The sequence below is a fragment of the Pseudomonas sp. NPDC089741 genome, from assembly GCF_044748825.1.
Lineage (GTDB): Bacteria > Pseudomonadota > Gammaproteobacteria > Pseudomonadales > Pseudomonadaceae > Aquipseudomonas > Aquipseudomonas helmanticensis.
This window is the reverse complement of the sequence record NZ_JBIVGT010000005.1, coordinates 56050-113720: the sequence shown is the minus strand read 5'-3', so window position 1 is coordinate 113720 and position 57671 is coordinate 56050. Positions and strand designations below refer to the sequence as shown.

47 protein-coding genes, 2 pseudogenes and 1 riboswitch (2 of these 50 only partly in view) are annotated in these 57671 nt (G+C 59.7%); of the genes and pseudogenes, 16 read left to right on the top strand and 33 right to left on the bottom strand.

Annotated features, from left to right (window positions below; translation table 11 throughout):
- From ACIPZE_RS07575 to ACIPZE_RS07555, 5 genes are all read left to right on the top strand, one after another.
- On the top strand, nucleotides 1-1343 hold the 3' portion of the coding sequence (locus ACIPZE_RS07575; protein ID WP_400772214.1) for a ShlB/FhaC/HecB family hemolysin secretion/activation protein. 364 nt of this gene lie to the left of the window's left edge; 1343 of the gene's 1707 nt are visible here — the last part of the coding sequence; its start codon lies beyond the left edge, outside the window; it ends in the stop codon at nucleotides 1341-1343.
- A 25-nt stretch (nucleotides 1344-1368) separates the two neighbouring features.
- Nucleotides 1369-9843, top strand: coding sequence for a DUF637 domain-containing protein (locus ACIPZE_RS07570; protein WP_400772212.1), 8475 nt, complete (start codon nucleotides 1369-1371; stop codon nucleotides 9841-9843).
- On the top strand, nucleotides 9840-10385 hold the full coding sequence (locus ACIPZE_RS07565) for a hypothetical protein (protein WP_400772210.1): 546 nt from the start codon (nucleotides 9840-9842) through the stop codon (nucleotides 10383-10385). Before ACIPZE_RS07570 ends, ACIPZE_RS07565 begins: the two co-directional genes overlap by 4 nt.
- 287 nt (nucleotides 10386-10672) lie before the next feature.
- Complete coding sequence (locus ACIPZE_RS07560) at nucleotides 10673-10975, top strand: hypothetical protein (RefSeq protein WP_400772209.1); 303 nt, start codon at nucleotides 10673-10675, stop codon at nucleotides 10973-10975.
- Nucleotides 10972-11400: a hypothetical protein gene (locus tag ACIPZE_RS07555; RefSeq protein WP_400772207.1), complete on the top strand. Its 429-nt coding sequence runs from the start codon at nucleotides 10972-10974 to the stop codon at nucleotides 11398-11400. The genes ACIPZE_RS07560 and ACIPZE_RS07555 overlap by 4 nt, the downstream gene beginning before the upstream one ends.
- Nucleotides 11401-11481: 81 nt before the next feature.
- Here the strand turns inward: ACIPZE_RS07555 and ACIPZE_RS07550 are convergent.
- Nucleotides 11482-11736: pseudogene (locus ACIPZE_RS07550) on the bottom strand (RNA 2'-phosphotransferase); the annotation flags it as partial.
- 403 nt (nucleotides 11737-12139) lie between these two features.
- Entirely contained in the window at nucleotides 12140-13183 is a 1044-nt protein-coding gene (locus ACIPZE_RS07545) for an LLM class flavin-dependent oxidoreductase (protein WP_400772206.1), read from the bottom strand.
- A gap of 202 nt (nucleotides 13184-13385) precedes the next feature.
- Between ACIPZE_RS07545 and ACIPZE_RS07540 the strand changes: the two are divergent.
- Both ACIPZE_RS07540 and ACIPZE_RS07535 read left to right on the top strand, forming a co-directional pair.
- Nucleotides 13386-14474: pseudogene (locus tag ACIPZE_RS07540) on the top strand (cache domain-containing protein); the annotation flags it as partial.
- Between the two features lie 90 nt (nucleotides 14475-14564).
- Nucleotides 14565-15332, top strand: a complete 768-nt coding sequence (locus ACIPZE_RS07535; protein ID WP_400772405.1) for a methyl-accepting chemotaxis protein — start codon at nucleotides 14565-14567, stop codon at nucleotides 15330-15332.
- Nucleotides 15333-15471: 139 nt separating this feature from the next.
- Here ACIPZE_RS07535 and ACIPZE_RS07530 read toward each other — a convergent pair whose 3' ends face one another.
- A complete protein-coding gene (locus ACIPZE_RS07530; RefSeq protein ID WP_122594237.1) occupies nucleotides 15472-15957 on the bottom strand; it encodes a flavin reductase family protein in 486 nt (161 codons plus the stop codon).
- A gap of 324 nt (nucleotides 15958-16281) precedes the next feature.
- On the opposite strand from ACIPZE_RS07530, the gene ACIPZE_RS07525 reads away from it, so the two are divergent.
- Complete coding sequence (locus tag ACIPZE_RS07525; RefSeq protein WP_400772203.1) at nucleotides 16282-17688, top strand: purine-cytosine permease family protein; 1407 nt, start codon at nucleotides 16282-16284, stop codon at nucleotides 17686-17688.
- Between the two features lie 359 nt (nucleotides 17689-18047).
- Complete coding sequence (locus ACIPZE_RS07520) at nucleotides 18048-19148, top strand: polyamine ABC transporter substrate-binding protein (protein WP_129392836.1); 1101 nt, start codon at nucleotides 18048-18050, stop codon at nucleotides 19146-19148.
- Nucleotides 19149-19251: 103 nt separating this feature from the next.
- Here the strand turns inward: ACIPZE_RS07520 and ACIPZE_RS07515 are convergent, their stop codons facing one another.
- Nucleotides 19252-20229 (bottom strand): TerC family protein, encoded by a 978-nt coding sequence (locus tag ACIPZE_RS07515; RefSeq protein ID WP_283436783.1) that lies wholly within the window; start codon nucleotides 20227-20229, stop codon nucleotides 19252-19254.
- Between the two features lie 175 nt (nucleotides 20230-20404).
- Between ACIPZE_RS07515 and ACIPZE_RS07510 the strand changes: the two genes are divergently transcribed.
- The gene (locus tag ACIPZE_RS07510) at nucleotides 20405-21349 is read left to right on the top strand and encodes a Dyp-type peroxidase (protein WP_400772201.1); all 945 of its coding nucleotides are present in this window, start codon (nucleotides 20405-20407) and stop codon (nucleotides 21347-21349) included.
- A gap of 44 nt (nucleotides 21350-21393) precedes the next feature.
- Here ACIPZE_RS07510 and ACIPZE_RS07505 read toward each other — a convergent pair whose 3' ends face one another.
- Complete coding sequence (locus ACIPZE_RS07505; protein WP_283436781.1) at nucleotides 21394-23097, bottom strand: amidase; 1704 nt, start codon at nucleotides 23095-23097, stop codon at nucleotides 21394-21396.
- A 137-nt stretch (nucleotides 23098-23234) separates the two neighbouring features.
- On the bottom strand, nucleotides 23235-24023 hold the full coding sequence (locus ACIPZE_RS07500) for a helix-turn-helix domain-containing protein (protein ID WP_283436780.1): 789 nt from the start codon (nucleotides 24021-24023) through the stop codon (nucleotides 23235-23237).
- A gap of 84 nt (nucleotides 24024-24107) precedes the next feature.
- On the opposite strand from ACIPZE_RS07500, the gene ACIPZE_RS07495 reads away from it, so the two are divergent.
- Nucleotides 24108-25106, top strand: coding sequence for a bile acid:sodium symporter family protein (locus ACIPZE_RS07495; protein WP_283436779.1), 999 nt, complete (start codon nucleotides 24108-24110; stop codon nucleotides 25104-25106).
- A gap of 130 nt (nucleotides 25107-25236) precedes the next feature.
- Here ACIPZE_RS07495 and ACIPZE_RS07490 read toward each other — a convergent pair whose 3' ends face one another.
- The 3 genes from ACIPZE_RS07490 to ACIPZE_RS07480 form a co-directional block, all read right to left on the bottom strand.
- Nucleotides 25237-25884: a phage infection protein gene (locus tag ACIPZE_RS07490; protein ID WP_400772200.1), complete on the bottom strand. Its 648-nt coding sequence runs from the start codon at nucleotides 25882-25884 to the stop codon at nucleotides 25237-25239.
- A gap of 553 nt (nucleotides 25885-26437) precedes the next feature.
- Nucleotides 26438-27610 carry a cystathionine gamma-synthase gene (locus ACIPZE_RS07485; protein ID WP_283436777.1) on the bottom strand — a complete coding sequence of 391 codons (1173 nt, stop codon included), beginning with the start codon at nucleotides 27608-27610 and terminating at the stop codon, nucleotides 26438-26440.
- A complete protein-coding gene (locus ACIPZE_RS07480; protein ID WP_129392857.1) occupies nucleotides 27607-28983 on the bottom strand; it encodes a pyridoxal-phosphate dependent enzyme in 1377 nt (458 codons plus the stop codon). Before ACIPZE_RS07480 ends, ACIPZE_RS07485 begins: the two co-directional genes overlap by 4 nt.
- Before the next feature lie 414 nt (nucleotides 28984-29397).
- Between ACIPZE_RS07480 and metE the strand changes: the two genes are divergently transcribed.
- Nucleotides 29398-31686: a 5-methyltetrahydropteroyltriglutamate--homocysteine S-methyltransferase gene (gene metE, locus ACIPZE_RS07475; RefSeq protein WP_400772198.1), complete on the top strand. Its 2289-nt coding sequence runs from the start codon at nucleotides 29398-29400 to the stop codon at nucleotides 31684-31686.
- A 230-nt stretch (nucleotides 31687-31916) separates the two neighbouring features.
- Here metE and ACIPZE_RS07470 read toward each other — a convergent pair whose 3' ends face one another.
- From ACIPZE_RS07470 to phnD, 11 genes are all read right to left on the bottom strand, one after another.
- On the bottom strand, nucleotides 31917-32681 hold the full coding sequence (locus tag ACIPZE_RS07470; protein WP_283436775.1) for an ABC transporter ATP-binding protein: 765 nt from the start codon (nucleotides 32679-32681) through the stop codon (nucleotides 31917-31919).
- A complete protein-coding gene (locus tag ACIPZE_RS07465) occupies nucleotides 32678-33682 on the bottom strand; it encodes an iron ABC transporter permease (RefSeq protein WP_283438638.1) in 1005 nt (334 codons plus the stop codon). The genes ACIPZE_RS07470 and ACIPZE_RS07465 overlap by 4 nt, the downstream gene beginning before the upstream one ends.
- Before the next feature lie 8 nt (nucleotides 33683-33690).
- A complete protein-coding gene (locus ACIPZE_RS07460) occupies nucleotides 33691-34704 on the bottom strand; it encodes an ABC transporter substrate-binding protein (protein ID WP_400772197.1) in 1014 nt (337 codons plus the stop codon).
- Between the two features lie 143 nt (nucleotides 34705-34847).
- Nucleotides 34848-35043: riboswitch (cobalamin riboswitch) on the bottom strand.
- Between the two features lie 41 nt (nucleotides 35044-35084).
- Nucleotides 35085-36020 (bottom strand): Ppx/GppA family phosphatase, encoded by a 936-nt coding sequence (locus ACIPZE_RS07455; protein ID WP_283436773.1) that lies wholly within the window; start codon nucleotides 36018-36020, stop codon nucleotides 35085-35087.
- Nucleotides 36021-36390: 370 nt separating this feature from the next.
- Complete coding sequence (phnX, locus tag ACIPZE_RS07450; RefSeq protein ID WP_400772195.1) at nucleotides 36391-37218, bottom strand: phosphonoacetaldehyde hydrolase; 828 nt, start codon at nucleotides 37216-37218, stop codon at nucleotides 36391-36393.
- Nucleotides 37219-37291: 73 nt separating this feature from the next.
- Nucleotides 37292-38161, bottom strand: coding sequence for a LysR substrate-binding domain-containing protein (locus ACIPZE_RS07445; protein WP_283436771.1), 870 nt, complete (start codon nucleotides 38159-38161; stop codon nucleotides 37292-37294).
- Nucleotides 38162-38171: 10 nt separating this feature from the next.
- Complete coding sequence (locus ACIPZE_RS07440; protein ID WP_400772193.1) at nucleotides 38172-39467, bottom strand: MFS transporter; 1296 nt, start codon at nucleotides 39465-39467, stop codon at nucleotides 38172-38174.
- A gap of 131 nt (nucleotides 39468-39598) precedes the next feature.
- The gene (gene psrA, locus ACIPZE_RS07435; protein WP_129392883.1) at nucleotides 39599-40690 is read right to left on the bottom strand and encodes an iron-containing alcohol dehydrogenase PsrA; all 1092 of its coding nucleotides are present in this window, start codon (nucleotides 40688-40690) and stop codon (nucleotides 39599-39601) included.
- A 109-nt stretch (nucleotides 40691-40799) separates the two neighbouring features.
- Nucleotides 40800-41618, bottom strand: coding sequence for a phosphonate ABC transporter, permease protein PhnE (phnE, locus tag ACIPZE_RS07430; RefSeq protein WP_400772191.1), 819 nt, complete (start codon nucleotides 41616-41618; stop codon nucleotides 40800-40802).
- Between the two features lie 2 nt (nucleotides 41619-41620).
- The gene (gene phnC / locus ACIPZE_RS07425) at nucleotides 41621-42412 is read right to left on the bottom strand and encodes a phosphonate ABC transporter ATP-binding protein (RefSeq protein ID WP_283436768.1); all 792 of its coding nucleotides are present in this window, start codon (nucleotides 42410-42412) and stop codon (nucleotides 41621-41623) included.
- The gene (gene phnD / locus ACIPZE_RS07420) at nucleotides 42409-43275 is read right to left on the bottom strand and encodes a phosphonate ABC transporter substrate-binding protein (protein ID WP_283436767.1); all 867 of its coding nucleotides are present in this window, start codon (nucleotides 43273-43275) and stop codon (nucleotides 42409-42411) included. The genes phnC and phnD overlap by 4 nt, the downstream gene beginning before the upstream one ends.
- A gap of 109 nt (nucleotides 43276-43384) precedes the next feature.
- Between phnD and ACIPZE_RS07415 the strand changes: the two genes are divergently transcribed.
- The 3 genes from ACIPZE_RS07415 (at nucleotide 43385) to map (ending at nucleotide 45325) form a co-directional block, all read left to right on the top strand.
- Entirely contained in the window at nucleotides 43385-44242 is an 858-nt protein-coding gene (locus ACIPZE_RS07415) for a LysR substrate-binding domain-containing protein (RefSeq protein ID WP_283436766.1), read from the top strand.
- 67 nt (nucleotides 44243-44309) lie between these two features.
- Nucleotides 44310-44537: a ParD-like family protein gene (locus tag ACIPZE_RS07410; RefSeq protein WP_007918027.1), complete on the top strand. Its 228-nt coding sequence runs from the start codon at nucleotides 44310-44312 to the stop codon at nucleotides 44535-44537.
- Complete coding sequence (gene map, locus ACIPZE_RS07405) at nucleotides 44534-45325, top strand: type I methionyl aminopeptidase (protein WP_400772188.1); 792 nt, start codon at nucleotides 44534-44536, stop codon at nucleotides 45323-45325. Before ACIPZE_RS07410 ends, map begins: the two co-directional genes overlap by 4 nt.
- 214 nt (nucleotides 45326-45539) lie before the next feature.
- On the opposite strand, the gene ACIPZE_RS07400 is transcribed toward map, so the two are convergent.
- The 6 genes from ACIPZE_RS07400 to ribBA all read right to left on the bottom strand — a co-directional run bounded on the left by ACIPZE_RS07400 (nucleotide 45540) and on the right by ribBA (nucleotide 52143).
- Nucleotides 45540-46424, bottom strand: a complete 885-nt coding sequence (locus ACIPZE_RS07400; protein WP_400772187.1) for an alpha/beta fold hydrolase — start codon at nucleotides 46422-46424, stop codon at nucleotides 45540-45542.
- Nucleotides 46425-46695: 271 nt separating this feature from the next.
- Entirely contained in the window at nucleotides 46696-47850 is a 1155-nt protein-coding gene (locus ACIPZE_RS07395) for an ABC transporter ATP-binding protein (protein ID WP_316918149.1), read from the bottom strand.
- Nucleotides 47851-47867: 17 nt separating this feature from the next.
- Nucleotides 47868-48677, bottom strand: a complete 810-nt coding sequence (locus ACIPZE_RS07390; protein ID WP_122594265.1) for an ABC transporter permease — start codon at nucleotides 48675-48677, stop codon at nucleotides 47868-47870.
- 6 nt (nucleotides 48678-48683) lie between these two features.
- Nucleotides 48684-49631, bottom strand: a complete 948-nt coding sequence (locus tag ACIPZE_RS07385; protein WP_400772402.1) for an ABC transporter permease — start codon at nucleotides 49629-49631, stop codon at nucleotides 48684-48686.
- Nucleotides 49628-50653 carry an ABC transporter substrate-binding protein gene (locus tag ACIPZE_RS07380; RefSeq protein WP_129392910.1) on the bottom strand — a complete coding sequence of 342 codons (1026 nt, stop codon included), beginning with the start codon at nucleotides 50651-50653 and terminating at the stop codon, nucleotides 49628-49630. Before ACIPZE_RS07380 ends, ACIPZE_RS07385 begins: the two co-directional genes overlap by 4 nt.
- A 380-nt stretch (nucleotides 50654-51033) precedes the next feature.
- Nucleotides 51034-52143, bottom strand: a complete 1110-nt coding sequence (ribBA, locus tag ACIPZE_RS07375; protein ID WP_400772185.1) for a bifunctional 3,4-dihydroxy-2-butanone-4-phosphate synthase/GTP cyclohydrolase II — start codon at nucleotides 52141-52143, stop codon at nucleotides 51034-51036.
- A 68-nt stretch (nucleotides 52144-52211) separates the two neighbouring features.
- On the opposite strand from ribBA, the gene ACIPZE_RS07370 reads away from it, so the two are divergent.
- Nucleotides 52212-52508 (top strand): DUF1330 domain-containing protein, encoded by a 297-nt coding sequence (locus tag ACIPZE_RS07370; protein ID WP_400772183.1) that lies wholly within the window; start codon nucleotides 52212-52214, stop codon nucleotides 52506-52508.
- Between the two features lie 146 nt (nucleotides 52509-52654).
- On the opposite strand, the gene ACIPZE_RS07365 is transcribed toward ACIPZE_RS07370, so the two are convergent.
- The 7 genes from ACIPZE_RS07365 to ACIPZE_RS07335 all read right to left on the bottom strand — a co-directional run.
- Nucleotides 52655-53218 carry an NUDIX hydrolase gene (locus ACIPZE_RS07365; protein ID WP_008088079.1) on the bottom strand — a complete coding sequence of 188 codons (564 nt, stop codon included), beginning with the start codon at nucleotides 53216-53218 and terminating at the stop codon, nucleotides 52655-52657.
- A gap of 1 nt (nucleotide 53219) precedes the next feature.
- Nucleotides 53220-53984, bottom strand: a complete 765-nt coding sequence (locus ACIPZE_RS07360) for a GntR family transcriptional regulator (protein WP_283436760.1) — start codon at nucleotides 53982-53984, stop codon at nucleotides 53220-53222.
- Between the two features lie 42 nt (nucleotides 53985-54026).
- Complete coding sequence (locus ACIPZE_RS07355) at nucleotides 54027-54431, bottom strand: carboxymuconolactone decarboxylase family protein (RefSeq protein WP_053121180.1); 405 nt, start codon at nucleotides 54429-54431, stop codon at nucleotides 54027-54029.
- Nucleotides 54432-54560: 129 nt separating this feature from the next.
- The gene (locus tag ACIPZE_RS07350) at nucleotides 54561-55046 is read right to left on the bottom strand and encodes a flavin reductase family protein (protein ID WP_400772181.1); all 486 of its coding nucleotides are present in this window, start codon (nucleotides 55044-55046) and stop codon (nucleotides 54561-54563) included.
- 12 nt (nucleotides 55047-55058) lie between these two features.
- A complete protein-coding gene (locus ACIPZE_RS07345; protein ID WP_400772179.1) occupies nucleotides 55059-56540 on the bottom strand; it encodes an aldehyde dehydrogenase in 1482 nt (493 codons plus the stop codon).
- Nucleotides 56537-57370 carry an alpha/beta fold hydrolase gene (locus ACIPZE_RS07340; protein ID WP_400772178.1) on the bottom strand — a complete coding sequence of 278 codons (834 nt, stop codon included), beginning with the start codon at nucleotides 57368-57370 and terminating at the stop codon, nucleotides 56537-56539. The genes ACIPZE_RS07345 and ACIPZE_RS07340 overlap by 4 nt, the downstream gene beginning before the upstream one ends.
- Nucleotides 57371-57401: 31 nt before the next feature.
- Nucleotides 57402-57671, bottom strand: partial view of an amino acid synthesis family protein gene (locus ACIPZE_RS07335; protein WP_122594276.1) — the end only. 321 nt of this gene lie beyond the right edge of the window; the window shows 270 of its 591 coding nt (coding positions 322-591); the start codon falls outside the window, past its right edge — the gene reads right to left on this strand; it ends in the stop codon at nucleotides 57402-57404.

The following is a 57671-nucleotide window of genomic DNA, read 5'->3' as shown; positions in this document are numbered from 1 at the left end:
TCGAAAAAGGCCTGGTCACCAGTCGCGCGTATCTGCCGCAACAGGATCTGTCCGCCGGGCACCTGAAAGTGCTGGTGGTCGAAGGCAAACTCGAAGGCATAAAGGGCGCCGACAACAGCAAGCTTTCCGATCGCGAATTGGCCATGGCTTTCCCCGGCAAGGCAGGTGACCTGATCAACCTGCGCGAGATCGAGCAGATGGTCGATCAGCTCAATCGACTGCCGTCGAATCAGACCAAGATGGAATTGTCGCCCGGCAAAAACGTTGGCGGCAGCGAGGTGCTGGTCACCAACACGCCGGAAAAACCCTGGCGTGCTGGTTTGTCGCGCAACAACGACGGCCAGCGCAGCACCGGTGAGCAGCAGTGGGGCACCTCGTTCGATTGGGACAGCCCGCTCGGCCTCGCCGATCAGTTGAATCTGCGTGGCGGTCACGATGCGATGACTGATCATCAGCACACCTCCAACAACGCCATGCTCAATTACAGTCTGCCGTGGGGCTGGTGGAACTTCAGCTACACCTACAGCCAGAGCGAATACCGCTCGCTGATTGCCGCCAACGGCTTCAATTTCAAGCAGACCGGCGACAGCGAAAACCATCAGTTGCGTGCCGAGCGGGTGATCCACCGCGACGCCGTCAGCAAGACCTCGCTCAGTACCGGTCTGTCGTACCTGCGCACCAACAACTTCATTGAAGACAGCAAGCTGAAACTGAGCAGCAACCGCATCAGCGAAGCGCAGTTTGGTCTCAACCATGGCCGTCGAATCGGCAGTGCTTTCGTCAACGTTGATCTCGGCATGCAGCAAGGTATCGGCGCGTTCGACGCGCAGGGCAGTCACGATCCGGGCCCAGGCGAACCGGACGCGCGCTACCGCAAATACACCGCAACCCTGAGCTACTTGCAACCGTTCAAGGTATGGGGCGAGTCCTTCAGCTTCAGCAGCCTGATGACCGGTCAGCGCAGTGAAGACGTGCTGTTCAGCCCGCAGCGCAGCAGCCTCGGTGGTTCTTCGTCGATTCGGGGCTACAAGGATCAGTCGTTGTCCGGTGACAGCGGTGGTTACTGGCGCAACGATTTGCGCTGGAGCCGCCCGGTCACAGCGCAGTGGCTGCGCCCGGTATTCGCGGAGTACGGCACCAGCCTCGGCTACGACCAGGGCGTGATTCGCGGTGATCGCTACAACGGTGACCAGCATGGGCGCATGTCGAGTAATTCCGTGGAGTTGTTCGCCCGGGGTCAGCACGTCGCCGCCAGCGTGACGTTTGCCCATTCGCTGGAACGACCGGACGCGCTCACCGAGCGCGAAGCGCCGATCTATTTCCGCCTGGATTTCTTCATTTAATTTTTGCCTGCCCCGAGATTCTGATATGGACATTCGCCACCTGACCTTCCTGGCCGGCCAACCTTCTGCGGCCGTAAAACCGCGCGAACAATTTTGGGGCATGCCGAAACGCGGCCTCGCGTTCCTGCTGGCCAACGTCATGTTCTGGCAACCGATGTGGGCGCAGGCCGATGGCATCGTGGTCAATGCACCGGGCACCGGTCTGGATCGCGCGGGCAATGGCGTGCCGATCGTCAACATCGCCGCGCCCAATGGCAGCGGGCTGTCGCATAACCAGTTTCACGATTACAACGTCGACGCGCAGGGCGTCATCCTCAATAACGCCACCGCACGCACGCAGCTGACGCAGCTGGGCGGGATCATCCTCGGCAACCAGAATCTGCGTGGTGCAGCGGCGCAAACCATCCTCAATGAAGTCAACGGCGGCAGCCCAAGTCAGTTGCGCGGTTACACCGAAGTCGCGGGGCAGTCGGCGCGTGTCATCGTCGCCAACCCTTACGGCATCAGTTGCAACGGCTGCGGTTTCATCAACACGCCGCGCGTCACGCTGACCACCGGTAAACCGGTGCTCGACAATGGTCGTCTGGATCACTTTCAGGTCGATCAGGGCAGCATCTCCATCGACGGCGTCGGCCTCGATGCGAGCAGCGTCGACAGCTTTGAAATCATCACCCGCAGTGCGCAGATCAACGCGCAGATCCACGCCAAGAACCTCAACATCACCACCGGTCGCAACGACGTCAACGCCGACACGCTCAACGCCACCGCGCGTGCCGATGATGGCAGCGCCAAACCGCAACTGGCCATCGACTCCTCGGCGCTGGGCGGCATGTATGCCGGCGCGATCAAACTGGTGGGCACGGAGCAGGGCGTCGGTGTGAAGCTGGCGGGCGACCTGGCGGCCAGCGCTGGCGATATCCAGATCGACGTCAACGGTCAGTTGCGCATGGCCAAAGCCACCGCCAGCAATGCCGTCACCGTCAAAGCGCAAAGTCTCGATGCCCAAGGGCCGGTGTACGCCGGCACGCAACTGGCCGTGCAGACCGCCGAAGAGCTGATCAACCGCCAGAGCCTGGCCGCCCGTGACAGCGTCAGCCTGAGCAGCGCTGGCAAGCTGACCAACAACGGCGTGATCGAGGCCGGGGTAAACGCTGACAACAGTCGCAATGCCAGCGGTGATTTGGCCATCAACAGTGCTGCGGTGAGCAACACTGGCAGCATTTTAGCCAGCCGTACGCTGAGCGCGGCGGTGGTCGCCGGGTTCGATAACCAGAACGGCATCGTTCAAGCACAAAACCTTAATCTGAGCGCGGCTCGCCTGGTCAACCAGGGGCTCAACGCCCGCATTTATGGTGAAACGCGCCTGGCAATCAGCGCTCCGGCCATAGTCAATCTCAACGGGCTGATCCGCTTTGCCGATGGTCAGGCTGCGACACTTTCGGTCGACAACCTGGACAACCGTCAAGGCCGGATCGAAATCGCTGGCGGCAGCCTCCAGCTCAGCGCACGTGAGCTGCAAAACGCCGACGGCAAAATCATTGCCGGACGACTCGACATCGACGCCCGGCAACTCAATAACAGTGGCGGCCTGATCGGTGCCAGCCAGAGTGATGCCAAGGTCGTTGCCCGTGAACGTCTGGACAATGGCAAAGGCAAGATCCAGGCGAAAACCACGCTGGCAGTGTCTGGTGGAGAGTTACTCAATCAGGGCGGCACGCTGGCCGCGGACAAAATCAAGGTCACGGCGACGCGCCTCGATAACAGCGGCAAAGGTGTTGTCAGTGCTGAAAACGGCACTGCCGAACTGACGCTTACCCAGGATCTGGATAACCACGACGGCAAAGTGCAGGCCACGGATCGCCTGACGGTGGCGGCGCAAGGCATCAATAACCGAAACGCCAACCTGATCGGCAAAACCCTTGAAGTCAGCAGCCGCGACACACTCGACAACACGCAAGGCACGATTTCGTCCGATGACAGCGCGGTCACCAGCGCAGACCTCGACAACAGCCAAGGCCTGATTCAAGGCAATGATCGTCTGAACCTGACCGCGCGCGATGTCCAAAACACTGGCGGCAAACTGCTCGGCGGCGTGGTCGATGCCAACCTGCGCAATCTCTCGGGCAACAACGACGGCACCGTCAGCGCCGCAACCGGCAAGCTCACGCTGGTGGTTGAGCAGCATCTGAACAACGCTTTGGGTCGCCTGCAATCCAGTCAGGCTGACGTCGACATTCAGGCCGGATCGCTCGACAACCGTGGCGGTGTCGTTGCCGCAAAACAATTGTTGATGGTGGCTAAGGACGGCCACATCGACAACCGTGGCGGGCGCATGATCGCCGACGGTCTGGACCTGCACGCCGCGAGCCTCGATAACACTGATAGCGGCTTGTTGGCGGCGGGTGCCGATGGTGCGCGATTGATCCTCAAGCAAACCGCGCCGGGGCAATCGCAACTGCTTAACCACAAGGGCCGGATTCAGAGCGAAGGGCAGTTGCAGATCGACAGCGATGCGGTCGATAACAGCGCCGGTGTCCTGCTCGGCAAAACCATCGACATCAACGCTACGCAACTGAGCAACAACGACAAGGGCGGTATCGTCGGCAACGGTGGTGATGTTGTCCTCAACATTGCCGGAGTCTTCAGCAACGTGACCGGTGTGGTCGATGCCGCCGATCAGCGTCTGCTGCTCAATCAGCTCACTTCGCTGGACAACCGTGGCGGCACCCTGCGCGGCAAGCGTCTGGACATCACCAGCGCCGCGATCAACAACAACGATGCCGGGCAGATTGTCGCTGGCAGCGACGGCCTTAAAATCACCGGTAAAACCCTGCTCAATCAGCAAGGCGTGATTCTCGCCAACGGCAGTCATGCCGAACTGGCCCTCGGTACTGGCAGCCTGCAAAACCAAGGGGGAACGCTGCAAGCCGACTCGCTGGAGATCACCAGCGCCGACCTCGATAACAGTGCAGTCAACGGTAAGGCCGGTTTGATCTCCAGTCTGATCGATGACCTGACACTGACCGTGACGCGCCTGACCAACCGCGCCGGCAAACTGTTCGGCAAGGATCAGCTGATCTTCACCGGTACCCGCCTGGACAACACCGGCGGCGAGATCAGTGGCAATCAACTGGGCCTCGAAGCGGTCGGGCAGATTCTCAATCAGGGCGGCCTGATCGAATCGGCCACCAGCCTCAAGCTGGTTGCCAGCGGCCTGGATAACAGCGCTGGCGGCCAAGTCCGCGCACTGGGGGGCGCCTCCAGTCAAATCAAACTGACCGGCAACCTCAACAACCAAAGCGGTGCAATCGAAATCGGCAGCCAGGATTTGGTGCTGTCCGGCGCGCAACTGAATAACCTCAGCGGCAACGTGCGCCATGCGGCGCAGGGCGTGTTCGATCTGGACCTGACTAATCTGACCGGCACGCAAGGCAGCCTCACGGGTCTGGGCAAAGGCGTGTGGGATGTCGGCTCGGTCAACGGCGTCGGCACCTGGCAACTCAACGGCGGCCTGACCTACACCAGCGCGCAGGATCTGAGCCTCAACGCCGGCGACCGCATCGCCAGTGCTTCGACGCTGAACCTCAATGTCGCCAACCTGAACAACGCCGGGCAATTGGCGAGCGACGGTGACCTGACCCTGAACCTTGGCGGCAATCTGCTCAACAGCGGCAAAGTTTCGGCGCAGCAGAAACTCACGATCAACGCCAACGACGTGATTCAGCAGGACGGTCGACTGGTCAGCGGCGGCGATACCGTCATGACCCTGCGCGGCACACTGGACAACCTCGGCCGTCTGATCGCCAACCAGAACCTCACGGTGACGGCGGCGCGGATCAACAATAACGGCACCCTCGGTGCCCAAGGCAACCTCGAATTCACCGCCGCCAATGGCATCTACAACGACGCCGATACGCTGCTGTTCAGCGGCGGCACGATGAAGCTGCACGGCAACAGCCTGAACAACTTCTATGGCGACATCTACAGTCGCGGCAACCTGAGCTTCGACGCCGTCGGTGGTGGTCGCGCTGCGGTGTTCAGTAACCTGTCGGGCACCGTTGAAGGCGAGGGCGACATCGACATCAATGCGGTCTCGGTGGAAAACGCCAAGGCCGAATTCGAGCTGACCTCGGGGCAGTCGTCCGGGAGCCTCAGCTGGGTGTGCGCTCAGCATTGCGGGGGCGGCGATGGTTGGAAACGCGGCTACATCACCATCATTACCGACTTCAACGATCAGGTTCTCAAGGATTCGCGGGCGGCACGCTTCGTTGCCGGGAAGAACCTCAATATCCACGCCAATCGGGTGGAAAACCGCTACAGCCTGCTGGCCGCCAACGGTGATCTGACAGTCACTGCCGACAGCCTGTTGAACCAGGGCGCCGCTTCGCGCTCGGGCCAACGTGTGCTGAAAATCGGTACACCGGAGCACATCGCCAACAGCCTGTGGGATCAGATGGAATTCATCGATATCCCGGCGTTCAACGCGGCGACGGCGGCGGGTAATTTCGATCAGGCGCGGTTCGACGAACTGGCCAGTCGCTCCAGCGACTCCCGATTCTTGCCGACCAGCGATGTCACTACCTGGAATGAAAACGGCAACACCGTCTACTCGGCCGTGATGCAGGCCGGCGGCAAGGTCAAACTCGACGTCGCCAACAGCATCCAGAACGGCACGCTGTACGACAACACCCATGGTCAACTGACCGGCGCCTTGTCCAGTGACCAGACCGATGCGGTCGGTGGCATCAACATCAACCTCGGTAAGCACAGCACCGACGCCAGCGCGCAGGCGCCGAAATCCGTTACCCGTATCGAACACATCGATGCCGATGGCGTGAAGCAGATCAGCTTCGTACCCGTGGACTTCAAAGGCGTGCCGTTTGCGGCGGTCGATCCAACGGCGTCCTCGACGTTCCGTCTGCCGAAAGGCCCGTACGGCATGTTCGTGCAGAGCAGCAACCCGCAGAGCCGCTACCTGATCGAGACCAACCCGGAGCTGACTCAGACCGCGCCGTTCATGAGTTCCGACTACCTGCTCGGCAAACTCAATTTCAGCGCCGATGAAACCGCGCGCCGCCTCGGTGATGGCCGCTATGAATCGCGCCTGATCAGCGACGCCGTCATGGCCCAGACCGGTCAGCGTTTCCTTGCCGGCGGCCTGGAGAATGACTACGAGCAATTCCGTTATCTGATGGATAACGCGCTCGCCAGCAAAAACGAACTGAACCTGTCGGTCGGCGTCAGCCTGACCTCGGAACAGGTCGCCGCACTGACCCACGACATCGTGTGGATGGAAGAACGCATCGTCGACGGCCAGAAAGTGCTGGTGCCGGTGCTGTATCTGGCCCAGGCCGAATCGCGCAACGTGCGCGGCGGCAGCCTGATTCAGGGCCGCGACCTGGAGCTGATCGCCGGTAATGACCTGGTCAACGTCGGCACTCTGAGTGCGAGCAAAGACGTCTCTGTCGATGTGAAGGGCAGCCTCTATCAGGGCGGCCTGGTCGAAGCCAATGAGCGCATCAAACTCATGGCTACCGACAGCATTCGCAACGCACTGGCCGGCGAAATTCGTGGCAACCAAGTCGAACTGACCAGCCTCAAAGGCGACATCGTCAACGATCGCACCGCCATCGCCGTGCGCGACGGCAACGGCATGCGCACCCTCGTCGATGACGGCGGCAACATCAGCGCGCGTGACAGCCTGACCATCAAATCGGGCAACGATCTGGTCAACGCGTCATCCATCAGCAGCGGCGGCGACGCCAGCCTGAGCGCGGCCCGCGACATCAACCTGTTGGCGACGCGCGAAGAAAACGAACTGCACGAATCGTTCGATGGCGGCCATCGCTCAACCATTACCACCACCGTGGACAATCTGTCCTCGACAGTGAAAACCGGTGGCAACCTGAAGCTTGATGCCGGTCGCGACATCAACGTCGTCGCCAGCACCGCCGAAGCCAAAGGCAACCTCACCGCCGACGCCAAGCGCGACATCTTCATGTCCTCGGCCGGCGACGAAAACAACGTCGAAACCCACAGCAAGGACGGCAAGAAACGCGTCCACGAAGAAGATAACCACACCGTCCAGAAGGCCGCTGAATTCATCGCCGGCGGCGACGTAAAAACCAACTCCGGCCGCGACACCACGCTGGTCGCGAGCAAGATCAGTGCGGGCAACGAAGCTTACGTCTACGCGGGCAACGACCTGAACCTGCTGGCCGCGCAGAACAAGGATTACACCCTTTATGACATGAAGGAGAAGGGTGGTTTCGGCAACCTGAAACTGCAACGCGACGAAGTCACCGACACCACCTACGTCGGCAGCGAAATCAAGACCGGCGGCAACCTCTCACTGGTCAGCAAGGGCGACCAGCGCTACCAGGTGGCCAAGCTCGACAGCGGCAAAGACATCGTCCTCGACAGCGGTGGTTCCATCACCTTCGAAGGGGTGAAGGATCTGCATGATGAGAGCCATACCAAAACCAACAACAACGCCGCGTGGGTCTCGGCGAAAGGTCGCGGCAACACCGACGAAACCCTGCGCCAGACGCAGATGATTGCCAAGGGCAACATCATCATCAAAGCGGTCGATGGGCTGAAGATCGATATCAAGGATGTCAATCAGGAGTCCGTGAGCCAGACAATCGACACGATGGTCAAGGCCGATCCGCAACTGGCGTGGTTGAAGGACGCCGAGGCGCGGGGGGATGTGGATTGGCGGCGCGTGAAGGAGATTCACGAGTCGTTCAAGTATGAGAATTCGGGGCTGGGTCCGGCTTCGCAGATAGTCATCGCGATTGTCATGGCGGCGTTTGTCGGGCCGGCAGCATTGAGTGCCCTGAGCGCGAGCATGAGCACCGTTTGGGCCGCAGGTCTCGCTGCGGTAGCGACGGGCGCAGCGACGAATGCCGCCACCAGCTTTATCAATAACGGTGGAAACCTTGGGGCTGTGTTCGAGGATGTAACTTCCTCGGATGCACTGGCCAGCTATGTGATTTCCGGAGTGACCGCTGGCCTTACTGCGGGCTACTTCGACAGCATTCTCAAGACCACCACGAACCCGATAACCGGCAAGGTCATGACCGACCTCAGCAGTCTAGAAGGTGTTGGCCGTTTCGCCGGTAACCAGCTGTTGCAGAACACCACGTCGACTGTTTTGGGCGGAGCTCTAGGTCAGCACGCGGATTTCGGTAACGCATTGACAGGTGCGCTGTTGAGCACCCTGAATGCGGCGGCATTCAACGCTGTAGGCGATTTTGCTGCTAGTCAGGGTTGGAAGGACGGCAGTTTCGAAAAAATCGCCTTGCACGCAGTTGTTGGCGGGTTGCTGAACGAAGCTGCGGGTGGTGATTTCAAAACGGGCGCGTTGGCCGCTGGCGCTAATGAAGCCTTGGTTACCCAGTTGGCCACGTTGGTGAAGAACGACAGCAACCTGTTGTCGATGTCTTCTCAGTTGGTGGGTGTAGCCGCGGCTGCTGTGAGCAACGGCAACCTTCAAGAGGGCGCCACGATTGCAAAAGACGCCACCAACTACAACTACCTGATGCACCACGAAATCGTGGAAATGCTCGATGAGCAGGCAAAGTGCGCATCCGAAGCCTGCAAGACAGAAGTACGGGAACGCTACGCCGATCTCGATGAGCAAAGAAATGCAGAGCTTGGCAACCTCTGCCAGACAAATATAACGGCCTGCAATCAGCTCTCGGCACAACTGCAAGCCGATGCGCCGAAAATCCGGGAACTGGCAGAGCAACTCCGCCTCAACGGAGATATAGGTGCGGCCGCAACTGTGGGCTGGGTCATCACCGAGAATAACCAGGCTGCACAAAATACGATCACGAGAGAGGTTGTCGTTCAGCGTGATGGTGAGGCGGGCGCGTTTTGGGGGGACGCTGCAGAAGTACTGGCAAATGTCGGGGGCGCTGGTAAGCCGGGCAGTAGTAAAGGTACGACTAAGACCGGCATTGCTGATAGCAGTGAAGCTTCCGCCCCGAATTCCTCTTCAACAAGAGGGCCTAGCGCGGAAGATATTCCTCCTGCTACGTCTGCCATTTCTCGCGTAGGTCTGAGAGAAGATCTCGCAGGACAGGCGGGCATTCCACGGGATATGATTGGTAATCCGTCAAGTGTGTGGGGGCGGTCGATCGATGATCTGAAACAGTCACTCACAATGGATGGTGCAACTGCAACTCTCTCGACAAAGAGCAAAACATCAGGTAATGCGCAAGTGTATGAAATTACCGGCAGTGCAACTGGTATTAAGGAAATCCAATACAGTCCATCTACAGTTGATAGTGCTAAGAAATCAACGCATGTAGGTGAGTATTACAGAATCACGTATGGCGATAATACTTCGGTCAAGGTGGTTGATCCCGATACATATCGACCCCAGTTTAAAGGGCCGAATGAGCCAATTTACGACAAAGATACGCTTTTCATGAATCCGCAGGGGCAGGAAGTTTTATTCAATCCCGCTACCAATAAATGGGTGCCTAAATGAACAGTTTTTTCATATCTTGGGTTGCGACTATTTTTCCGGGAGTATCTCTTGCAGGAATACCCTTGGGGCTGACTGAGGCCGAGCTTGAATCGGGATTGGCAACGTATACCGTTGACGACAATAAAACTCTGTATCGATTTGAGGAAGGGCCTGTTCTTAAATTGACAAAGTATGCCGGTGGAGCAGGTGAAAGCGGTTATGTATTCGATTTGTATGAGGATAGTGTTATCAACTTGAATAAGGTTGGGGTTCCTGCATTAAGCATACAGATAGAGTGCGACAAGGTTTGTGCAATTAAGGTTTATGATTTTAGCTTTCCAGGTGAGGCTGCTAGTGCTTTTGTTTATAAGGGGGAGCTCAGCTCAAATATAGGCTTGGGAAGCATTCTTGCAGGGTTAACACCCTTTACGTCGTTGGAGTTTGATAGAGCTGAGGCGTGGTTTGTAACTGATGAGCACTTCGGTTTTATAGAGATTTCAGGATGGGGAGTACCGCTGGAGGAAGAACCTCGACAACTCATCACTGCCATTTGTGTGATTTGATTAAAGTTATATAAACCATTCAACAGGTTTTTTGCAGCGAACATATAGTGTCGAGTGATACGAAATGGCCTTGGAAATCTACGAATTAATTTCAGGGTCATGCCGATTACGCTGTCGAGGCGCGTAATCCTGACCAGAAGACATTTCGCAAGAAAGAATGCGAGCAGTGAAGGATTTCTTTAATAAGTCCTTCCCCTTCTGCCTCGATTTAGAGCCGGTATTGTAGTGGTCAACTAATCCCGGACACGACGTTAAGTTTTTCTTCGGCGCAACGGATTTACTCTTCCATGGCCGGTGCGCCGATCAAGACAGTTGAAGATCTTGTCGGCGCATTGAAGAGCGGGGTGATCAAACCCAGCCAGTTACCGCTGGATTACGTGGATATAAATGGAAGCCGGCTTATTCTGAATACTCGATCATCGACGTCTCTTGAACAGGCAGGGATTCCAAGAAACGAATGGGTAGGTCGAAATCAGACAGGGGTCGAGGCGTATCCCCGTAAAACCTTCAACGATCTTGCGAATGATCAACTTAAAAATAATGGTCTTCCACCTACTGGTGCGAATGGATTGAAGTCGGTGAGAAAATGAAGATTGGTGATCCGAAACAATTGCTTAATCCTTACGACTGGCTACCCGGTTATGGTGAATCAAAAGTAAATTTCTACTCCGATGGATTAGATGTAATTGTAGATATTACATATGATGGTATTGGAAGTGATGCTGGTGAATTTTTATCGGTAAAGAGAGAGTTGTGCTTTAAGAACGTTAGCTGCCTTATAAAGCTCCCATTTCCAGAAAGGGGTGTTTTTGAGTTTGTTGATGATGCAAGTGGTCTAGCGCTAGGGGTGTTGACTGAATTTAAAAAGTCTGAGCTGTTAGAGGGAAGGCAGGCTGGATTTGAAACTGAACGATATAAGCATTACAGTATCCAGTTTCTGTCCGAGAATTTGAGTCTACATCTGGTGGCTGAGGGATACATTTTGTCTGAAGAAATTCCTCTAAGCGTAAACTGAAGCGATCAGCCTTTAGCACTAACTCAGTGGGTGAGGTTTGAGTATCACACTCATCTTCTAATTTGGTAAGGGACACGAATGTTAGGGATGATCCATGGAAGTGAGATTTAATAAATACGTTGTGTGTACTGTTTTTGTGAGCCAAACTCCGTTCTCGGCTTGATAAAAATGTACGCCATTACGGTGCATTTCTAAGGCGTTGATTTTAAGTGCAATAGGTGAGCCATGCCGCCCACCAACTGCGATAGCAGACTGCAAGTCTCGGGTAAGATGGACATATTGGCGTGAGCCAGGGATCAAGCCGTCCTTAAGTATAGATCTGAGAAAGACTTTCGCCGTCCCATGATATCAGAATTCGGGCGGGATTTTTTCTGCATATGCTATATCTACATCAGCTGTGGTATGTCCTTGTAAAGCGCGGATTTTTGTTTCGTCATCGGAGGCTGCGAATCTTTTTTTCACTCAATTCTACAATGGATAGAATTTGTGATCTGTTAATGGGAAGTCCTTGTTTTTCCGCGCTTTCGATGATGTTGGTAATTAGTGCTCAACCTCCACTATCTAGTTGTATATCTATTGATAAAATTCGAGGTTTTCGTGGAGATATTCAAGCAACTCTTCGACAGTGGCCGAGTGTCGCCCGCGCTCATGAATGACGTTGAACTCGAGCGACTCCGACTAAAAAAACGCCCCAATCAACCGGGGCGTTTTTCATTTGTCGAACACTATATCCGGACGCTCACCGAAACGCCGGCACCACATGCTTGATAAACAATTCCAACGACTTCTTCTTCTCCGCATGCGGCAAGCTGTTGTCGCACCAGAAACTGAACTCATCCACGCCCAGTTCCTGGTAATACTTGATGCGCGGGATGATTTCCTCCGGCGTGCCGATCATGGCCGTCTTGTGCAAACTCTCCAGTTCAAACTCCGGACGCCCGGCAAACTTCTCTTCCGGGCTTGGGTCGAGGAAACCGTTGACCGGCGTTGCCTTGTTTCCGAACCACGCATCGAACGTGCGATAGAAACGCGAGATCGCTTTGGCGCCGACTTTCCAGCCGTCCGGGTCGTCGGCGGTGTGCACGTGGGTGTGACGCAGCACCATCAGTTGCGGGCGAGGTACGTCCGGGTTGTTGTCCAGGGCAGTCTGGAATTTGTTCTTCAGGTCGAGGACTTCTTCGTCGCCCTTCATCAATGGCGTGACCATGACGTTGCAGCCGTTGGCCACGGCGAAGTTGTGTGAGTCCGGGTCGCGGGCGGCGATCCACATTGGCGGATTCGGTTTTTGAATCGGCTTCGGCACGCTGGTCGAAGTGGGGAATTTCCAGATGTCGCCGTCGTGGGCATAGTCGCCTTGCCACAGGGCGCGGACCACCGGAACCATCTCGCGCAGGGCCTGGCCGCCGGATGAGGCGGGCATGCCGCCGGCCATGCGATCGAACTCAACTTGATAGGCGCCACGGGCCAGGCCGACTTCCATGCGACCGTTACTGATCACATCGAGCAGGGCGCATTCCCCGGCGACCCGCAACGGGTGCCAGAACGGCGCGATGATGGTGCCGGCGCCGAGGTGGATGGTCGTGGTTTTCGCCGCGAGGTAGGCCAGCAGCGGCATCGGGCTCGGCGAGATGGTGTATTCCATGGCGTGGTGTTCGCCGATCCACACGGTGCTGAAACCGCCGGCCTCGGCCATCAGGGTCAGTTCGGTCAGGTCTTCGAACAGTTGGCGGTGGCTGACGCTTTCGTCCCAGCGTTCCATGTGTACGAACAGGGAAAATTTCATGACGCTACCTCGGATCTTTTGTTGATGGCCGGTCGTTTGCGGGCCTGTGTCACTGGCATGAGCGCTGAACGCTCGCAAGTCTTCTCACCATTCAAGCACGCCTTCGAGACGGCTGGTCGGTTGATTGAATATTGGTATACCATAATACGGAATATCCGCAAAATATTTCTGACCGACACTTCGAACAAGGAAGGCGCAGTAAATGAACATCAAACAAAAATTGACCTTGGCATTCGCGGCCATCGCCAGCCTGCCGGTACTGCTGGTAGCGGTGCTGATCATTCTCAACGTGCGCGAGGCGGCACGTGACAACTTCATCGACAGCACCGGGCGTGAGGTGCGTCAGGTCGAGAACGCCATGCAGCTGTTCTTTGAAGGCATCAGCCAGAACGTCGCATATCTGGCTGAGCATCCGCAATTGCAGGGGACTGATGGCAGCCTTAAACGCTATCTGAGCAGCGATGCCGCGCAGATCCCGCTGGGGCCGCAGGATCAGCAAGTGTTCACGCTATTCGCCGGTCTGGCCAAGGCCCACCCGGCTTACACCTATCTCTCGCTGGGGACGCAGGAGGGCGGCTATCTGTTCTGGCCGGGCGACCCGCAGCTGGCCAGTTACGACCCGCGTACGCGGCCCTGGTACCAAACTGCGATGGCCAATCCCGGCAAGACCCTGCGCACCGATGCCTATTACTGGGCGGCGGATGACGTGGTGCTGGTGAGCACCGTGCGCAGTTTCAACAATCAGTTGGGCAGCAACGCCGGGGTGGTGAATATCGATGTGTCGCTCAAGCAACTGACCGATCTGGTCAAGCAGATCCGCCTCGGCGACAGCGGTTATCTGATGCTGATGGAAGCCAATAACACGGTGCTGGTCGATCCGAGCGATCCGGCGCATAACTTCAAGAAACTTGACGCGCTGGGCGATGGTTACCAACAACTGGCCGAGGCTGGCAAAGGTCTTGTCGAAGTGGAGCTTGCTGGCGAGCGTTACATGGCGCTGGTCTGGCCGTCGGAAGCGCTGGGCTGGCGTTTTGTCGGTGTGGTCAGGGCCAGTGAAGTCATGGCCGGCGCCACACGTTTGACCTGGATCATCGGCGCCATCGCTGCCGTTTGCGCGCTGCTGTTCGCCATGGCGGGCGCGTGGTTTGCCGGCTTGATGGTCAAGCCGATTCGCGGGGTGGCCAGTGGGCTTGAAGGGATTGCGCAGGGCGAGGGCGATCTGACAGCGCGGCTGGAGGTGCGCGGGCAGGATGAAACCGCGCAATTGGCTGGCTGGTTCAATCAGTTTCTTGAAGCGATTCGCACGTTGATTCAGCGCATCGGTCAGGCGGCCGGGCAGATTCACAGCAGCTCCGGCAGCGCCACCGAGGTCTCGGCGGAAATGGCGGAAGTGGCCTCACGGCAGCGCGAGGCGGTGGACATGGTCTCGACGGCGTTTCATGAAATGGTCGCCACCTCCAACGAAGTTGCGCGTTCGTGCAGCCAGGCTGCGGACTCGGCTGATAACGGCCAGCGTCAGGCGCACACCGGGCAGCAGCAGATCGATGCGGCGGTGAGCAATGTCGGGCGCTTGAGTCAGGAGATCGGCCACAGCGCCGAATCGATGCAGCAACTGGAGCAGGACAGCACCGACATCCAGTCGATTCTCGGCACCATCCGCTCGATTGCCGAGCAGACCAATCTGCTCGCGCTGAATGCGGCAATTGAAGCCGCGCGGGCGGGAGAGCAGGGCCGTGGTTTTGCCGTAGTCGCCGATGAAGTGCGCGCGCTGGCCAAGCGCACGGCGGATTCCACCGGCGAGATCGACGCCTTGCTCGGCAACCTCGCGCGCCGCACGCATCAGATGGGCAAGCAGATGCATGCGAGCCTTGAGGTGTCGCAGGAGACTGTGGTGTCGATCAATGAGGCGCGGGCGAGCTTTGAATTGATTCGCGAATCGGTGGACGTGATCCGCGACATGAACACGCAGATTGCCACCGCAGCGGAGGAGCAGCATCAAGTGGCCGAGGACATCAATCGGCATATCAGCCAGATTCATGGTGATGCGCAGTTGGTGGCGAGCCTGGCGGATTCGACGCGGCAGGATGCGCAGAATCTGACGGCGTTGTCACAGACGTTGAATCAACTGGTAAGCCGGTTCCGGACCTGATTTCGCCCGCACAAACACCCTAAAATCTGTGGGAGAGAGCCTGCTCGCGAAAGCGGTGTGTCATTCAACCCATCGTTGTCTGACACACCCTCTTCGCGAGCAGGCTCGCTCCCACAGGGTTACGTGTTGTTTTGGGGAATCAAGCAACGGCAGGCAACGCACCCATCTTGCCGTGGCAATACACCAGCGGTCCGGCAACCTGCTCAGGCACGATCAGGTTCTTCACCGCGCCGACCATGATCGCGTGGTCGCCCCCTTCGTATTCGCGCCACAACTCGCACTCGATCACCGCCGTCGCATTGGCCAGGATCGGGTTGCCCAACTCGCTCAACGTCCACTCGATGCCCTGCGCCTTGTCCTTGCCTTTGCGCGCGAAGGCATAGGCTTCGCTTTGCTGTCCGCCGGACAAAACGTGAATGGCAAAGCGCTTGTTCTTGATCAGCACTGGATAGGAATCGGAGCTGTAGTTGGGGCAGAACAGCACCAGCGCCGGGTCCATCGACAGCGAACTGAACGCGCTGGCGGTCAGGCCGACGATCTGGCCGTCGTCATCCAGCGTGGTGATCACGGTGACGCCGGACGGGAACGAGCCCATGACTTGTTTATAGATGGCAGCATCGATCATTGGGTGGTCCTCGGGTGTTGTGACGCGGTTTTTATGTGTTTGTAGGTCTGATGGTATACCGTAATACATTCTTTGCAAGGGATTTACAGTTGAACCGATAAACGTGCTGCTTTCGTCGGAAAGTCAATGTTTACGGGGCTTTTGCCTAGTCAAAGGAGAGCGTGATCAGCGAGGATAGCGGATCAGGTAGCGCTCAAATTGCCGGATCAGTCTTGTGCAAAGCTTGGAATACCATAATATGGTTCGCATCTGAGGGGCGGCCAGAGAGTCCCCCCGGTTTGGCTTCATACAACGATAAGAACAGACAAACTCGAGTTCATGCATATGTCCCAGATGTCCCGGCAAGATCCGTTGATCGAGAATCACACGGTCGATTACGTCCCACTCGCGGAACGCCACGGGAAGGCCCGCGACCTTTTCACCCTTTGGTTCAGCACCAACATTGCGCCACTGCCCATCGTCACCGGCGCCATGGTGGTTCAGGTGTTCCATCTCGATCTGCTCTGGGGCCTGCTGGCGATTGCGCTGGGGCACATGATCGGCGGCGTAGTGATTGCGCTGGCGTCGGCACAAGGCCCGCGCATGGGCATTCCGCAGATGGTCCAGAGTCGCGGTCAGTTCGGTCGTTATGGCGCACTGTTGATCGTGTTTTTCGCGGCGATCATTTACATCGGCTTCTTCATTTCCAACATTGTCCTCGCGGGGAAATCCATCGTCGGCATTGCGCCGTCGGTGCCGGCGCCGCTGAGTATTTTGATCGGCGCACTGGCCGCTACGGCCATCGGCGTGATCGGCTACAACTTCATCCACACGCTGAACCGCATTGGCACCTGGGTGATGGGCAGCGCGTTGCTCGCCGGTTTCATCTACATCTTCGCCCATGACTTGCCGGCGGACTTCTTCACCCGTGGCAGTTTCAACCTGTCCGGCTGGCTGGCGACGGTGTCGCTGGGGATCATCTGGCAGATCAGTTTCTCGCCGTACGTCTCCGACTATTCGCGTTATCTGCCAGCCGACATCGGCATCGCCAAGCCGTTCTGGGCGACCTATCTGGGCGCGACGCTGGGTACGATTCTGTCGTTCAGTTTTGGCGCTGTTGCGGTGCTGGCGACGCCGGAAGGCACCGAAGCGATGGTTGCGGTCAAGCAGTCCACCGGATGGCTGGGGCCGATTCTGATGGTGTTGTTTCTGCTCAATATCATCAGCCACAACGCGTTGAATCTGTATGGTGCGGTGCTGTCGATCATCACCTCGATCCAGACGTTCGCCAGCCAATGGACGCCGAGCATCAAGGTGCGCGTGATGTTGTCGAGCGTGGTACTGGCAGGCTGCTGTGTGGTCGCGCTCGGCGCGTCGGCGGACTTCATTTCCGAGTTCATCGGTTTGATTCTGGCGCTGTTGCTGGTGCTGGTGCCGTGGGCCTCGATCAACCTGATCGACTTCTACCTGATCAAGCGTGGCAACTACGACATCACCTCGATCTTCCGGGCTGACGGCGGGGTTTACGGGCGCTTCAATCTGCACGCGATCATTGCCTACTTCATCGGCATTATCGTGCAGCTACCGTTCGCCAATACGTCGCTGTATGTCGGGCCTTACGCCAATCTGGTTGATGGCGCGGATCTGTCGTGGCTGGTGGGTCTGGTCGTCACCGTTCCGCTGTATTACTGCCTGGCGACACGCGGCCAGGTCCAGCAGAGCAGGGCGGCGAAACTGGGGTACACAGACTGAGTCATCCCGCAGCTAAAACTGTGGCGAGGGGATTTATCCCCGTTCGGCTGCGCAGCAGTCGTGAAATCAGCGAATGCGTTTCTCCCTTGGGTTGAAGGGGGCCGCTTCGCAGCCCAACGGGGATAAATCCCCTCGCCACAAGTGATCTGCGGGATGCTCACGCATCCCGGTGGTCATTCATATTGGCCATATCGATCCCCTTTTGGCCCATTCCCCACTGTGATCCGTCTACGCTGTCGGCAAGAATCAAAACCACAACTAGACGCTGGATCTTTTTTGCCCTCGGCTACCCTTGCAGCCGCTGCCGTGTACAGAACATAAAAACCATCGAACTCACGCCGCATTCTGGGGAAACAACCATGGTCACGATGAAACGCATTCTGGGCGCCACCGTGTGTGGGCTGACGCTGCTGGCCAGCGCTGTCCAGGCCGAGCAACGCGAACTGCGCGTGTACAACTGGGCGGATTACATCCTGCCGGCCGTACCCAAGGATTTCGCTGCGAAAAGCGGCATCAAAGTGACCTGGGACACCTTCGACACCAACGAATCCCTCGAAGCCAAATTGCTGACCGGCAACTCTGGATACGACCTCGTGGTGCCGTCGAACCAGTTCCTCGAAACGCAGATCAAGGCCGGCGTGTTCCAGAAACTCGACAAGTCCAAGCTGCCGAATTGGAGCCACCAGGATCCGGAGTTGTTGAAACTGCTGGGCAAGAACGATCCGGGCAACCAGTACGGCGTGCCTTACATGGTCGGCACCGTGCTGATCGGCTTCAACCCGGCCAAGGTCAAGGCGGCATTGGGCGATAACGCGCCGGTGGACAGCTGGGATCTGGTGTTCAAGCCGCAGAACATGGAAAAGCTCAAATCCTGCGGTGTAGCGATGCTCGATTCACCGACGGAAATCCTCCCGCTGGCCCTGCATTATCTCGGCCTCGACCCAAACAGCCAAAACCCCGCCGATTACGAAAAAGCCAAGGAGTTGATGCTCAAGGTTCGCCCTTACGTGACCTACTTCAACTCGGCCAAATACATGACCGATATCGCCAATGGCGACATCTGCGTGGCCATCGGTTACTCCGGCAGTTTTTATCAGTTCGGCAACCGCGCCAAAGAGGCGAAAAATGGTGTGGTCGTCGACTGGCGCTTGCCGAAGGAGGGCGCGCCGATCTGGTTCGACACCTTCGCGATTCCGAAGAGCGCGAAGAACGTCGAAGAGGCCCACGAATTCCTCAACACCCTGCTTGATCCAAAAGTCATCGCGCCGATCAGTGACTTCCTCGGATACCCGAATGCGAACAAGGATTCGATCCCGCTGATCAACAAAGAGATCACCGACAACCCGAACCTGACACCGACTCCCGAAGCGCTGAAAAACCTCTACGTCGTCCAGCCATTGCCGCAGAAACTCGAACGCGTACGCACCCGCGTCTGGACCAGCATCAAATCCGATAAATAACCTTCGTCCAGACGAAATCCCCCTGTAGGAGCTGCCGCAGGCTGCGATCTTTTGATCTTGTTTTTAAAAATCAAAGTCAAAAGATCGCAGCCTGCGGCAACTCCTACAGGGAGTGCGTGCGGTTCTCTTTGCGGGAGATGAGCAGGCTCAGCAGGACCGAGCCGAGAATCACCCCACCTACCACCACCAGCGACCACTCCACCGGCATGTGCAGCCACGGCATCAACACCATCTTGCCGCCGATAAACACCAGCACAATCGCCAGCCCATACTTGAGCAAATGAAAGCGGTCAGCCATGTCCGCCAGCAGGAAGTACAGCGCGCGTAATCCCATGATCGCGAAGATGTTCGAGGTGAAGACAATGAACGGATCGGTGGTGACGGCGAAGATCGCCGGGATGCTGTCGACCGCGAACATCAGGTCGCTGGCCTCGATCAGCACCAGCACCAGAAACATCGGCGTCGCCCAGCGTACGCCGTTCTGCAGGACGAAGAACCGCTCGCCATGAAAGCCGCTGGTGATGCGCAAATGCCCACGCACCCAGCGCAGCAACGGATTCTTATCCAGATCCGGTTGCTGCTCGGCGAACACCAGCATCTTGATCCCGGTGACGATCAGGAACACACCGAACGCGTACAGCAGCCATTCGAACTGCGAGACCAGCCACACACCGGCAAAGATCATCACCGCGCGCATCACGATCGCCCCGAGCACACCGTACAGCAGCACCCGGCGCTGCAACTCCGGCGGCACGGCGAAGTAGCTGAAGATCATCACAAAGACGAACATGTTATCGATCGACAGCGATTGTTCGATCAGATAACCGGTGAGGAATTCGAGGGTTTTCTGTCGGGCGATTTCGCCGCCAAAGCTGCCGTTCAGATACCACCAGAGCAGGCCGGCAAAGCTCAGTGCCAGCAGGCACCAGGCAATGACCCAGGACAACGCTTCGCGCACTGACACGCGGTGCGCCTTGCGTCCGCCGAAGACAAACAGGTCCAATGCCAGCATGGCAAGAACGAAAACGATGAAGGCGCCCCACATCCACGGTTCGCCGATATTGATGTTCGTGGCAGACATGTCACGCTCCCGGTCTTATTGGTTTAGAGTCAGACGAGGTCATGCTAGCGACGACGCTGCGGCAAAGAAAAATCGTTTATTTCTGCGCAACAGTTCGTTAAAAACGAAGTGTCGGGTGCGCGGCGGCGATTAGATCCTTTCTCGAACCTCTTTTTTTGGAGCGACTATTTCAGCGATGAGCAACGACCCTCTGGAACCTCAAGCAGTCGGCAGTCCGATCACCAGCAGTGCGATTTTCATCGTCGCAACGCTCAATGCCGGCCCTGACGCAGCGGAAAAAGTGAAGGGCTGGTGCGGCGATGTCGCCGGGCTGGTGCGCTCGGTGGGCAAGCGCGTACCGGCGGGCAACCTGACGTGTATCTGCGGGTTTTCTTCGAATGCCTGGGATCGCCTGTTCGGCAGTCCACGTCCGGCGTCATTGCACGGTTTTCGTGAGTTCGGCGTCGCAGGGCGCCACGCACCGGCCACACCGGGCGATCTGTTGCTGCACATCCGCGCCGATCAGATGGACCTGTGTTTTGAGCTGGCCACACAGATCATGGCCGTGCTCGGCGATGCCGTGACGGTGGTCGACGAGGTTCAGGGGTTCCGCTATTTCGACATGCGCAGCATCATCGGTTTTGTCGACGGCACGGAAAACCCGGTCGGCCGCAAAGCGGTGAATTTCACCATCGTCGGTGATGAAGATGCGGACTTCAGCGGCGGCAGTTACGTGCTGGTGCAGAAGTATCTGCACAACATGACCGCGTGGAACGGTTTGAGTGTCGAGGCCCAAGAGCGAGTGATCGGGCGCACGAAGTTATCGGATATCGAACTGGGTGAAGACGTCAAACCGAGCAATTCCTACAGTGCGCTGACCACCATCACTAACGCAGCGGGCGAGGAAGTGAAGATCCTGCGCGACAACATGCCGTTCGGTCGGCCGGGAGCGGGGGAGTTCGGCACGTTTTTCATCGGCTACGCGCGTTCGCCCGAACCGATGGAGCAGATGCTGGAAAACATGTTTGTCGGTAAGCCAGTGGGCAATTACGACAAGTTGCTGGATTTCAGCACCGCCGTCACCGGCAGCCTGTATTTCGTGCCGTCAGCCGATTTGCTGGAGGAATTGGCGGATCGCTGACTGCAAACGGGGTCGGGACTGATCAATCCCGACCCCGTTTTTGTTCAGGACAGCGGCGGCGTGCGCGGTGGTACCAAACGCTTGGAGCCTGTCGATTCAAACGCCGAGGCCAGACGCAGCAGCGTCGAATCGTCATAAGCGCGACCGGCGAAGGTCAATCCGGCCGGCATGCCGATGTCGGCCATGACACCCATTGGCACCGTTACCGTCGGCACGCCGAGGTGACGGATCGCGAGGTTGCCGTTGGCGACCCAGACACCGTTGCTCCAGGCGATGTCCGCCGATTGCGGATTAACATCGGCATCCGCCGGACCGACGTCGGCCACCGTCGGGAACAGTACGGCGTCGAGTTTCAGCGCATCCATCCAGTCTTCCAGATCGAGCTTGCGGGTCTTCTCCAGGCCGCGCAGACCGTCGGGCAACGTTGAAATCTGATCCCACGGCGTAATGCCACGCTCGGCCATGCGCACGTATTCATCCATGCCAGCGGCCAGATCACCTTCACGGTTGGGCAGGGTCCCCGGGTCGTGCGGGAAGATTTTCGGCCCGTCGACATCGACCAGGCGATTGAGTTTTGGATCACCGTTGGCCCGCAGGAAATCATCGAAGGCCCAGGCCGACAGATCCCACAGTTCGTGGTGCAGGAACTCTTTGGAGACGATGCCGCGATTGAACACGGTCGGCGCGCCGGGACGGTCGCCTTCGCAATTGGACACTAGCGGGAAATCGACTTCGATGACTTCGGCGCCGGCGGCTTCGAGGGCGGCGCGCGCCTGTTTCCACAGGTCGATCATTGATTCACGGGTGTTGATGCGTTGCCCGGTCGGGCCACCGATGCCCGGCTCTGCGCTGGTGCCGGCGTCGGGGTCGGCGTTGATGTACATCTTCGGCACGCCCAGACGTTTGCCGGCCAGAGCGTCGGCCTTCACCGCCAGTTCCGCGTAGGAAGCAGGGCGCACGGACATCACGCTGGGGATCGGCACCCACGGTTGCAGGCGCCACAGATCGCCACGGGTGTCGGTGTCTTCAGCAACCACGACGTCGAGCACTTCGAGCAGATCAGCCATGGTCCGCGCGTAAGGCACGACCACGTCCATGGTCGGCGTCAGCGGCCAGTTGCCGCGCACCGAAATCACCCCGCGCGAAGGCGTGTAGGCGCACAAACCGTTGTTCGACGCCGGGCCGCGACCGCTCGACCAGGTTTCTTCGGCCAGACCGAATGCGGCAAAACTGGCGGCCGTGGCGGTGCCGGCACCGTTGGACGAGCCGGAGGCAAAGGGTGCGGTCAGGTAATCGGCGTTATACGGACTTTCGGCGCGACCGTAGACGCCGCGCTGCATGCCGCCATTGGCCATCGGCGGCATGTTGGTCTTGCCCAGACAGATCGCCCCGGCGGCGCGCAGGCGCTCGATGGTGAATGCATCGCGGTGCGCGACAAGATCGACAAATGCCGGGCTTCCGGACGCGGCGGTGAGGCCTTTGACCAGGTAGCTGTCCTTGGCGGTGTAGGGAATGCCATCGAGCGGACCGAGGGTTTCGCCTTTGGCGCGACGGTCGTCGGCGGCCTGCGCTTCTTGCAGTGCGTCGGGGTTACGCACGACCACCGCGTTGAGTGCGGTGGCGCTGTCCGCGCCATCGTAGGCATCGATTCGCGCCAGATAGGCCTGCACCAGCTCGACCGAAGTGGTCTGGCCAGATTGCAGCGCCGCGCGTAGCTGGGCAATGGAAACTTCAGTGACTTCGATCATGTCATTACCGCCGTCAGGTTCTCAAAAGGGTTGTTCATCATTGTTGTTGTGAAACGTGCAGAAAGATTTTCGATGGACGTAACTCTACCTTGAACTTCGAGCAAAGGCTCGCGCAAGTTCGATAATTATCGGGTTATTCAGCGGAAAAATTCCCCCGGTGTCTCTCCGAACTGCTGGCGGAATGCTGAAATGAACGCCGAGGTCGAGTCATATCCGCAGGCCAATGCCACGTCGGTGACGCGTTCGCCGCGCTCCAGCGGTGTCAGTGCGCCGAGCAAGCGCAAGCGTTGCCGCCAGGCGCGGAAGGTCAGGCCGGTGTCGCGCAGAAACAGCCGCGTGAGGGTTTTCTCGGTGACGCCGAATTTTTCGCTCCAGTGACTCAGCGTGGTCTGCTGTTCCGGATGCTGCTCCAGGCTCTGGTAGATCTGCTTCAGGCGCGCGTCTTGTGGCAGCGGCAGCATCAGGTCGATCGGCGGGGCTTCGGCGAGTTGATCGAGGATCACTTGCGCGAGCCGCCCGTGTGCGCCGCTCAGGTCGTACTCCACCGGCACCTGACTGAAGGCGCGGATCAGTTCTCTGAGCAAATCGCTGACCCCGAGCACATGGCAACGCTCGGCGGCCCAGCCGGCGACGCTGCAATCGATGTACAGACTGCGCATCTCGGTGTGCGGCGAACTGAACACCCGATGCGGCACACCCGCCGGAATCCACACCGCGCGCTCCGGCGGCGCGACGAAGCGGCCGGCGCTGGTCTGCACTTCGAGCACACCCTGAATCGCGTACGACAATTGCACCCACGGGTGACTGTGACGGCGAGTCAACGCACGATTGGGCAGTGATTCGGTGCGCCCGTACAACGGACGCGGCAGGCTGGGAAGCCCGGGAATGCTGCGTCTGACGCTTTTGTCGTGTCCTTTTGGCGGCATCTGGAGGATCTTCGGCGTTAGTCGGTAATTTGCACTCACGTTAAAGTCGCTGTCACGTACTGGCAACCCCCGGATGAGCAAACCATGACGCGCCCAAGATTCTTGCCCGACAACTTCACCTTGACCCTGATCGGCGTTGTGCTGCTCGCCAGCTTCCTGCCGGCCAGCGGCCAGGTCGCGGTCGGCTTCGGCTGGCTGACCAACCTCGCTATTGCACTGCTGTTTTTCCTGCACGGCGCCAAACTCTCTCGCGAATCGATCATCGCCGGTGCCGGTCATTGGCGCCTGCACTTGCTGGTGTTCGGCCTGACCTTTGTGTTGTTCCCGATTCTGGGGTTAGCGTTGAAACCGCTGCTGTCACCGCTGGTCGGCGACAAGCTGTACATGGGCATGCTCTACCTCTGCGCGCTGCCGGCCACGGTGCAATCGGCGATTGCCTTTACTTCGCTGGCGCGCGGCAATATTCCGGCGGCGATTTGCAGCGCAGCGGCGTCGAGCCTGTTCGGCATATTCCTCACGCCATTGCTGGTGACACTGCTGCTCAACGTCCACGGTGATGGCGGTTCGACGCTGGACGCGATCCTGAAAATCAGTGTGCAATTGCTCCTGCCATTCGTTGCCGGGCAGATCGCCCGCCGCTGGATCGGCGCATGGGTGGGGCGCAACAAGAACTGGCTGAAGTTCGTCGATCAGGGTTCGATTCTGTTGGTGGTTTACGGTGCGTTCAGCGAGGCGGTCAACGAAGGCATCTGGCATCAGATTCCGGTCGTCGATCTGCTCGGGCTGGTGGTGGTTTGCTGCATCCTGCTGGCGTTGGTGTTGCTGGCATCGACGGTGCTCGGCAAGGCCTTCGGCTTCAGTCAGGAAGACCGCATCACCATTCTGTTCTGTGGCTCGAAAAAGAGCCTGGCCACCGGTGTACCGATGGCGCAGGTGTTGTTTGCCGGCAGCACCATTGGCGTGTTGATTCTGCCGTTGATGCTGTTTCATCAGATTCAATTGATGGTCTGCGCGGTGCTGGCGCAGCGCTATGCGAAACGCCCGGAATCGGTGCCCGACCTCATGGCACAAGTCGACCCATAAAATTCCCCCTGTAGGAGCTGCCGCAGGCCGCGATCTTTTGATTTTGTTTTTAACAGACAAGATCAAAAGATCGCAGCCTCGTTGCACTCGACAACTCCTACAGGGATGCCGTTCCCCGCAAGAGAAGGGGTTATTGAGGGCTGTTGAACTGGTCGGAATAACTGCCGGTCATCAGCGCCGAAGCGACCCGATCAGAGCCGACACCGACACGGGAATAGGCAAATCGATTGATGCCCGTACGATCAGCGCCATCGGCAGCCAGGGCACCGGCACCAACATGATCGGAACCGTCAGAAGCCACCGCACCCGCGCCGACATGATCGGAACCATCAGAAGCCACCGAACCGGCACCAACATGATCGGAACCGTCAGAAGCCACCGCACCCGCGCCGACATGATCAGAACCATCAGAAGCCACCGCGCCGGCACCGACATGATCGGAACCGTCAGAAGCCACCGCGCTGGCGCCGACATGATCAGAGCCATCAGAAGCCACCGCACCGGCACCGACATGATCGGAACCGTCAGAAGCTACCGCGCTGGCGCCGACATGATCAGAACCGTCAGAAGCTACCGCGCTGGCGCCGACATGATCAGAACCGTCAGAAGCTACCGCGCTGGCGCCGACATGATCAGAACCGTCAGAAGCCACCGCACCGGCACCGACATGATCGGAACCATCAGAAGCCACCGCCTGAGGCTGCGCCGCCCATGCCCCAGGCACTACAACCGCAGCCGCAACCGCCAGAACCACGCCTGACAAAAGCCTGTATTTCATGATTTTCTCCACGACCCGGCAGCCACAAAGCGTTAACGCATCGTCCGCCGTACGATGACTGGCGCTACGACTCATTGGCTCGGGTTGATCTGGTTGGCGAAAGGCACGAGCGCACCGTCAGGCGCACGGGTGTCGACGTAATAAGTATCGAACTGAATCAGTATAGATCACTGAACCGTTACGGCATGGCGGGGGGATCGACGGGCGTTAGGCGTTTCGTTTCCTTCACTTGGCGGGCAAAGGCGAAATCAATCTAAAAATGCCAGTCTGGGCGAGCGAGCCTTTGCTAGGCTCAAAGGTGTAGGCGAAGACGCAGACTGATGCGCAATCGGATAGCAAGGGGGCGTGGGGCGCGCTCCGAAGGGTACACGGTTAGAAAGATCTCCGCGCTGAGATCCAGCCCTTATGCCGTGTGAAGCAGCCGAGGCCGTACCTTTTCAATTTGGTCCGGTACTGTGGGAAGCCCGATAAACCTTGTAAGCCAGAGACCAGCACTGGCCGCCTACTCGAACTCCAAAGCCCGCTTCGTGCGGGCTTTGTCGTTCTCGCCAGGTCAGATCGACTGCAGCGCCTGCGCCAGGTCGGCGCGCAGGTCTTCGACGTCCTCGACCCCCACCGACAGGCGCACCAGCCCATCACCGATGCCGAGTTTCGCGCGGGTGTCCGCCGGGATGGTCGCGTGAGTCATGATCGCCGGGTGCTCGATCAGGCTCTCGACGCCACCGAGGCTTTCCGCCAAGGCAAAGATCTTCACGTTCTCGAGGAAGCGTCGCGCGCCGGCCAGATCGCTGTTCAGATCCACCGAGATCATGCCGCCGAAACCACGCATCTGGCGCTTGGCCAAGGCGTGTTGCGGGTGCGATTCCAGTCCTGGGTAATAGACCCGTTTGACCTGCGGCTGCTGCTCCAGCCACTGCGCCAGATCCAGTGCGTTGCTGCAATGACGCTCCATGCGCAGCGCCAGGGTTTTCACCCCGCGCAGGGTCAGAAACGCATCGAACGGACCGGCGATGGCGCCGACTGCGTTCTGCAAAAAGCCGAGCTTCTCGGCCAGCTCAGCGTTCTGGCCAACCACGGCAATACCGCCGATCACATCGGAGTGGCCGTTCAGGTACTTGGTGGTCGAGTGCAGGACGATGTCGAAACCCAGCTCCAGCGGGCGCTGGATATACGGGCTGGCAAAGGTATTGTCAGCCACCGAGATGATCCCGCGTGCCCGGCAGATACGGGCGATGGCCGCCAGGTCTGACAGGCTCAGCAGCGGGTTGGTCGGCGTTTCGACCATGACCATGCGCGTGTCGTCCTGCAACGAGGCTTCGAACGCCGACAGATCCGTCAGATCGACAAAGCTGAAACGGTGCCCGGCACTGCGCTGACGCACCTTGTCGAACAGGCGGAATGTGCCGCCGTACAGATCGTTGCCAGAGACAATGTGCGAACCGGCATCGAGCAATTCCAGCACGGTCGAAATCGTCGCCAGCCCCGAGGCGAACGCGAAGGCCTGCGTGCCGCCTTCGAGATCGGCAACGCAGCGCTCGAGGGCAAAACGCGTCGGGTTGTGCGAGCGCCCGTAATCGAAACCCTTGTGCACGCCGGGGCTGTCTTGCAGATAGGTGGAGTTGGCGTAGATCGGCGGCATCAGTGCGCCGGTGGTCGGGTCCGGCGCCTGCCCGGCGTGGATCACCCGGGTCGCGAAGCCTTGGGATTTATCGTCGTGCTGACTCATGCGAGGGATCTCCGTAATTGGTTGAGCATGTCGGTGCGGGTGATCAGACCGTGGAAGCCTGAGGCGTCGGCAATGATCGCGACGAGGCCACGGCTGAGCACCGCTTCGAGTTCGGCAAGCGTAGCGCCGGGGGCGAGGGTTTGCAGTTTGTCAGTCATCACGCTGGAGACCGATTGACTGAAGCGCGCGGCATCTTCGTGCACCGGCAGGAGGATGTCGGATTCGTCGATCACGCCGACCAGTTGCTTGCCTTCCACCAGCACTGGCAGTTGCGAAACATCCGCCAGGCGCATGCGCTGGAACGCGGTCAGCAGGGTGTCGTCAGGGCCGACGCTGATGACGCGGCCATCTTCGAAACGGCGAGCGATCAAATCACGCAAATCGCCGTAGCCCTTGCGCTGCAACAGGCCTTGATCGGTCATCCACTGGTCGTTGTAAACCTTCGACAGATAACGCGTACCGGTGTCGCAGACGAAGCTGACCACGCGTTTCGGTTCGGTCTGTTCGCGGCAATAACGCAGCGCGGCGGCGAGCAGGGTGCCGGTCGACGAACCACCCAGAATGCCTTCGGCCTTGAGCAACTGGCGGGCGTGAGAGAAGCTTTCCTCGTCACTGATCGAGTAGGCGTGACGCACGCTGGAGAGATCGGTAATCGACGGAATGAAGTCCTCGCCAATGCCTTCCACCGCCCATGAACCGGGCGTCGGCATCGTGCCGTCACGGCTGTATTGCGCCATGACCGAGCCGATCGGATCGGCGAGGACCATTTCCAGATCCGGTTGCACCCGCTTGAAGAAGCGACTCAGGCCGGTCAGCGTCCCTGCCGAACCGACACCGACGACGATGGCGTCCAGATCATGTTCGGTCTGTGCCCAGATTTCCGGCGCGGTGCTGCATTCGTGGGCCAGTGGGTTGGCCGGGTTGTTGAACTGGTCGGCGAAGAATGCGCCGGGAATGTCTTTCGCCAAACGGGCGGCGACGTCCTGGTAATACTCCGGATGGCCCTTGCCGACGTCGGAGCGGGTGATGTGCACCTCGGCGCCCATGGCTTTCAGGTGCAGGACTTTTTCGGTGGACATTTTGTCCGGCACCACCAGCACCACACGATAGCCTTTGGCGCGGCCAACCAGTGCCAGACCGAGGCCGGTGTTGCCGGCAGTGGCCTCGACGATGGTACCGCCGGGTTGCAGGCGACCATCGCGTTCAGCCGCATCGATCATCGCCAGACCGATACGGTCCTTGATCGAGCCACCGGGGTTCTGCGATTCGAGTTTGAGAAACAGTGTGCACAGACCAGTGTCGAAACGGGTGACTTGCACTAGCGGAGTATTGCCGATCAGCCCAAGTACGGCAGGGCGTGATTCCTTAGACATTTCTTCACCTCTTTGTGGTGTTGATCGCGTTCCATTCGCGGGGAAAAGACTCGCGTGCAACATAGGCTCAGACAGGGACTGTCGCAACCATTAGTCCGTTGGAAATACTGCCATTTCGATCTAACCATAGAACCAAATCGGAGGCCGCGACGGCAAGATTTTCGTGGGTTTACAGGGAGGCGCCATCGAGTATTCAAAGGGCGTCTTCAGCGCCGCGCAGCGCTTGATCTGCGCAGCAATATCCTGCAGGGAAACCGCTCGGTCATTCTGCTATCGCAACGGTGCCAAAGCGTTTTCCAGTGATCGCGGTGATCATGAGTGGAACTCGTGATCATCAAGATTAAAATGAGTTTGTCTCAATCGTGACCGCTGTCGACAATGGTCGCCATCAACAAGACATTGGAGTTGTTTGTTATGGCACTGGCCCATTCCCTTGGATTTCCGCGCATCGGTCGCGACCGCGAACTGAAGAAAGCGCAAGAGGCGTTCTGGAAAGGAGAACTGAACGAGGCAGGCCTGCGTGAAGTGGGTCGCGAGCTGCGCAAGGCGCACTGGGATTTGCAGAAAAACGCCGGGATTGAATTGCTGCCAGTCGGCGATTTTGCCTGGTACGACCAGGTGCTGACGCACTCGCTGATGTTCGGGGTGATCCCTGAGCGTTTCCGTCCGCACGATGGCAAAGCCAGTCTGCAAACCCTGTTCGGCATGGCGCGTGGCGTCAGCGACAGCTGCTGCGGCGGTGCCCATGCACAGGAAATGACCAAGTGGTTCGACACCAACTACCACTATCTGGTCCCGGAATTCAGCGCTGATCAACAGTTCCAGCTGGGTTGGGAGCAGTTGTTCGAAGAAGTCGAGGAAGCCCGCGCGCTGGGCCACAACGTCAAGCCAGTGATCATCGGCCCGCTGACGTACCTGTGGCTGGGCAAGGCCAAGGGCGCCGAGTTCGACAAGCTGGAACTGCTCGATCGTCTGCTGCCGCTGTACGGCCAGATTTTCTCGCGTCTTGCCGCTCAAGGTGTCGAGTGGGTGCAGATCGACGAGCCGATTCTGGTGCTCGACCTGCCACAGGAATGGAAAAACGCTTTCGAGCGTGCCTACAACCAGATCCAGCGCGATCCGCTGAAGAAGCTGGTGGCTACCTACTTTGGTGGCCTGGAAGAAAACCTTGGTCTGGCGGCCAATCTGCCCGTCGACGGTTTGCACATCGATCTGGTGCGCGCACCGGAGCAGTACCCGACCATTCTTGATCGTCTGCCGGCTTATAAAGTGTTATCGCTGGGTGTGGTCAACGGCCGTAACGTCTGGCGCTGCGATCTGGAAAATGCCTTGGCGACGTTGCAGCATGCGCATGAGCGTCTGGGCGATCGCCTGTGGGTCGCGCCATCCTGCTCGTTGCTGCACAGCCCGGTGGATCTCGGTCGTGAAGACAAGCTCGATGCTGAGCTGAAAAGCTGGCTGGCCTTCGCCGTGCAGAAGTGTGAGGAAGTGGCTGTGCTGGCTCAGGCCGTCAACCAGCCCGAAGCGCCGAAAGTCCTGCGTGCCCTGACCGAAAGCCGTTCGGTGCAGGCCGCCCGTGCCGCTTCGCCGCGCATTCACAAACCGGCGGTGCAAGCGCGTGTCGCGGCGATAACCGCCAAGGACAGTCAGCGTCAATCGCTGTTCGCCCAGCGCATCGCCAAGCAGCGCGCGGGTCTTGATTTGCCGCTGTTCCCGACGACCACCATCGGTTCGTTCCCGCAGACCGCGTCGATCCGCCTGGCTCGGCAGTCGTTCAAGCAAGGCAAGCTGACCCTGGCCGAATACACCGAAGCCATGCACAGCGAAATCCGCCATGCAGTGGAAATCCAGGAGCGGCTGGGCCTCGACGTGCTGGTCCACGGTGAAGCCGAGCGCAACGACATGGTCGAGTACTTCGCCGAGCAACTCGACGGCTATGTGTTCACGCGTTTTGGCTGGGTGCAGAGTTACGGTTCGCGCTGCGTCAAACCGGCGGTGATCTTCGGCGACCTCAGCCGGCCGAAAGCCATGACCGTGGAGTGGATTCGCTACGCTCAGGGCCTGACCGGCAAGGTCATGAAGGGCATGCTGACCGGTCCGGTGACCATGCTGATGTGGTCGTTCCCGCGTGAAGACGTCAGCCGTGAAGTGCAGGCGCGACAACTGGCGCTGGCGATCCGTGACGAAGTGGTTGACCTGGAAGCTGCCGGCATCAAGATCGTGCAGATCGACGAAGCGGCGTTCCGTGAAGGTCTGCCGTTGCGTCAGGCCCAGTGGCAGCATTACCTGGACTGGGCGACCGAGGTGTTCCGCCTGTGCGCTTCCGGCGTGCGCGACGAAACGCAGATCCATACACACATGTGCTACAGCGAGTTCAACGACGTGATCGAGTCCATCGCGGCAATGGATGCCGACGTGATCACCATCGAAACCTCGCGTTCCGACATGGAGCTGCTCGACGCTTTCGAAGCCTTTGCCTACCCGAACGAAATCGGCCCGGGCGTCTACGACATCCACTCGCCACGTATTCCGGATGCTGCGGAAATGGCCAACCTGCTGCGCAAGGCCGCCAAGCGCATTCCCGCTGAACGGCTGTGGGTCAACCCGGATTGCGGCCTGAAAACCCGTGGCTGGCCGGAAACCGAAGCAGCGCTGGTGCACATGGTCACCGCCGCCCGCCAGCTGCGTAAAGAACTGGCGTAACACCTTAACCTCCTGAATAAACACAACCCCTTGTAGGAGTGAGCCTGCTCGCGATGGCGTCGCATCAGTCAGTAATGAGTTGACTGACACACCGCTATCGCGAGCAGGCTCACTCCTACAAGGGTTGTGTGTGAAGTTCAGAATCGGGGATTTCCTTGGCATCGCCGGGAGGCTGTTGCTACTGTGTCCAGCGGCAGTCCAAGTGTGGCAGACGACACACATGCACGCCTTCATGCGTGAAAACGCAGAATCTGTGCCCCATCGAACGGGTCCGTCAGGTAATGCGCTTTGACCCCGAATGTTTCCTGTAACCGCTGTGGTGTCAGCACCTCCAGCGGCTCGCCCAACGCCACCAACCGCCCGCGCTCCAGTACCGCCAGACGATCGCATTTCAACGCCTGATTTAGATCATGCAGGGCGATCAACGTGGTCACCGGCAACGCCTGCACCACGTTGAGAATGGTCAGTTGATGCTGAATGTCGAGATGATTGGCCGGCTCGTCCAACAGTAGAATTTGCGGTCGCTGCGCCAACGCCCGGGCGATGTGCACTCGCTGCCGTTCACCGCCCGACAGGCTACGCCAAAGACGATTGCGCAGGTGAGTCGCGTCAACGTCGGTCAGCGCTTGCTGGACGATGGCGTCGTCGGCATGCGACCACGGTTGCAACGCCGAAAGCCACGGCGTGCGGCCCAGTGCAACGGCGTCGAACACGCGAATGCCGTCGTCGGTGTCGGCCTGCTGTTCCACCACCGCAAGTTTTTGCGCGATGCTGCGACGGGGCATTTTGCCGAGGCGCTGACCTTCCAGCAGCACCTCGCCAGCGCTCGGTTCACGCAATCCGGCAAGCAGTTTCAGCAAGGTCGATTTGCCCGAGCCATTTGGCCCGACGATGCCGAGGGTTTCACCGCGCGTGACCTCCAGGCTGACGCCGTTGAGCAGCTCGGCGCCGCGCACCCTGAACGTCAAGCCTGCGCAACTGAGGACGTTGCTCATCGCGCCGATCTCCGACCAACCAGAATCAGGGCAAACACCGGCGCACCGACCAGCGCGGTAATCACCCCGACCGGGATCACCTGGCCCTTGATCAACGTGCGCGACAACACGTCAGCGGCAATCAGAAACACCGCGCCGCCCAGCGCACTGGCAGGCAGCAGACGGGCATGACCGGTGCCGAGCAACAGTCGCGCGGCATGCGGAATCACCAGACCGACGAAACCGATCGAGCCGACAATCGACACCATCACCGCCGTCACCAGCGCCGCGCAACCGATTAGCAGGATCTGCACTCGGCGTACCGGGATGCCGAGCGACGCCGCCGAATCCGCGCCAAAGGTAAACGCATCCAGCGCCCGCCGATGCCACAGGCACACCAGCAAACCCGCGATGGCCACCGGCACCGCCAGCCATACCGAGGGCCAGCGCACGCCGCCAAGATTGCCCAGCAACCAGAACATGATCCCGCGCGCCTGTTCGGAGCTCGCCGAGCGGGTAATCAGAAATGCCGTCAGCGCGTTGAACAATTGCGAGCCGGCGATCCCGGCGAGAATGATCTGCCCGGTGCCGCTGGCCGAACCGCTGACGCGCGCCAACAGAATCACCAGCACGAAGGCGGTCACCGCCCCGGCAAAGGCGCCGACCGACAATGAGATGACTCCGGCACCGACGCCGAGCAACGCGACCATCACCGCCCCGGTCGAAGCGCCGGCAGAAATCCCCAGCAGATACGGATCGGCCAACGGGTTGCGCAGCAGCGATTGCAGAATCACCCCGCACGTCGCCAGACCGGCACCGCAGGCAGCGGCGACCAGTGCGCGGGTCAGGCGGTAGTTCCAGACGATGCCTTCATCAATGGGGTCGAGCACATAACCGGCCCCCCACAACTTATTGGCCAATACTTGCAGGACCACGCCCGGTTCAATCGAAGTTTCACCGATGGCCACGCCAGCCACCACGGCCATCAACAATGTCGCCAGGGCCAGCAACGTGCGGATCAGGCTTGCACTCATTTCGACAGGTCGTAGCCGTTGATGGCCGTGGCCAGTTGTTCCAGGCCATCGAACATGCGCAGGCTGGCCTGCATGGCCATGGCGTCAAGAATGATGATGCGGTTGTTTTTCACCGCGTCCATGTTGCGCGTCACCGGATCGCTGCGCAGGAAGGCGAGTTTCTTTTCATAGTCGTCAGCGGGGAAGCGACGGCGATCCATGCGGGCGATGACGAGGAACGTCGGGTTGGCTTTGGCGATGGTTTCCCAGCCGACCGTCGGCCACTCTTCATCGGATTCCACCACGTTGCGCACGCCGAGGGTGCTCAGCATGAAATCGGGAATGCCTTTGTGCCCGGCCACGAAGGGCTCGATGTCCATTTGTGCGCTGGAGAACCACACCAGCGCGCTGGCGTCTTTCAGTTGTTTGCCCTGTGCGGTGGCAATCGACTTGGCAAGGCTGGCCTTGAGTTGCTCGTTGAGCTGGTGTCCGCGATCCTGCACATCGAAGATCTGCGCCAGTTGGCTCACGCTCTTGTAAATGCTGTCGATGCGAAATGGCGCCAGTCGCGTGCCGTCGGCGCCGACCAGATTGTCCTTGGCTTCGCAATCGGAGGGCAGCAGGTAGGTCGGAATCTTCAGCTCATGAAACTGCTCACGGGTACCGACCGCACCTTGCGGGCCGACCATCCATTCCAGCTCCACGGCGACCAGTTCCGGGCGTTTGCCGATCACCGATTCGAAGCTCGGTTCGTTGTCGGCCAGGCGCTCGATCTTGTCGTCCTGCGTCTTGTACTTGGCCAGCACATTGTTGAACCACAGCGAGGTGCCGACGACTTTGTCGCTCAGGCCCATGGCGTAGAGCAGTTCCGTGCCGGCCTGGCCGATGGTCACCGTACGAGCGGGAGCATGCTCAAAGGTCAGGCTGCTGCCGCAGTTTTCGATGGTCAGCGGGTATTGAGTCGGTGCCGCATGGGCCAGCGTGCCAAGGCACAGGCCGGTGATGAGGGTGGCAACGCGGGGCAGCAGCATGAGGCAGTCTCCAGGAAAACCGTACGGGGAGCGGCAGAGTACGGTTCGGAAACACACCATCGAGCGCGGTCAGGGCAACAGCGCAAGGCCGCTCATCCCGGAAGACGCGCACGGCACGGTGTCCTTCCCGGACACCCCGCCGGTTAGTCAGTCACTGTGCCGGCAGGTCTCCTGACTGATGCGTCATCGCCAATGCTCCGGCCTTCCCGGGGTTCACCCAGTGGCAGTCGTGGAGCAGGCTCAGCACCTACAGTTGCGGGGGCAGTTCCGATCGATGCTGTGCAAGCACCTCGGATTCCCTATTAATCCCGTTTGGAAACCGGCGGCGGCATGGTAGTCGATCAGGCCGCTGAAGGGGAGACGAATCTGCCGGGTGAGGATTAATGCTGGCTCATCAAACCGTGCAACACGCCGAGGCGCAGGCCCGGTTCCGACGGCAGCATTTGTGCGATGCCGAACACTTTGAAGGCGGCCAGCATCAGCACCAGACCACCGGGCAGAATGCTCTGACGATGAGGTTGCAGCCCGGCCAGTTTCAATTGCTGGACGTTGTTCACCTTCAGCAGAAGCAACGACAGGCGTAGGAGCCCGCCGTAGGTGATGCCGTCCTGACCGTAGTCGTTGAGACGATTGGCCTTGAGCACTTTAGCCAGCATGCGCGCAGTGCCGGAAGAGCCGATGGTTTGCTGCCAGCCCTGAGCACGGTAGCGCCGGGCAACTTTTTCAAACTGCAGGATGGCGAAACGTTCGGCTTCCTGTAACGCAGCGGCGGACAGGTCGCCGCCGCGAAAGAAGCGTGTGCTCAAGGTGCCGCTGCCGATGGCGATACTTTCGGTGAGCAACGGTTGCGCGCCCTGGCCGAGGATCAGCTCGGTGGAACCGCCGCCGATGTCGACCACCAGGCGCATGTCGACGGCGCTCGGCAAGGCGTGGGTGACGCCGGCGTAAACCAGCCGCGCCTCTTCATGGCCGCAGATAACGTCGATCGGAAAACCCAGATGCCGTTCGGCGCTGGCGAGAAACAGCTGCGCATTGTCGGCCTCGCGCACGGCGCTGGTCGCCACCGCGCGCACGCGACCGGCTTCGAAGCCACGCAGTTTCTTGCCGAACCGCGCCAATGCCTGCCAGCCGCGATCCAGCGCCAGCGCGTCGAGCGCGCCACCGTCAAAACCCTCGGCAAGCCGCACCGGTTCACGCAGGGTTTTCACTTCCTGTATCAGCAGGCCTTTGCGGCTGCGCACTGACTGCCCGATCATCAGGCGAAAGGCATTCGAACCCAGGTCGATGGCGGCAAACAGCGAGGCGTCGTCTTTCATGGGAATCCCTGCAAAACATCCGTCGCGAGGCTCAAGACGGTTTGCGAGGATTGTGCGGTGATCTTGATGACATCCTGATGACGGGGCAGGGGTGATTCAATGAATTTGCGGCTGTCATGACACTGTCATTATCCGGCGTCTATGCTGACCTCAATACATCGCGTGTTCTTAAAGTTTCTGCTGCCATTCGTGGCAGCTTTTTTTTGCCTGCGATTCAAGCGTGGCCACAGATCGTTCCCATGCTCTGCGTGGGAATGCCTCTAGGGACGCTCCGCGTCCAGTGACGCGGAGCGTCACGGGCTGCATTCCCACGCAGAGCGTGGGAACGATCAGATCGCAGCCTTCGGCAGCTCTTACCGGGGCGGTGGGGTTAGCAGGACTGTGGGGTTTCGCCGCGTGCCAGGCGCGCGTTGATGTCGTCAATGACTTCCGGCAGCTCGGCGATGGTGTCGATCAGGTAATGCGGGCGCGAAGGGGCGAACATCTTGCCGATCCGCGCGCGCTCTTCGGCCAGTCGGTCCGACGGCAGCGCCTGGTATTGCTCGTAGGTCAGGCCCAGCGCGTTGCCGGAGCAGGTCAGCGCCACCGTCCACATGCCGGCGCTGCGACCTTCAAGAATGCCCGGCCAGGTGTCGTCGACCTTGACGCACGCGGCCACGTCGTCGATGCCCAGGGCAATCACGTTGGCCAGCGCCTGCGCCGGGTGCGGCCGGCCATTGGGCACTTCATCGGTGGCGACCACATGATCGGCGACATAGCCGTTTTCCCGCGCGAGTTCGACAACCTTGGCCATCACCACCGCTGGATATCCGGAGCACGAACCGATTTTCAAACCCTTGTCACGCAACGCGGCAATCGCTACAAGCGCGCCAGGGATCAGCGCCGAATGCAGGGCGATTTTCTCGATCTGCAGTGGCATGAAACGCTCATAAATCGCGGTCACGTCAGCATCGCTTGGCAAACGACCAAACGCAGAACGGTAACGTTCGCCAATCTGCGGCAGGTTGCACAAAGTGCGGATGTGGTCCCACTTGCCCATGCCCATCGGCCCGCGCGCTTCCTCCAGTGATACCGCGACGTCGAACTCGGCGAAGGCTTCGACGAAAATCTGCGTTGGTGCGAACGAGCCGAAATCAACAACGGTGCCAGCCCAGTCGAGGATGGCGGCTTGCAGGTGAGTCGGTTGCTTGTACTGCATGGTCAATCTCCGTTTTCAGGTAAGCGTTGGCCGTCCCTCAAATCAAAGGCAGGCGGTTTGAGGCAGGATTGAATCAATTCATCGGTGGCGCTGAGTCGAACAGTTCGGCAATCACCGGCCGGTTCCTGCGGATGCCGAGGCAACACAGGTGGTATTCGATAAAGAACGGGTGATCGACAAAGGTGATCGGCGTGGTGCCGGGCGTTTCGGCGTACTCGACGGCCGATACGAAACCGATGCCGATGCCTTTGACGATTGCGTGCACGATGGCTTCGCGGCTGTTCAGTTGCATGACGCAATTGAGTTCGATGTCGAGGCGCTTGCAGCGTTCTTCCACCAGTTGCCGGGTGCGTGCGCTGGTTTCGCGCATTACCCATTTTTCCTTGCTGATCGCGCTGACGTGAACCTGCGTCTGGCTGGCCCAGGGATGGTCATCGCGCACCACGGCAATGATCGGGTAGCGGTGATACAGCTGCGTATGAAAGCGCTCATCGAATTCCGACAACGCCAGAATCGCCACGTCGATATCGAAGTTGAACAACCGCGCCAGGGTGTCCTTTTCCGAAGAGAACGAAGTTTCCAGTTCGATATCCGGGTGGCGTTGCATCAGCTCATACGTCAGGTTCATCGCAATCGGTGGCGACACCGCACCGAGGCGCAGCATGCCGGTCTTGCGTTGTTTGAAACTCTGCAGCAGTTGCACCGCTTCATCTTCCTGGCCGAACAAGCCCTGGGTGATCGCATAGAGCTTGTGCCCGGCCGAACTCATCTCGATGTAGCGCCCACGGCGGTGGAACAGCTCCACCGAGAAGGTTTTCTCAAGTGCGTTGACCTGTTCGCTGACGGTCGGCTGGCCGACGCAGAGATACTCGGCGGCTAACGTGAAGCTGCCGGTCTTGGCCACCGCATGAAACGAACGCAACCACTTGTGATACTGGTACATGCAAGCCCCGTCAGCGTCGGATGAACAATGCCACTGCCGCGCTGCACAGGCAGGCGCTGGTGACCACTATGAAGATGAGAGACGTGTTTGCCGTGGTGTCAAGCAAACGACCAATCATCGGCTCGGCCAAGCCGGCGAACAGATAGGACGAAAAGTTCATGATCCCGGTTGCCGTGCCGGCGCGTTTGGCACCGACCAGATCCGGGCAGAGCGCCCAGAAACTCGATGCCGGCCCATAGACGAAGAATCCACAAAGGAACAAAGCCACCAGGCCAATGACGCTGTGCGGCGGCAGGCTCCACATCCACAGGCTGGTCGCGGCGCCGAGGACCATATAGAGCATGATCGCCAGATAACGCTTGGAGCCGAACAGCTTGTCCGACACCCAGCCATTGCTCAGGGCGCCGACCGCCATGCCGACGGGGAGGGCGACGGTGATCCATTTCGGGTCGATCATGCTGTCGCCGCTTTTCCAGTCAGCGCCGAGAAAGTGCACCGGCACCCAGACGATCAAGCCGTAGCGCGCCGCGTTCTGAAAGCCCAGCGACAGTGCGGCGATCAGCAGGCGAGGATTCTTCAGCACGGCTTTGTAGCGTTGTGCCGAGGACTCGACTGCGCCGTAAGCGGCTTCCTGATGTTTGTCATCAGTATTGGCCACACCGGTATCGGCCAACGGTTCGAAGCCCAGGTCCTGCGGCCGTTCACGGGCAACCAGATAGAAAATGATCCCGCCGGCGAGCATCATCAGCACCGGCAAACGGAAGATCCAGCGCCATTCCAGTTGCAGCACTTCGAGTACGACGATAGAGGTGACGTACGACAGAATCGACGCGCAACCGGCGGCGAAAGTGTAGAAGCCATAAACCTTGCCGCGCTCACCCGCCGCCCACCAATTGGCGATCAACCGCCCGCCCGGCGCCCAGCCCAAGGCCTGAAAGTAGCCGTTGACGCCCCATGGCAGAATCAGGCTGGAGAAACCGCTGGCAAAACTGGTCACCCAGTTCGCCGCGCAGGACAACACCGCGCCGAGGGTCATGATGCGCCGGCCACCGAATTTGTCGGCGAGGTTGCCGTTGATCGCCTGACCAATCGCGTAGGCCCAGAGCATCGCGGCAGAGGCCCAGCCGAGGGTTTCCTTGCTCAGACCGAACTCGGCCTGGATCCCCGGAATGGCGAAACCGAAGGTTTGTCGCCCGGTGTAGAAAAACAGATAGCAGAACATCGCCGCCAGCAGCATGCGCCACTGCGCGACACGGAACGAGGCAGAACGTTCGGCGAGACCAGGCATTGTTTCGGCACGATTCATGATCTTTTCCTTATTGTTGTGGATTCCCGCCGGATGTCGTCGGCGGGTGCACTCTTTTTTGGTGCGACAGGAAATCACCGCAGCGTTTTACGCCGCTGGCTGAGCTTGGGTTGTTCAGGTGTCGGGCGAGGTCAGGCAGCTTGAGAACCGATGAAGTTCTTGCCGCGTGCGCCCTGCATCGCCAGGTGAATGATGTCGTCGGCGTCCTTGGCCGAGACGCCGTAGTCGGCAAACTCGGTCTTCACACCCAGCGCATGGAGAAACTCGCGCAACTGCTGTTGAGCCTTGGGCAGGTCTGCGCCGAACACCCGCTGCAGGACGCGGTCGCGGGTGGCGTCATGGCCCCACGCCAGACCGAGCACCAGTGGCAGAGTGAAGGAGCAGGCGATGCCGTGGGGCAGGCCATGGCGCAAGGTCATTTCATAGGAAATGGAGTGTGCCAACGCGGTTTTGGTGTTGGAAAACGCCAGCCCGGCCTTGAGCGCCGCCAGTGCCATGCGCGTGCGCAGCTCCTGGCTGGACAAGTCTTTTTGCAGGCTCGGCAGGCATTCGAGAATGTCTTCGATCGCCGAGATGGCGAAGGTATCCGAGACTGGATTGGCGTTGACGTTCCAGATCGACTCCAGTGCATGGGACAGCGCATCGAGCCCGGTGGAAACGGTGACGCTGGCGGGTACGGTGAGCATCAACTGCGGGTCGATGATCGCCACGCGCGGCCAGGTGCAATCCAGGTGCAGCGAGTATTTCTTCTGGCTGGCGCTGTCCCAGATGGTTGCCCATGGCGTGACCTCGCTGCCGGTGCCGGCGGTGGTCGGCGCGGCGATCAGCTGTTTGCAGCGCGGCGGGGTGAACGGTTTGCCGGTCGCCAGCAGATTCAGCAGTTCATCGAAACGCCCCGACGCGGTGCCGACGATCAACGCCTTGGCAGTGTCAATGGCGCTGCCGCCACCGACAGCCAGAACCACATCACAGTCGCCGGCCTGCTGCCAGAAATCTTCGTAGGTGCTGCGCAAATGCGCGACGTCGGGATTGGGCTGAACATCCTCGAATACATAAACCAGGCGCTCCCCGAGCAGGGCTTGCAGGCGATCCACCAGCCCCAGCCCACGCGCCTCAGGGAAGGTCACGAGGGCGACGGTCTGCTGTTCGGTGATGGCGGCAAGTTCTTGCAGGCTGCCCCAGCCGAAACGGGTATCGACGGGGTTCTGGAAACGGGCAGTCATGGTGGATCCTTCTTGTTGTTGTCGTGTGGGCACATACTCGATGGCGGCCGACAACGCTACAAATCGATAAATCGCAGGGTTGAATCGGCTGAGCCGATAACAGCGGCTGCTAATGGGAAGAGCCACTCTGGATCGATGCACGCAGGCGACTGGAAACGGCGTCCGCCACGATCACCATGAAGGTAATGACGATGATGCAGGTCGCGGTTTCCGGGTATTTGAACAGTTTGAGACTGCTCACCAGCTCGAACCCCAAGCCGCCGGCACCGACCATTCCGAGCACCGTGGCCGAGCGCAGATTGACCTCGAAGCGGTAAAGAATCACCGCGATCCAGGCAGTGATGACCTGCGGTAAAACGCCGAACACGATCACTTGCAGCGGGCGCGCGCCAGTGGCTTGCAGCGCTTCGATCGGGCCTTGGTCGATCTCTTCGATGCTCTCGGCGAAGAACTTGCCGAGCATGCCCAGGCCATGCAGCGCCAGCGCCAGCACGCCGGGAAACGGACCGAGGCCGACGGCCGAGACAAAGATCAGCGCGAGGATCAGTTCGTTGATGCTGCGGGTGAAGTTCAGCGCCTGGCGCGTGATGTGAAACACCCAGCGATTGCGGCTCAGATTGCGCGCGGCGAGAAACGACATTGGAATCGCCAGCAACACCCCGAGCAAGGTGCCCCAAATGGCGATCTGCAAAGTCTCCACCGCTGGTGCGATCAGACGCGGAAGAATGCTCAGATCCGGCGGAAAGGTGCGCGAAAGAAAGTCACCAATCTGCGGCAATCCCGCCGCCAGTTCACCGAGGCTGAGCTGCGCGCCTTGTGCGCTCCAGTTCAGCGTCCACAGCACGATCAGGACGATGCCGGCGGTGGTCAGCCAGCTGCGCGTGCCACGAGGGTGGTCACCGACCCACTGATAATTTTGCGATTGCATGTTCAGGCCCTCGAGGCGGCGCGGTAGGTCAGGCTGGGTGTCGGGATGGCGGCGCATGGCTCGGCCGATTGCCCCGGATAGATTCGCGCCAGATCGGCCTCGGTCATGCTCGACGCTTGGCCATCGAACACCAGGTTGCCGTGAGCGAGGCCGACCACGCGGTCGCCAAACTCGCGGGCGTATTCGACCTGGTGCAGATTGCACAGCACGGTGATGCCCAGTTCGCGGGTGGCATCGCGCAGGTACTGCAAGACCAGTCGTGCGGTTTTCGGATCGAGGCTGGCGATCGGCTCATCGGCCAGAATCACCTTCGGCCGCTGCGCCAGTGCGCGGGCAATGCCGACACGCTGTTTCTGGCCGCCGGACAGCGAATCAGTGCGCTCACCGGCCTTGTGCGCCAGTTCCACGCGCTCCAGGCATTGCATCGCCAGCGCCACATCGTCACGGCGAAACAGTTGCAGAATCGAGGCGAGGGTGCCGACGGAACCGAGACGGCCGGTCAGCACATTCTTCAGCACGCTCAAGCGCGGCACGACGTTGTGGTGCTGAAAAATCATTGCCACTTCACGGCGTAAAACACTGGTGTCCGCGCAGGCGAGGGCGTCAATACCGGCGACGTTCAGCGTGCCGCTGTCGGCTTGCGCCAGTCGATTGATGCAGCGCAGCAAGGTCGATTTACCGGCACCGGACTGGCCCAGCACCACGACGAACTCGCCGGGCGCAACGTCGAGGTCGATGCCGCGCAACACCGGATTGCTGCCGTAATGTTTGCTCAGTTGGCGGATGCTGATCATTTCATGCTCCGCAAATCGAGATCGAGGACCTTGGCGGTTTCGCGCACCACGTCATAGGACGCATCCGTGGTGGGCTGGAAGCCATTGAGCACGCCCTGATCACCCCACGGCACGTCCTTGATCGAGGCCAGCGCGTCGGCGACTTTCTTCTTCAACTCCGGATCGAGCGCCTTGCGCCAGACCATCGGCGATTCAGGGATCGGCTTGGAACGCCAGACGATTTCGAAGTCATCCTGCTTGACCACGCCTTTGGCCACGGCGCTGGCAAAGATGCGGTCAGCCACGGCGGCGGCGTCGACTTTCCTGTTCTCGACCGCAAGGATGCTGGCGTCGTGGGAGCCGGAGAAAATCACTCGCTTGAACAAGCTGTCCGGCGCGAAACCGGCCTGTTCCAGACCGGCTTTTGGAAACAGATGGCCGGACGCCGAACTCGGGTCGACGAACGCGAACGTATGGCCCTTGAGGTCGGCCAGCGAATGGATGCCGCTGTCCTTGCGCGCCAGAATCACACTTTTGTAAGCGCTCTGGCCGGTCTTCTTGGTGACGGCTACCGAGAACGCTTCAACATCGGCCACCGAGGTCGCCAGCACATACGAGAACGGCCCGAGATAAGCGACGTCGAGTTTGCCCGAGCGCAGCGCCTCGATGATGCCGTTGTAATCGGTGGCCACGAACGGCACCACCGGCATGCCGATCTTGGCTTGCAGATCGTCGAGCACTTGTTTGCTCGATTCGATCATCGCCTGCGAGTCTTCCGAGGGGATCAGGCCAATCGTCAGTTTGTCCTTGGCCCAGACCTGGCTGGCACTCAGGGCAAGTACGGCAAGGCTGGCGGCACGCAGGAACTGGTTAATTGTTTTCATGGCATTCCACGCTGTGGTTGGGAGTTGCCACAGGCTAGGTCTGTCACGTGACAGTCATTCAATCAATTCAATATGAGAAACAGCACTTAACTATTGATGGAGTCTATGGATGTCGAGCGCGAAATTGCGGGCTTTTCTGGCGGTCGCCCGTCACGGCAGTTTCAGCGCTGGGGCGCGCGCGTCGGGTTTGAGCCAGCCGACACTGACCACGCAGGTGCAAAGCCTGGAGCGTCAGCACAACGTCGAACTGTTTCATCGGCGCGGGCGGCGGATCGAGCTGTCGGATGTTGGACGGCAATTGCTGCCGATCGCGCAGCGGCTGGCCTTGCTGGAACTGGAAGCGCACAACCTGTTGCGCGACTCCGGTCGGCTCGACAGCGGCCAGCTCAAAGTCGGTGCGGTGGGGCCGTTTCATGTGATCGAGATGGTCGACAGCTATTTGCAACAGCATCCGAATATCGATGTGTCGATCCGCGTGGGTAACTCGGCGCAAGTGTTATCGGATCTGGAAAACTACGTGACCGACATCGCCGTGCTGGCCGGGCGTCAGGATGACCCGGCGCTGTGTTCGGTGCGTTATGCGCGGCACGCGATCATCTTGTTTGCGCACCATGAGCATCCGCTGGCCAATCGCGGCAGCGTGCGCCTGGAAGAACTGGAAGGGCAGCGGCTGCTGCAACGAGAGCCCGGTTCGACCACGCGGCTGGTACTGGAGCAGGCGCTGAATGCGGCGCAAGTGAAGCCGAGGATCGCCATGGAAATCGGCAGTCGCGAGGCTTTGCGTGAAGCGGTGGTGCGCGGGCTGGGATTGGGTGTGGTGTCGGAAGCGGAATTCATTGCCGACCCGAAAATCCGCACGATCCGCATTGAGGGTGAAGCGCTGTATACCGAGACCTACCTGTACTGTCTGGCCGAGCGGCGCTCCAGTCGGCTCATCTCGTCGTTTTTCGAGGCAGCGCTGGGCTGAGTATTTGCAATTTTCAACGAGGCTTGGCTAATATACGATACATATACACATCGTATCGGATTCATATATGGGCATCGTAAAGATTTCAGAGGACATGCATGAGAACCTGCGCATCTCCAGCAACGCCCTCAGCCGCTCGATCAACGCGCAGGCCGAGCACTGGATGCGCATCGGCATGCTCGCCGAACTGCACCCCAACCTCGACCACAGCGCCATTTGCCGCTTGCTGATCCGCGCCGAACAGAACGGCGGGCTGGATCTGCAACAACTGACTCAGGAAGCCGTCAGCGCATGAGAAACCAGATCAAGATCAACACCCCGGCCGACATCGCGCAATCACGTGCTGCCGGCAAACTCGCCGCCGAAGTCCTGGCAATGCTGGTGCCGCACGTCAAGGCTGGCGTGACCACTGACGAGCTGGACCGGTTGTGCAACGACTACATCGTCAACGTGCAGAAAGCGGTGCCGGCCAACGTCGGTTATCACGGCTTTCCGAAAACCGTCTGCGCCTCGGTCAATGACGTGGTGTGCCACGGGATTCCGTCGGGCACGCCGTTGAAGGATGGCGACATCGTCAACCTCGACATCGCGGTGATCAAGGATGGCTGGTTCGGTGATACCAGCCGCATGTACGTGGTCGGTGAGCCAACGCCTGAAGCGCAGCACCTGATCAAGACCACCTATGACGCCATGTGCGCGGGGATTCGCGTGGTCAAACCGGGCGCGACGTTGGGCGACATCGGCCACGCGATTCAGACGCTGGCGGAGAAGGAAGGCTTCAGCGTGGTGCGCGAGTATTGCGGGCACGGCATCGGCAAGGTCTACCACGATGAACCGCAAATCCTGCATTACGGCTTTCCCAATCAGGGCATGAAGCTCAAGGCCGGGATGATTTTTACCGTGGAGCCGATGCTCAATGCCGGCAAGCGGCATGTGAAGAACATGCCGGATGGCTGGACCGTGCTGACCAAGGACGGCTCGCTGTCGGCGCAGTGGGAGCATATGGTGGCGGTGACGGAGACCGGATTTGAAATTCTTACGGCGTGGCCGGATCAGATCGAAGGCTATTCCCCAATCACCTAAACACCATAAACCCTCTGTGGGAGCGGGCTTGCTCGCGAAAGCGGTGTGTCATTCAACATTGTTGATGACTGACACGGACTCTTCGCGAGCAAGCCCGCTCCCACATTTGAAATGCATTCCTGTAGGAGCTGTCGAGTGAAACGAGGCTGCGATCTTTTGATCTTGTTTTCAACTGCAAGATCAACAGATCGCAGCCTGCGGCAGCTCCTACAGGTTATCTGGTGTGTGCGGGGATGCTTTGCAGCCAGTCGAGCATCTCGTCCCACAATGGCTGCGCACTCTCGCGAAAATAACCCATGTGTCCGTATGGCTGACCGTCCGGAGGTGGCTGCAGATCCAGCAGGGTCAGCGGTGCATTCACCATGGCTTTGACAAACGCATCGCGTGAGCGCGGCGGTGCCCAGGGATCATCGACCGATGTGGCGAAAACGCACGGGGTTTTGACCTCTGCGTACAGCCCACGCAGATGTGCCATCTCGGGGTCATCGAAATAGTAGTAGGGGTTTTTGCACCAGCGTTTCCAGTCGTTGTAAACGCCCAGCGGCAAATCATCGCCCATGCCCAATAAGCTCCAGGCCATGTAGCCTTTGCGGGCGACGATCAGCGGCAGCACAAACTTCCACATAAAGCGGATTTTCCAGCCTTCGGTCCGCGACATCCAGCCACTCCAGCCGGCTCCGCTGCCCACGGTGTAGCAGGCGGTCAGGGCGTGGTGGTTGGGGAGCAGGCCAATCGCGTGACCACCGAAAGAATGGCCGACCCAATACAGCGGCAATGCTTGCTGACGCAGCAGGTCGACTGCCGCCGCCAGATCCTGGAAGGCCCAATCCAGATACGCCATCTGAAAGCCTTTCAACTCAGCCGGTTTCGACTGGCCGACACCCCGGTAGTCAAGCGTCAGCACGTTGAAACCCTGGCGCGCCGCATGCTCGGCAAAGCGCCGATAAAAGCGCTGCTGCACGCCGGTGGCGCCGGCCATGATCAGGTTGCCTTTGGCCTCGCCGGATGCGCCGTAGCGGATCGCCGACAATGCATAACCGTCGTCGGCAACCAATGTGATGTCTTGTCTCTGGATCGAGTCAGCGAGGGGGGGGGCCATGGTGTGCACAGGTCTCTTCCGATTGAGTTGAGCCAAACCGTCGGCGACCTTTGAACACCGGTGCGCACCTTTACATCATCGCCAGTTGGGTACATGGAAACTAATCGAACAGTAGGTCACCGTCAAAGCGCGAGGGACAGGCTTATATCAAGGAATCACCGCCAGTTATCCTGAATGCCGATGTAGGAGCTGCCGCAGGCTGCGATCTTGTGATCTTGCATTTAGAACAAGATCAAAAGATCGCAGCCTGCGGCAGCTCCTACAGGGGTGTTCAGTGGGAGCCGGCGGCTTTGTTGAGGTCGCTTTCGGTCCATTCGGTGTAGACGCAGGCGTCGGCGGTGGCCCAGCGTACTTGCACCGGGTCGCCAGCCTTGAGCGGCATGCCGGCGGCTGACAGTGCTTTCACTGTCATTGATGTGCCGCCCGAGGTGACCACGCTGCAGGTCTGGCTTTCGCCGAGGAACAGCACTTCCACAACCTTCGCTGAAACCTCATTCCAACCCGACGGCAACGGTTCGCTGATCGCTTGCGCCACGCTCAACGCCAGTGCCTTTTCCGGGCGCACCATCAGCAGCACATCCTGATCGGTGTGCAACCCGGCTGTCAGTCGAATCGACAGTGACTGCCCTTCAAATGAAGCCGCCGCATTGCCCTGTGCCTTGAGCTTGAGGAAGTTCGAGTTGCCGAGGAAGGAGGCGACAAACGCATTCGGCGGATTCTGATAAAGGTCATAACCGCTGCCCAGACCGACAATCTTGCCGTGACTGAAAATCGCGATGCGCTGCGACAAACGCATCGCTTCTTCCTGGTCGTGGGTTACGTAAACAATGGTGATGCCCAGCCGGCGATGCAGTTGGCGCAGCTCATCCTGCAAGTCCTCGCGCAGCTTTTTATCCAGGGCGCCGAGCGGTTCGTCCATCAACAGAATGCGTGGTTCGTAAACCAGGGCGCGGGCGATGGCGACGCGTTGTTGCTGGCCGCCAGACAATTGCGAAGGGCGGCGATGAGCGAACTGTTCCAGCTGCACCAGTTTCAACATCGCATCGACACGCTTGTCGCGCTCGGCGGCGGCGAGTTTACGAATTGCCAGAGGGAAGGCGATGTTGTCGCGCACCGACAGATGCGGGAACAACGAATAACGCTGGAACACCATGCCGATGTCACGCTTGTGCGGCGGCACGTTCACCAGCGACTCACCATTGACGAGGATCTCGCCGCTGCTCGGCGTTTCAAACCCGGCGAGCATCGACAGCGTGGTGCTTTTACCCGAGCCGCTAGAGCCGAGGAAGGTGAGGAATTCACCGTCCTTGATGTCCAGCGAAATGTTATCGACGGCGGCAAAGTCGCCGTAGTGCTTGTTCAGATTGCGCAGGCTGACCAGGGGTTTGTCATTCTGCTGGGAAGCGTCTTTGATCACGGCACTCATGTCGTACTCCTGGGCGCTCAGGCGCTGATTTCGTTGCGCCGGCGCAATGCGGCGGCGATCACCATGACCAAAACAGACAAGCCGATCAGCAGCGTCGAGGCGACGGCGATTACTGGCGTCAGGTCTTGGCGCAGAGTGGTCCACATTTTCACGGGAAGGGTTTGCAGGGTCGGGCTGGCCATCATCACGCTGAGCACCACTTCATCCCACGAAACCAGAAAGGCGAAGAGGGCGCCGGCGACCATGCCCGGGCGAATCGCCGGGAACGTCACCTTGAACACCGCTTGCAGGCGCGAGGCACCGCAGATCACCGCCGCGTCTTCAATCGACTGATCGAACAGCTTCAGCGAGTTGATGATCGAGATGATGGTGAACGGCAGCGCGACGATCACATGGCTGACGACGAAGGCGAACATCGTCCCGGTGTAACCGAGCTTGAGGAACAGCGCGTACACCGCCACGGCGATGATCACCAGCGGCACGATCATCGGCAGGGTGAACAGGCCGTAGAGCATTTCCCGGCCAGGAAAGCGTCCGCGCACCAGCGCAAACGCCGTCGGCAAACCGAGGGCCACAGCGAAGATCGTGGTCAGCACGGCAACTTTGAGGCTGGCCGCAGCGGCGTTCATCCAGTCGGGGTTGGAGAAGAACTGGCCGTACCATTTCAGCGTCCAGCCCGGTGGCGGAAACACCAGCCACTGCGATGAACCGAATGACAGCAGCACGATAAAGACGATCGGCAACAGCAGGAACAGACCGATCAGCCCAGTGGTTGCATACAAGCCGAAACGCATGCGGCGGCTCATCGCATTGGGGGTCAGGAGCATGTCGGCTTACCTCGCGTTACTGGCGCCAACCGGGGATTCCGGCTGAAGCTTCAGGTAGAAGTAGAACAGCACCAGAGTGATCGCGATCAGCAACGCGGCGCCGGCACTGGCCAGGCCCCAGTTGAGGAACGATTGCACCTGCTGAATGATGAACTCCGGCAGCATCATGTTCTGCGCCCCGCCGAGCAGCGCCGGGGTCACGTAGTAACCGAGCGACATGACGAACACCATCAAGCCACCGGAGGCCAGACCCGGCCGGCACAGCGGCAGGAACACCCGAAAGAAGTTGGTCCACGGACTGGCGCCGCAGATCGAGCCGGCCTGCAGAATCATCGGGTCGATGGCCTGCATGGTCGCCTGCAACGGCAGCACGATGAACGGGATCATGATGTAGCTCATGCCGATCACCACGCCGGTGAGGTTGTGCACCATTTCCAGCGGCTGATCGATGATGCCCAGCGCCATCAAGGCCTTGTTGATCACGCCCGAGGCTTGCAGCAGCACCAGCCACGAATAGGTGCGGGCGAGCAGGCTGGTCCACATCGACAGCAGCACGATGTTGAGGATCCAGCGCCCCCAGCCGCGCGGCACCAAGGTGATCGCCCAAGCCAGCGGGAAGCCCAGCAGCAGGCTGAACAGCGTCACCAGCCCGGCCACCGAAAAGGTGTTGAGCAGCACCCGGGCATACGCCGAGTTGGCGAACAGTTGTTCATAGTTGCCAAGGCCTGGCGTCGGTTCGAGGACGCCGCGTAACAGCAGGCCAATCAACGGCGCGAGAAAGAACAGGCCGATGAACAACAGCGCCGGCACGAGGTTGCCGGCGCCGCGCCAGCGTTGTCTGAGGGACGGGGCTTGCTGCATCGCAACCGCCTGTGTTCCGTGGGCCGGACCGGCAGCGCTGGTAGCGCTCCCGGTGGCAGTGGAGGGACGGGACGCGGTGGCCGCCATTTTCATTTGACCAGCCATTCGTTCCACCGTGTCGCGATGGCCTGGCCGTTTTTGGCCCAGTACGCGAAATCAAGAGTGATCTGATCCTTAGCGTAGGCAGTCGGCAGGTTGGGGGCCAGCGTCGAATCCAGACGCTCCACACTGTCGAGGTTGACCGGGGCGTAGGCGGTCAGGTTGGAGAAGTCGGCCTGGCCTTTGGCGCTGCTGGCGCTGGCCAGAAACTTCATCGCCGCGTCCTTGTTTTTCGAGCCTTTGGGGATGACCAGAATGTCGGCCATGACCAGGTTCTGTTTCCAGCTCACGCCAACCGGCGCGCCGTCTTCTTGCAGGGCGTGAATGCGGCCGTTCCAGAACTGGCCCATGCTCGCTTCACCGGAGGCCAGCAGTTGCTGCGACTGCGCGCCGCCGCCCCACCAGACGATGTCTTTCTTGATGGTGTCGAGTTTCTTGAAGGCGCGATCCAGGTCCAGCGGGTAGAGCTTGTCGGCAGGTACGCCGTCGGCCAGCAGCGCCAGTTCGAGCACGCCAGGGCTTGGCCATTTGTACAGGGCGCGTTTGCCGGGGTAGGTCTTGGTGTCGAACAGGGCGCTCCAGTCCTGCGGCTTGTTGGCGCCGAGTTTGCCCTCGTTGTAGCCGAGGACGAAGGAGAAGAAGAACGAGCCGACGCCGTAATCGCTGACGAAACGCGGGTCGATCTTGTCGCGCTGGATGGTCTTGAAGTCGAGGGGTTCGAGCAGGCCTTCGGCAGCGGCGCGCAGGGCGAAATCGGCTTCGACATCGACCACGTCCCACTGCACGTTGCCACTCTCGACCATGGCTTTGAGTTTGCCGTAGTCGGTCGGGCCGTCCTGCACGACGGTGATGCCGCTGGCCTTGCTGAACGGATCGGCCCAGGCCTGTTTCTGCGCATCCTGGGTGCTTCCGCCCCAGCTGACGAAGTTCACGCTTTCGGCAGCCATTGCAGCCTGGCCGGTAACGCTGAGCAGTCCCGCAAAAAAGATCGCGGTTGCAGCTTTGTTCAACACCATGTTCACGCCCTCATTGTTGTGTTTTTGAGCGGGCTTGCGTTGTTGCCCGCCTATCGGGAGCAGTAGCTGGACGTTCGTTGAAGCGTCCGGTCTATGGAATATCATATTATGGTATTCCAAACTTTGTGCAAGCACTTTGCCTTACCGGTTATCTGGCGGCTGATGGTTTTTCACTTGAGAGATGTGGAGAAATTTTAGATCCAGCCCCTCATCGGAACGCCGCCCGCCCAGCCCTCTCCCAGTGGGAGAGGGGGAAAGGGAGCAGATCTTCATGCTGTTCAAAACTCGAGTTCGACTCGGTATCTCAGGTCGGTGTATAGCGGGCAAACAACTCGGTCAGCTCCCTCTCCCTCCGGGAGAGGGCTGGGGTGAGGGCAGCTTCATTCGGTAAACGGAATACTCTCGACCACTTCCAGGTCATACCCGGTCAGGCCGGCGTATTTCAGCGGTGGCCCAAGATGGCGCAGCTTGCCCACCCCAAGGTTCTGCAGAATCTGCGCCCCAGTCCCGACCTCCGAATAAATCCGCGATTGCGAACGGCTGAACTGTCGTGGCGGCTGGGTCAGTTGCGGCACCCGCTCCAGCAACGCCTGCGAAGACTCATGATTAGCCAACACCACAACAACCCCATGCCCCTCAGTCGCGACCCGTTGCAGCGCCGCCCACAACGTCCAGTTCGTCGGCCCGCTGTACTCGGCACCGACCAGATCACGCAGCGGATCGATCACATGCACACGCACCAGCGTCGGCTCTTCACGGCGCAAATCACCCATGACCATCGCCATGTGCACGCCGCCTTCGATGCGATCCTCGAAGGTGATCAAACGGAAGGTGCCGTGCACCGTCGGCAGCTCGCGTTCGCCAATGCGCTCGATGGTGTGTTCGGTGCTCAGGCGATAGTGGATCAGGTCGGCGATGGTGCCGATCTTGATCCCGTGCTTGCGCGCGAACACTTCCAGATCCGGGCGACGGGCCATGGTGCCGTCGTCGTTCATGACCTCGACAATCACCGAGGCGGGGGTGAGACTGGCCAAACGGGCCAGATCGCAACCCGCCTCGGTATGCCCGGCGCGGGTCAGCACGCCACCTTCCTTGGCGCGCAGCGGGAAGATGTGGCCGGGCTGCACCAGGTCTTCAGCGCGGGCATTCGGCGCGACAGCGGCGGCAACGGTGCAGGCGCGATCAGCTGCGGAGATGCCGGTGGTCACGCCAACCGCCGCTTCAATCGACACGGTAAACGCGGTGCTGAACACACTGCCATTGGCCGGGACCATTTGCTCCAGGCCCAAACGCTGGCAATGTTCATCAGTCAGCGTCAGGCAAATGAGCCCGCGCGCTTCGCGGGCCATGAAGCTGATCGCCTCAGGCGTACAACGGTCGGCGGCCAGCAACAGGTCGCCCTCGTTCTCGCGATCTTCGTCATCGACCAGCAGGACCATTTTGCCGAGGCGATAATCTTCGATGATTTCTTCGATGCTGTTGAAGGCCATGCTGGACTCTCAGGGTTTGTTGGGAATATATTGGTATACCATAATACAAAATCAACAAAGAGGTCACTATGAAGGCGTACTGGATTGCTCATGTGGATATAGCCGATGCCGATCACTACAGCCAATACACCCAGCGCGCGCCGGCAGCCTTCGCCGCGTTCGGCGCAAAGTTTCTGGCAAGAGGCGGGCGCAGCGAAGCGATGGAAGGGCGCGAGACGCCGCAGCGCAGCGTGGTGATCGAGTTCGAGAGCTACGAAAAAGCCGTGGCGTGCTACCACTCGGCGGCGTACCAGGAAGCGAAGCGTTATCGCGAAGAATGGGCGACGGCGCAAATCATCATCGTCGAAGGCATCGCCCCACTGTGAAGCCCACGGTAATGATCGTTCCCACGCTCCGCGTGGGAACGCCTCTTCGGACGCTCCGCGTTCGGCTGCTGAAGGGACGCGGAGCGTCCCGGTCTGCATTCCCACGCGGAGCGTGGGAACGATCAGACGGGGGGGATAGGTGGTGATCAGCGGATAAAGTGGATCTTGCCGCTGTCATCATTGCCCATATAGATCCCATACACCCCAGCCTGGCGCTCTTCGATATAGCGCTCGAGAATCTGCCGGATCGCCGGGTAGTAGATCTGCTCCCACGGAATGTCTTCCGGGGCGAAGAATTTGTAATCCATGGTCTCCGGCCCGTACTGCCCGGTGATCTCCAGCGCGATCGCGCGGAAGATGATGTACACCTCGCTGATCTTCGGCACGCTGAAAATCGAATACGGCGAGACGATTTCCGCGCGCACGCCGCTTTCTTCCCAGACTTCGCGGACCGCCGCTTGCTCGGTGGTCTCGCCGCTCTCCATGAAACCGGCCGGCAGCGTCCAGGTGCCGGGGCGCGGTGGGATCGCCCGTTGGCACAGCAGGTATTTGCCGTCCTGCTCGATGATGCAGCCGGCAATGATCTTCGGATTGATGTAGTGGATGTAGCCGCAACCGCGGCACATCAGGCGCTCGTGCGTATCGCCCGGCGGTATCTGCTGACCAAGATCAGGGCCACCGCATTTCGGGCAAAAGCTCGGGCTGAACATATCAGTGACCTATACGCGGTTCTTTCAGCGCGATGGGCAGGGTGATCGGCGGCGTGCCTTTGACGGCAGAGCCAGTCTCTTCCTGTTTGCGCTTGAGGTAGTCGAGCGCCACCGCAGCGGCAGCGCGCACGTGATCGACACAGGCCTGATGCGCCACCAGCGGATCGCCGCTCTTGATCGCCTCAACCATTTTTTCCATTTCCTGATTACTCGCGCCGCGCCGGTTTTCCTGCGAAACCGAAGTCGCGCGCAGGTAGCTGATGCGTGCCTGCAACTGACGCAACTGAGTCGCCGCGACATGGTTGCCCGAACCTTCGAGCAGCACATCGTAGAAACCCTGCACCGAGTCGATTACCTGCTGCAACTCGCCATCCTTGAGTGCCTTGCGGTTGTCGTCGAGGGCTTTTTCCAGGGCTTTGATGTCCTTGGCCTTGGCGCGCAGGGTGAACAACTGCACGATCAAACCTTCGAGCACGCAGCGCAGTTCGTAGATATCGACGGCATCGGCCAATGTGATGATGGCGACACGCGGGCCTTTGGCATCGGCGAACTCGACCAGGCCTTCGGATTCGAGGTGACGCAAGGCCTCGCGCACGGAGGTGCGGCTGACGCCAAGGCGATCGCACAGATCGCGCTCGACCAGACGATCACCGGGCATGAGCTGGAAATTCATGATCGCGCTACGCAGTTTATCCAGCACGATTTCGCGCAGGGTAACGGGGTTGCGATTGACCTTGAAGCTGTCGTCGAGTGGCTGGCGTTTCATGGGGTCCGCTCTTTCGGTTGGCTGTCCATGCCAGACGGGCATCTAAACAGCCGAGGGGTTGACTGGGGCTTCGGCGTCGGCTTCGGCAAAGGCTTCACGGGCCAGCCGGAAACTGTCCACGGCTGCCGGAACGCCGCAATAAATACCGACCTGAAGCAGAATTTCGCGTATTTGCTCACGACTCAGGCCGTTACGCAAGGCGCCACGCACATGCAGCTTGAGTTCGTGCGGACGGTTGAGCGCCGAGATCATCGCCAGGTTGATCATGCTGCGCTCTTTGAGCGACAAACCTTCACGACCCCAGACATGGCCCCAGCAGTATTCGGTGACCATTTCCTGCAAGGGGCGGGTGAAGTCGTCGGCGTTGTCGATTGAACGCTGAACGTAGGCTTCGCCCAATACCTGGGTGCGGATCTTCAAGCCTTTTTCGTACTTTTCGTTACTCATCATTCCTCCAATCTCCCCAATTCCCCTGTAGGAGCTGCCGAAGGCCGCGATCTTTTGATCTTGCTCTTGAGAATCAACGTCAAAAGATCGCAGCCTTCGGCAGCTCCTACAGGGATGTGTGTGGATCTGTCAGGCCAGGGTTGGCAGGGGGCCGAGCTTGCCTTTGTGGTAGATCATCGGCGTCACCGGTTGTGCTGGCAGGATCAGGTTCTTCACCGCGCCAACAATAATCGCGTGATCGCCACCGTCATATTCACGCCACAACTCGCACTCGATGATCGCGGTGGCTTTGGCGAGAATCGGGTTACCGAGTTCGCTCAAATGCCACTCGATGTTCTTGGCCTTGTCCTTGCCCTTACCGGCGAAGGCGTAGGCCTCGGCGGTCTGATCGGCGGACAGCAAATGGATCGCGAACTTCTTGCTGTCACGCAGCACCGGGTAGGTGTCGGAAGCGTAGTTGGGGCAGAACAACACCAGCGCCGGGTCAATCGACAGCGCACTGAAGGCGCTGGCGGTGATGCCGACGATTCCACCTTCCGGGTCAAGGGTGGTCACCACCGTGACGCCGGACGGAAACGAGCTCATGACGTCTTTGTAAATGCCGGGTTCGATCATTTCGCAGGACTCCTAGCGCATCACAAACGGATCAGGCATTGGCGCCTGGGAAAGGTTGATCCACACCGTTTTCAGTTCGGTGTAGGCCAGCACCGAATCGATGCCGCTCTCGCGTCCATAGCCACTGTTCTTGAAGCCGCCGATGGGTGCCATCGCCGACACCGCGCGGTAAGTGTTGACCCAGATGATCCCTGAACGCACATCGCGCGCCAGACGATGGGCGCGACCGAGATCGCGCGTCCAGATGCCGGCCGCGAGGCCGAACTGCGAGTCGTTGGCGATCGCCAGCGCTTCGGCTTCATCTTTGAAGCGGATCACCGACGCCACCGGGCCAAAGACTTCTTCCTGCATGATCTTCATCGAATTGCGGTCGCATTCGAACAGCGTCGGCTCGTAGAACCAGCCTTCGCCGAGACCGCTCGGACGCTTGCCACCCGTGCGCAAACGCGCGCCCTCAGCGATGGCATCGGCGACCAGACCTTCGACCACCGCCAGTTGCTGCGCGGTCGCCATCGGGCCCATTTCGCTGGCGTCTTCTTGCGGGTTGCCGATGCGAATGCGCTGGGCGCGTTCGACCAGTCGATTGACAAATTCGTCGTAGATTTCGTCCTGCACCAACAGGCGCGAACCGGACACGCAACTCTGCCCGGAGGCGGCATAGATTCCGGCAATCGCGCCGTTGATTGCACTGTCGAGATCGGCGTCGGCGAAGATGATGTTCGGCGACTTGCCGCCAAGTTCCAGCGACAGTTTGGCGAAGTTCTCGGCGCTGCTGCGCACCACGTGCCGCGCCGTCGCCGCGCCGCCGGTGAAGGCGATTTTGCGGATCAGCGGATGGCGGGTGAGGGCGGCGCCAGTGCTCGGGCCGTAACCGGTGACGACGTTGACCACACCCGGCGGAATCCCGGCTTCGAGGGCCAGACGTGCCAGCTCAAGAATGGTCGCCGAAGCGTGTTCGGACGGCTTGATCACAATCGTGTTGCCGGCGGCGAGGGCCGGGGCGAGTTTGATCGCGGTCAGGTACAGCGGGCTGTTCCACGGAATGATCGCGGCGACTACGCCCATCGCTTCATGCACGGTGTAGGCGAACAGATCCGGCTTATCCAGCGGCAGCGTGCCGCCTTCGAGCTTGTCGGCCAGCCCTGCGGTGTAATGGAAAAACTCCGGCAGATAACTGACCTGGCCACGGGTTTCGCGGATCAGCTTGCCGTTGTCGCGACTTTCCAGCTGCGCCAGTTGTTCCTTGTTTTCCGCGATCAAGTCGCCGAGTCGGCGCAGCAGTTTGCCGCGCGCGGTGGCGGTCAGGCCACGCCATGCCGGGCTGTCGAAAGCGGCTTGTGCCGATTGCACGGCGCGTTCGACGTCAGCTTCATCAGCGTCAGGCAATTCTGCCCAGGCTTGTGCGGAGGCCGGGTTGAGGCTTTCGAAGGTCTTGCCGGAGAGGGCGTCGACCCATTCTCCGCCGATGCACATCTGGAAGCGTGCGAGTGTCATGCAACGATCCCCTTTATATGGTTTTGTCGGGAGTGTGCGAATTGGAGAAATTCCAGCAGCGTCTGATTGACCAGACGCGGCGACTCTACGGGCATCATATGCCGTTGCTCGGCCAGCACGGCAACCTTCGCACCGGGGATGCGTCGGGCCAGTTGCTCGGCCATTTCCGGGGTCGAACCCGGATCGAGTTCACCCGTGGCGATCAGCGTCGGCGCTTGAATGCTGCCCAGGTCGTCGGCGCGGTACATGTCTTGGGTGGCGAACAGTTCATAGGTGGTCAGATAGCCTTGCGGATCATTACCGGCGAGGGTCTGGCGGATCGCAGCGATCTGCGCCGGGTTGGCCGCTTGATATTCGCGGCTGAACCAGCGTGACAGCGCGGCTTCGGCATTGGCGTCCGGGCCATGTTCGGCCGCTTGCGCGGTGCGCGCGATGACGCCGGCACGCTGTTCTTCACTGCGGTTGAACACGCTGTTCAACACCACCAGGCTTTGCAGGCGCTCCGGGTAATGCAGGGCAAAGGCCCGCGCGACCAGACCGCCCATGGAGAAACCGATCACCGCTGCCTGCGGCAGATTCAGGTGATCGAGCAACTCCAGCAACTGATCGGCGTAACCGAGCAGGTTGGTGCCGCTGGCCGGTCGCGGGCTGGCGCCATGCCCAAGCATGTCGTAGGCGATCACTTGGTATTGGCTGGACAGGCCGACAATCTGGCCGCCCCACATTTCTTTGTTCAGGCCCACGCCGTGGATCAAAACCACGGGCTGGCCTTGGCCGGTCGCCAGGTAACTGGTGCCAGCCGGGGTGAGTTCAGCGGTGAGCCGAATCATGGAGCGCTCCTGCAATGCCTTTTTATTGTGGTTACTGGGCTTTTTCGGCGGCCAGTTCTTCCAGATCGATGTAGCGGTTGCCGATGCGCGGGTGCAGGCGACCACCGTCGGCGCAACCCAGCACGACGACGATTTCGTCGGCACGCGGCGCGTCTTCGATCTGCATTTCCAGAGTGATGTAGTGCGAACGCTGACCTTCGTCGTCCTTGTGCATCATTGGGATCTGAATCGAAGTGCCCGGGCCGCCGCGCTTGTTGGTGAAGCTCAGGTAGCTCTTGGCGTTGACGGCTTCGCGGTAGTG

Bases quoted from the DNA above. Each gene is read 5' to 3' on its own strand.
- ACIPZE_RS07355 (WP_053121180.1), bottom strand. From the start codon at position 54,431: ATGAGTAACGAAAAGTACGAAAAAGGCTTGAAGATCCGCACCCAGGTA.
- ribBA (WP_400772185.1), bottom strand. From the start codon at position 52,143: ATGGCCTTCAACAGCATCGAAGAAATCATCGAAGATTATCGCCTCGGC.
- ACIPZE_RS07350 (WP_400772181.1), bottom strand. From the start codon at position 55,046: ATGATCGAACCCGGCATTTACAAAGACGTCATGAGCTCGTTTCCGTCC.
- ACIPZE_RS07535 (WP_400772405.1), top strand. From the start codon at position 14,565: ATGGCGGAAGTGGCCTCACGGCAGCGCGAGGCGGTGGACATGGTCTCG.
- ACIPZE_RS07360 (WP_283436760.1), bottom strand. From the start codon at position 53,984: ATGAAACGCCAGCCACTCGACGACAGCTTCAAGGTCAATCGCAACCCC.
- ACIPZE_RS07555 (WP_400772207.1), top strand. From the start codon at position 10,972: ATGAAGATTGGTGATCCGAAACAATTGCTTAATCCTTACGACTGGCTA.
- phnE (WP_400772191.1), bottom strand. From the start codon at position 41,618: ATGCAATCGCAAAATTATCAGTGGGTCGGTGACCACCCTCGTGGCACG.
- ACIPZE_RS07490 (WP_400772200.1), bottom strand. From the start codon at position 25,884: ATGAAATACAGGCTTTTGTCAGGCGTGGTTCTGGCGGTTGCGGCTGCG.
- phnX (WP_400772195.1), bottom strand. From the start codon at position 37,218: ATGCAGTACAAGCAACCGACTCACCTGCAAGCCGCCATCCTCGACTGG.
- ACIPZE_RS07390 (WP_122594265.1), bottom strand. From the start codon at position 48,677: ATGCTCCTGACCCCCAATGCGATGAGCCGCCGCATGCGTTTCGGCTTG.
- ACIPZE_RS07445 (WP_283436771.1), bottom strand. From the start codon at position 38,161: ATGTACCAGTATCACAAGTGGTTGCGTTCGTTTCATGCGGTGGCCAAG.
- ACIPZE_RS07440 (WP_400772193.1), bottom strand. From the start codon at position 39,467: ATGAATCGTGCCGAAACAATGCCTGGTCTCGCCGAACGTTCTGCCTCG.
- ACIPZE_RS07520 (WP_129392836.1), top strand. From the start codon at position 18,048: ATGGTCACGATGAAACGCATTCTGGGCGCCACCGTGTGTGGGCTGACG.
- ACIPZE_RS07515 (WP_283436783.1), bottom strand. From the start codon at position 20,229: ATGTCTGCCACGAACATCAATATCGGCGAACCGTGGATGTGGGGCGCC.
- ACIPZE_RS07340 (WP_400772178.1), bottom strand. From the start codon at position 57,370: ATGATTCGGCTCACCGCTGAACTCACCCCGGCTGGCACCAGTTACCTG.
- ACIPZE_RS07560 (WP_400772209.1), top strand. From the start codon at position 10,673: ATGGCCGGTGCGCCGATCAAGACAGTTGAAGATCTTGTCGGCGCATTG.
- ACIPZE_RS07400 (WP_400772187.1), bottom strand. From the start codon at position 46,424: ATGGCCCCCCCCCTCGCTGACTCGATCCAGAGACAAGACATCACATTG.
- ACIPZE_RS07510 (WP_400772201.1), top strand. From the start codon at position 20,405: ATGAGCAACGACCCTCTGGAACCTCAAGCAGTCGGCAGTCCGATCACC.
- ACIPZE_RS07530 (WP_122594237.1), bottom strand. From the start codon at position 15,957: ATGATCGATGCTGCCATCTATAAACAAGTCATGGGCTCGTTCCCGTCC.
- ACIPZE_RS07500 (WP_283436780.1), bottom strand. From the start codon at position 24,023: ATGCCGCCAAAAGGACACGACAAAAGCGTCAGACGCAGCATTCCCGGG.
- ACIPZE_RS07455 (WP_283436773.1), bottom strand. From the start codon at position 36,020: ATGAAAGACGACGCCTCGCTGTTTGCCGCCATCGACCTGGGTTCGAAT.
- ACIPZE_RS07485 (WP_283436777.1), bottom strand. From the start codon at position 27,610: ATGAGTCAGCACGACGATAAATCCCAAGGCTTCGCGACCCGGGTGATC.
- map (WP_400772188.1), top strand. From the start codon at position 44,534: ATGAGAAACCAGATCAAGATCAACACCCCGGCCGACATCGCGCAATCA.
- ACIPZE_RS07480 (WP_129392857.1), bottom strand. From the start codon at position 28,983: ATGTCTAAGGAATCACGCCCTGCCGTACTTGGGCTGATCGGCAATACT.
- ACIPZE_RS07370 (WP_400772183.1), top strand. From the start codon at position 52,212: ATGAAGGCGTACTGGATTGCTCATGTGGATATAGCCGATGCCGATCAC.
- ACIPZE_RS07545 (WP_400772206.1), bottom strand. From the start codon at position 13,183: ATGAAATTTTCCCTGTTCGTACACATGGAACGCTGGGACGAAAGCGTC.
- ACIPZE_RS07365 (WP_008088079.1), bottom strand. From the start codon at position 53,218: ATGTTCAGCCCGAGCTTTTGCCCGAAATGCGGTGGCCCTGATCTTGGT.
- ACIPZE_RS07395 (WP_316918149.1), bottom strand. From the start codon at position 47,850: ATGAGTGCCGTGATCAAAGACGCTTCCCAGCAGAATGACAAACCCCTG.
- ACIPZE_RS07380 (WP_129392910.1), bottom strand. From the start codon at position 50,653: ATGGTGTTGAACAAAGCTGCAACCGCGATCTTTTTTGCGGGACTGCTC.
- ACIPZE_RS07565 (WP_400772210.1), top strand. From the start codon at position 9,840: ATGAACAGTTTTTTCATATCTTGGGTTGCGACTATTTTTCCGGGAGTA.
- metE (WP_400772198.1), top strand. From the start codon at position 29,398: ATGGCACTGGCCCATTCCCTTGGATTTCCGCGCATCGGTCGCGACCGC.
- ACIPZE_RS07495 (WP_283436779.1), top strand. From the start codon at position 24,108: ATGACGCGCCCAAGATTCTTGCCCGACAACTTCACCTTGACCCTGATC.
- psrA (WP_129392883.1), bottom strand. From the start codon at position 40,690: ATGACTGCCCGTTTCCAGAACCCCGTCGATACCCGTTTCGGCTGGGGC.
- ACIPZE_RS07525 (WP_400772203.1), top strand. From the start codon at position 16,282: ATGTCCCAGATGTCCCGGCAAGATCCGTTGATCGAGAATCACACGGTC.
- ACIPZE_RS07415 (WP_283436766.1), top strand. From the start codon at position 43,385: ATGTCGAGCGCGAAATTGCGGGCTTTTCTGGCGGTCGCCCGTCACGGC.
- ACIPZE_RS07345 (WP_400772179.1), bottom strand. From the start codon at position 56,540: ATGACACTCGCACGCTTCCAGATGTGCATCGGCGGAGAATGGGTCGAC.
- ACIPZE_RS07470 (WP_283436775.1), bottom strand. From the start codon at position 32,681: ATGAGCAACGTCCTCAGTTGCGCAGGCTTGACGTTCAGGGTGCGCGGC.
- ACIPZE_RS07410 (WP_007918027.1), top strand. From the start codon at position 44,310: ATGGGCATCGTAAAGATTTCAGAGGACATGCATGAGAACCTGCGCATC.
- ACIPZE_RS07505 (WP_283436781.1), bottom strand. From the start codon at position 23,097: ATGATCGAAGTCACTGAAGTTTCCATTGCCCAGCTACGCGCGGCGCTG.
- ACIPZE_RS07460 (WP_400772197.1), bottom strand. From the start codon at position 34,704: ATGCTGCTGCCCCGCGTTGCCACCCTCATCACCGGCCTGTGCCTTGGC.
- ACIPZE_RS07385 (WP_400772402.1), bottom strand. From the start codon at position 49,631: ATGAAAATGGCGGCCACCGCGTCCCGTCCCTCCACTGCCACCGGGAGC.
- ACIPZE_RS07570 (WP_400772212.1), top strand. From the start codon at position 1,369: ATGGACATTCGCCACCTGACCTTCCTGGCCGGCCAACCTTCTGCGGCC.
- phnC (WP_283436768.1), bottom strand. From the start codon at position 42,412: ATGATCAGCATCCGCCAACTGAGCAAACATTACGGCAGCAATCCGGTG.
- phnD (WP_283436767.1), bottom strand. From the start codon at position 43,275: ATGAAAACAATTAACCAGTTCCTGCGTGCCGCCAGCCTTGCCGTACTT.